This window comes from uncultured Cloacibacillus sp., assembly GCF_963926575.1.
GTDB lineage: Bacteria > Synergistota > Synergistia > Synergistales > Synergistaceae > Caccocola > Caccocola faecigallinarum.
Genome location: NZ_CAWUXW010000005.1, coordinates 55,297 through 110,554, shown reverse-complemented (window position 1 = coordinate 110,554; position 55,258 = coordinate 55,297). Strand labels below are relative to the sequence as shown.

Genomic DNA, 55,258 nt, shown 5'->3' with positions numbered 1-55,258 from the left:
TCGCGCGTCTGAAGAAGGCGCAGCGGCAGCAGGACGAAGCCCGCCGTCATAAAGCGCAGGCCGCCCGACAAAAACGGCGGAATCGTCTCGACGGAGTAGCGTATCGCAAGATACGACGAGCCCCAGACGACGTACATGAGGAAGTACGCGAGTATGAGCTGCCATTTTTTAGGAGCCGGCGAAAGCTCCGCGGGCTCCGTCATCTCATTATAGGCGCGAGCTTCGCTTCGGTGGCTTTGACCAAATCGGCGGGCGCGAGCTTGAAGAGCAGGCCGCGGTGTCCCGCGTTGACGGTGATGAAGTCGAAGGTCATCGCCGAGTCGTCGATGATTACGGGATATTTTTTCTTCGTGCCGAGCGGCGAGCAGCCGCCGCGCACGTAGCCCGTGAGCCCCTGCACCTCTTTGAGATGCACGAGCTCCGCGCTCTTGTTGCCCGAGGCCGCGGCGAGCGCCTTGAAGTCGAGCTCGCGTCCCGCGGGCACGCAGACCATCATAACGCCCGTCTTGTCCCCGCGGCAGCAGAGCGTCTTGAAGGTGCGCTCCTCCGGGATTCCCGTCTTCGCCGCCGCGTCCTCCGCTGAGAGCAGCTCCTCGTCTATCTCGTACTCCAGAAGCTCGAAGGGAATCTTCTTGCTCTCGAGCTGGCGTACTGCGTTCGTCTTTTTAACTGCGGCCATAGTGTTTACCTCCGTATTGCTGTCGAATATAATAAAAAAGTATAGCGCAAAAAACGCGGCGGAGGGAGTAACGTGACATTGGAAATGACGGGATACTTTGACGGAGCGTCGCGCGGCAACCCCGGCGACGCGGGCGCGGGCGCGTGGCTCGACGGCGGGGACGGCAGCGCCGTCTGGGAGACCGCGAGCTACCTCGGACGCAAGACGAACAACGAAGCGGAGTACAACGCCGCGATACTTCTGCTCAAGGCGGCGCGCGAGCGCGGCGTGACGCGCCTCACTGTGCGCGGCGACAGCAAGCTCGTCGTCAGCCAGCTCTCGAAACAGTGGAAGATAAACCTGCCGCATCTGCGCGAGCTCGCGCAGGAGGCGTGGCGCGTAGCCGAGGGCATGAGCGTCACATACGAATGGATACCGCGCGAGCGCAACAAGCGCGCCGACAAGCTTTCGAACGAGGCGATAGACAACGCCGTGAAATAGGCGCGCCGGATATTTTTTGCCTTTGCCCGGAATAAAAAAGAGAGGCCGCGCGATTTTATAAAAATTTTACGCGGCTCGTCTTTAATATAGAAAAATCGTCAGGAGTGATAGCAATGGCTTATTTAAGCGATATCGAAATAGCGCAGCAGGCTGAGATGGAACCGATCGCCGAAGTCGCCAAGCGTCTCGACATAGACGCCGACGACCTCGAGCTCTACGGGAAATACAAGGCGAAGGTCTCCTTCGACCTATGGGAAAAGGTGAAAGACAACGAGGACGGTAAACTCATCCTCGTCACCGCGATAACGCCGACGCCCGCCGGCGAAGGCAAGACGACGACCTCCGTCGGCCTCGCGCAGGCCCTTGCGAAGCTCGGCAAGAAGGTCACGCTCGCGCTGCGCGAGCCCTCGCTCGGCCCCGTCTTCGGAGTCAAGGGCGGAGCCGCCGGCGGCGGATACAGCCAGGTTGTCCCGATGGAAGACATCAACATCCACTTCACCGGCGACTTCCACGCCATCACCTCGGCGCACAACCTTCTCGCCGCGATGCTCGACAACTCCGTCCAGCAGGGCAACCCGCTCAACATCGACCCGCGCCGCATAGTCTTCAAGCGCGTCCTCGACATGAACGACCGCGCGCTCCGCAACATAGTCATCGGCCTCGGCGGCAAGGTCGACGGCGTGCCGCGCCAGGACGGCTTCGACATCACAGTCGCCTCCGAGATCATGGCGATACTCTGCCTCTCGAAGGGCATCGAAGACCTCAAGGAGCGCCTCGCGAACATCATCGTCGCCTACACCTACGAGGACAAGCCCGTCACAGCGCGCGACCTCGAAGCGCAGGGCGCGATGGCGATGCTCCTCAAGGACGCGATAAAGCCGAACCTCGTCCAGACCCTCGAGCACGTCCCGGCCTTCATCCACGGCGGCCCCTTCGCGAACATCGCGCACGGCTGCAACAGCGTCATGGCGACCAAGTACGGACTCAAGCTCGCCGACTACTTCGTCACCGAAGCCGGCTTCGCCGCCGACCTCGGAGCGGAGAAATTCCTCGACATCAAGTGCCGCCTCGCCGGCCTCAAGCCGAACGCTGTCGTCATCGTCGCGACCATACGCGCGCTCAAGATGCACGGCGGCGTCGCGAAAGAAGACCTCGGCAAGGTCAACATGGCCGCGCTCGAAGCGGGAATCCCGAACCTCGAGAAGCACGTCGAGAACATGCTCTCCTTCGGCCTCCCCGTCGTCGTCGCGCTCAACGCCTTCCCGACCGACACCGAAGAAGAGCTCAAGTTCATACAGGATAAGTGCGCGAAGCTCGGCGTGCCCGTCGTCGAGTCCGACATCTGGGCGAAGGGCGGCGAAGGCGGCATAGCGATGGCCGAAGAGGTCATCAAGGCCTGCGACAAGCCGAACACCTTCCATTACCTCTACGACGAGAAGCTCTCGCCGAAGGAGAAAATCGAGACCATCGCGACCAAGATATACGGAGCCGACGGCGTGGTCTACACCGACAAGGCGCTCAAGGACCTCAAGAAAATCCACGACCTCGGCAAGGACGACCTGCTCATCTGCATGGCGAAGACGCAGGCCTCCATCTCCGACGACCCGAACAAGAAGGGCCGCCCGACCGGCTTCAAGCTCACCGTCCGCGAAGTACGCCTCTCCGCCGGCGCGGGCTTCATCATCCCGATAACCGGCTCGATAATGACGATGCCCGGCCTCCCGAAGCGCCCCGCCGCCTGCAACATCGACGTCGACGCGAACGGCAAAGTTTCCGGACTCTTCTAAACTCATCAAAACAGTCAAAAACGACGGCGCGCGCCCATGCTTAGGACGCGCGCCGTTCTTTTATGCGCCGCTTGACGCGGCGCGGAATTTTTTCTGATTTTAAGCCGCGGCTTAAATCTTTATGAACTTCAGGCTGTTGCCGCGCGATTTGATTATTTTCTCGATGTCGGCGGCGGAGATCCAAAGGGTCTCTGTGTTGTCGCAGGGGTGGACGCCGAGGCGCGGGCGGCCGCGCAGGTCTTCGTCCATTAAGACTTCCACGCCCTCCGCGCAGTCGTTGAGCACGCCGAGCGGAGTGACGGCCCCCTTGATGAGGCCGAGGTGCTCCATGAGCCTGTCTTCGGACGCGAAGCTGAGACGGCTGCTTCCTATCTGGGCGCGTATCGCCTTGAGGTCGGCGCTCTTCGCTTCGTCGAGGACGACGAGGAAGTGGCGCTTGCCTCTGTCGTCGCGGAGGAAGAGGTTTTTGCATACGTCTTCGATTTTCATTCCTTCTATAAGCTTCATCTCGTCTATCGTGTAGACCGGGCCGTGCTCCATGACCTCGAACTTTATCCCCATCTCGGTCAGCTTCGCGCGGACTTCTTCTTTCGTGAGCGGCATTGCGTTCCCTCCTGCTTGTTATGCGAAATTATTCAGCATTATAGCCGTATTTTTCTATTTTTCGCTGGACATTCATGATTCTTTAGTCAAAAATATAATAAAAAATTTTGCGCGAGGGGTGCTGTTTTTGGACATAAACGACCTTTTCCGGGAAATGATGAACAGAGGGCGGCGCGAGTGGACCGACGGCCGCGGCGACAACGGCGAGGGCTGGGACGACGGCGAGCGCCGTCCGCCGAACATCCGGCTGCCGAAGGTGAAGAAGATATGGCTCGCGCTCGGCGGTCTCTTCGTCCTCTTCACAATGATTTTGCCGTGGTTTGCGAACTTTATGACGGACCTCTACTGGTTCGAGGCCAACGGCTACGACGCGGTCTTCTGGCGGCGCATCGTCGCGCAGTGGGAGCTTTTCGCCGCTGCGCTCGTTCCGGGCTTTGCGGTCTACGCGGTCAACTGGCGCGTCGCGTGGAAGCGCGGCTCCGCGTTTCTCGGCGGCGCCGCGGAGGATCCGCAGTTCCGTAAAATGGGGAAGCTGGTCTTCGTCGTCGCTTTCGTCGTCGCCGTCGTGAACGCGCTGACGGCGATGGGTATGTGGGACGAATTCCTGAAATTCCGCAACCCCGTGCCCTTCGGCGAAACGGACCCGCTCTTCGGCATCGACATAGGCTTCTACGTCTTCACGCTGCCGTTCGTCAAATTTGTGCAGGCGTGGGGGCAGGGCGTGCTGATGCTCGCGCTCGTCGGCTCGTGCGCCGTCTACTTCATGACGCGCGTCATATCCATCCAGAACGGACGGCCCTACGCGGCTCCCGCGGCGCGGCTGCATCTGACTCTGCTCGGCGCGCTGATTCTCGCCTTCTGGGGCGCGGGCTACTGGCTTAACCGCTACGAGCTGCTCTTCTCGCCGACCGGCGTCGTCTGGGGCGCGGGCTACACAGACGCGAGCATCGTGCTGCCTGCGCTCTCGATTCTCGCCTTCGCTATGTTCGCGGCGGCGGTGCTGCTCTGCGTCAACTTCTTCAAGCCGATGTGGAAGCTCTCCGCCGTCATCGTCGGCGCGCTCATCGTCGTCGGCTGGGCGGCGCGCACCGTCGTTCCCGGCGTCGTGCAGCAGTACATAGTCAAGCCGAACGAGTACGAACGCGAGAAAACCTACCTCGGCTACCACCTCGACTACACGCGCCGCGGCTTCGGCCTCAACGACGTGAAGTCCGTATCCTTCTCGCCCGAGAGCGAAGTGACGCCGCAGGAGCTCGCGGCGGACGAGGACACCGTGCGCAACATACGCATGTGGGACTACTCGCCGCTGCTGCGCACCTACCGCCAGCTCCAGGCGATACGCACCTACTATAATTTCAGCGACGTCTACGTAGACCGCTACGACATCGACGGCGCGAGCCGGCAGATAATGCTCGGCGTGCGCGGCCTCGACCTCTCGCATCTGCAGAACCCGACGTGGGTCAACACTCATCTTGAATTCACGCACGGCTACGGCGTCGTCATGAACCCCGTCAACGAGATTGCCTCGGGCGGCCTGCCGCACTTCTTCATGAAGGACATCCCCGTGAAGTCGGAGATCGGCATCGAGCTGACGCGGCCGGAGATTTATTTCAGCCCGTCTACCGCGCCGTCCTCGTACGTCCTCGTCAAGACGAACGTCAAGGAGTTCGACTACCCGATGGGCGACTCGAACGTCCGCTCCGTCTACGCGGAGGACGGCGGCGTCTCGATAGGCTCGATGTGGCGCAGGCTGCTCTTCACGCTGCGCTTCCGCGACACGGAGATACTCTTCACGGGCGCGCTGACGGAGGAGAGCCGCGTGCTCTACAACAGGAACGTTCTGCTCGCCTTCCATAAGGTCGCGCCGTTCCTCATCTACGACCTCGACACCTATCCCGTCATCCTCGACGGGCGCGTGAAGTGGATGCAGGACGCCTTCACCTGGTCCGACCGCTATCCGTACTCGAAGCCGTTCGTGACCGGCGACCGCTCGCTCTCGCACTTCGAGGGCGTCAACTACCTGCGCAACAGCGTCAAGGCAGTCGCCGACGCTTACACTGGGCGCATGGAGTTCTACGCCGTCGACGACAAGGACCCCGTGATCCGCTCGTGGATGCGGATATTCCCCGAGCTCTTCCACGAGAAGGGCGAGATGTCGGAGAAACTCTGGGCGCACGCGCGTTACCCCGGCGACTTCTTCGAGGTGCAGACCGACGTCTACTGCACATACCACATGACGGACACCAACACCTACTACAACCGCGAGGACGTATGGGAGGTCACGCCGAACGGACGCGAGCGCCGCATTCAGCCGAACTACGTGACGATGCGTCTCTGGGGCGAGGAGAAGGCGGAGTTCGCGATTATCGTCCCCTACATGCCGCTCGGCCGCGACAACCTCATCGGCTGGATGGCGGGACGCTGCGACCCCGGCAAGTACGGCGAGCTGCTCGTCTACGAATTCCCGAAGCAGAAGCTGATTTACGGCCCGGCGCAGGTCGAGGCGCTCATCGACCAGAACCCGGAGATTTCCGCGCAGCTTTCGCTCTGGAGCCAGCGCGGCTCGGACGTCATACGCGGCGACCTGCTCGTCATACCGATAGGGAAGTCGCTGCTCTACGTTCAGCCGCTTTACCTCAAGGCTGAGACTGGCGAGCTGCCGGAGCTTAAGCGCGTCATAGTCTCGACCGGAGGCCGCGTCGCCTGGGCAGAGAATTTCGGCGGCGCTCTGAGCAAGCTGATGAACCGTAAAATAAATCTGAAGGACGAGGCTCCGAAGCCCGCGGCTGCTGCGCCCTCCGCGCCGCAGAGCGCCGCTCCTTTGGCCGCTCCCGCGGACATCGCGTCGCTGATAAACGAGGCGCAGCGGCTCTACGACGCTTCGCAGAGCGCGCAGCGCGGCGGAGACTGGGCCGGCTACGGCGAGAATATCCGCAGGCTCGGCGAAGTGCTCGAACGCATGAGGGGGCTCGGCCTCTAGCGTGCTGACGCTGCTGGGGCTTTCGCTGCTGCTGCTTTCGCTCGCGCTCTGCGCCGCGGGCTATCTCTTCGCCGCCTACGTGATGTTCCGCGTCGGGGAGAAGTTCCGCGTCGGGCGCTGCCGCGACTACCTCGTGCCCGTGTGGAACCTCGCGCTGCTCTGCGACTGCGGCGGCGTGACGCGTTGGACCGCGGCGGGGCTCGCGCTCCCCGCGCCGCTCTTCTGGATAATCTGCGCCGCCGGCGCGCCCTCGCTTGAATTTTACGCGGGGCGCGCGCTCGCGGCGCTTTTCATATTCTGCTGGGTCTACCTCTGGGGCAGCGTCGCGGAGCGGCTCGGCAAAAGCTTCTGGCTCTGGGGCGCGGCCTGCCTCGTCTTCGGCGGCGTCCCCGTGCTCTTCCTCGCCTTCGACGGCTCTATGCCGCGCCGTTGACTTGCGCCGCGTCGGTTATAAAATAATTCTGTGGATAAAAGATACGCGCCGCCGTGCTTTTGCGGCGGCCGGAAGGAGCTGAACGGAATGAAAAAAATTATAGCCGCGCTCGCCGCGGCGCTCGTCGCGGTATTCTCGTGCGGCGCGGCCTTCGCCGACGCCGAGTGGGACGCCTTCGTCGCGGAGATGGAGAGCCGCATGAAGATTACGGAGGAGGGCGAGGCCGCCTACACGCGCATAGCGCTGCTCGCGCCAGCGGGCAGCGACGCGGAGCTTTTCGAGCTTTCGATGAACGCGCCCTCGGTCGATACTCGCGCCGCCGCGGGAGCCGCGCTCGTGAAGAAATGGTTCCCCGACGGAGACCCAGCGAACTGGGAGCAGATAGACGGCTTCACCTCGCCGGGCAGCTTTGTGCCGCGCCAGATAGTCGCGGTCAACGCGCTATACAACGCCGTCACCGCGCTCTCCGAGCTGCCCGACGGCAAGTACGCCGCCGCGTGGCTGATGACGCGCTTCGGCTCGACCTCGCGCGCGAAGCTGATATTCATCGACTCGATGCCCGCGCCGTTCCGCGAGACGCTCGACCGCCTCATCGCCGAGACGGGAATGCCCGGCGCGTGGGAGACGACGCGAGTCGAAGGGCCGTGGCCCTTCGTGCCGGTCTTCAACGGCTGGGTGCGCCGCGAGCGCGCGATTACCGAGGGCTATCAGTTCTTCGACGGCTTCGGCGGAGCGGCGTCGAACGGCCAGTACGCATGGGACCGCGCGAACGGCTTCGTCTACAGGGTCTACGACCCGAGCGACGTCGACTACAATATCGACTAGCGGCTGAATAAAGAAAAGCGCCCCCGCGTGAGGGCGCTTTTTTCATGCTTTCGCGGCGGCGCGGACTTTGCGCGCCTTCGCAGATTTACTCTTCCTCGCCGAGCTCGCTGAGGATGTTCGCCGTTTCGCTGAGAGCCTCGGCGTCTATCTCCTCGGGGTCGCGTCCGGCCTTCTCCATGTCGTCGAGGTGCTTTTTCACGGATTCTATGCGGTTCGCTATTCCGATGTTCTCGTAGCTGCTGCGGAGGACCTTCATCTCCTTCTCGTCGGTGAGCCTGTTCGTGAGGTAGCCGAAGAGGAAGGTCTGCTGGCTCAGCGCGGCGAGGCGCTTGTCTGTCGCGCACCACGGCTCCGCGAGGTAGGCCGCGTCGTTCAGCACGTCCATCTCCTCTTCGTCCGCGTCGTCGTCGTTCTCGGGCATATCCCAGATGTTGACGACGAAGAAGGGCACGTCGGGCGAGAGCGATATCGCGTAGTTGACGGCGTCGAAGACCTCGTCGTGCTCCGCGCCGGTCTCGAGCAGCGCTATCGCGCGCGCGTGCTCGCCGACGACGGACTCGAGCGGGTCGGCTTCGAGCGTGTCGATTATCTCCTTGTAGAGCTCGAGGTCGAGCATGCAGCGGTAGAGCAGCGTGCGGCTCTCGAAGGCGCCCTCGTCGTCGAAGTTGGCGAACTCCTTCGCGACCTCGTAGGCTTCTTCGGTGCGTCCCTCGGAGAGCAGCGAGAAGCCGAGGTTCATCATCACCGTCGCGTAAACCAGCGCGTCGCGGTCGTCGTCGACGAGCGCCGGAAGCTCGCGCGCCTCTACGACGGCGCGTATCGCGTCGAGCGCCTCGCGCAGCATGTCGAGGTTCTCCATAGCCTCCTCGTACTCCATCGTCTCCCAGACCGCGAGCTTGCCGTAGGGGCTTTCGGGGTCGAGGGCGATCAGCTCTTTGCCTATTTCCGCTATCTCTTCGTTCGTCTCCGCCTCGTCGAGGCGGCTGAGCAGTTCTTCCTTCGTCATATCTCTATTGTCCTCTCTGTATGGATTTTCGTTGCGTCGCGGCGCGCGTCAGAGCGCCGGTACTATAAGCAGCATTATATTGGATTCGCAGTATCTCGTCATGTAGGTGAACTTCCCGCTGCGCTCGGCGCGCTGCACGCCGTCGAGGACGGGGCCGAAAAGGCCGAGCTTCGTCAGCAGCTCCGAGGCCGTGTCGTTCGTCGCGCCCTCCTCGAGCGCGAAGACGAGCTGGCGGCAGAGGCTTTCGTACTGCGATTCGCCGTCCGCGGATTTCAGGCTCGCTTCGGTGTCTACGCTGAAGGTCAGCGCGATGTAGTTCAGGTTTTCGTCGCCGGGCTCGACGTACAGATAGAGGAAAATCTCCGGGCTGTACTCCGCGGCGTAATTGCCGTCGGGCGTGCGGACGACGCTCTCCTTTATGCGCTCGGGCGAGAAGCCCCACTTCACGCGGTCGAAGGCCATCCCCATGTGAGCGATGAAGACCGGGACGCTCATGCCGAGGCTTGCGGCTTCGGCGCAGCGCGCGGGGAGCATCATGCAGAGCGCCGCGAGAATCGCGAAAATTTTCGTCGTCATAACAGCAACCTCCATAGGCCGCGCAGGGCGGCGCGACAGGCTGATTATAGCAAATTTACGGCGCGGGCGGCCCGCCTTGCGTAAAAGGCGGCGCGGTCAAGAGTAAAAAACGGGTAAATACCGGCGGAGCTTGCGAAATCTTCGCGCTATGCTATGCTTATCACGGAAACGGACGGCGCGCGCCGCGAGGGCCGGCGCGCCGGAAAAGCGAAAATTTCTTAGGGGGCAAATTTATATGATAGTCAAACTCGTCAACGCCGAAGGGCAGCTCCGCACCGCGAAGGTCGGCTTCAGCTGGACGACCTTCTTCTTCGGCTTCCTCGTGCCGATATTCCGCGGCGACGCGAAGTGGGCCGTTATCATGTTCATCGCGAGCATCTTTACGCTCTTCCTCGCGCAGATAGTTTTGAGCTTCACCTACAACGGCACCTACGTCCGCGAGCTTCTGAGCAAGGGCTACCGTCCCGAGGACGAATACTCGCGCGCGGTGCTCGTCGCCAAGGGCTACATCGCGGGCTGAAGCTTCCGCAGGAACGCAGAATTTCCCTCGCGCCGCACGCGCGGGGGATTTTTTTATGGCTTCGCGCGCTTTCAACAAATTTGTCTATTGGACAATTTTGTTGCGCGTAATATAATCGTTACGTAACGTCGAAACATTCACGAAAGCAAAGCCAAACGAACGATGGAGGGAAGCACGATGATGAACTTCCGCAGGATGATAAGCTGCATAGACGCGCATACGATGGGCGAGCCTTTCCGCGTCGCCGTCTCCGGCGTGCCGCCGCTCACGGGCGCGACGATACTCGACAAGCGCGCGTACTTCGCGGAGCACTACGACGACATACGCCGGATGCTGATGATGGAGCCGCGCGGACACTCCGACATGTACGGCGGCCTGCTGCTGCCGCCCGTCACCGAGGACGGCGACTTCGGCATACTCTTCATGCACAACGAGGGAATGGGCACGATGTGCGGCCACGGCTGCATCGCGGCGGCGACGGTGATTTTCGAGACGGGCATGATGGAAGCGCACGAGGGAGAGAACGTGCTGAAGCTTGACACTCCGGCCGGACGCGTCACGGCCTGCGCGGAGGTGCGGAACGGCCGCGTGAAGCGCGTATCGTTCGAGAACGTCCCGACCTTCGTCTACATGGAGGACATTTCGCTCGAGCTCGACGGCATAGGAGAGGTGCGCGGCGACATAGTCTTCGGCGGCGACTTCTACGTCTTCGCCGACGTTTCGCAGCTCGGCCTAGAGCTTGCGCCGGAGAATGCGCGCGAGCTTGCGGCGCGCGCGATGGAGCTCAAGTACAAGGCGCTCGAAAAGTACGAGGTCGTCCACCCGACGAACCCGAAGCTGCGCGGCATCTACGGCACGCTGCTGACGACCGCGCCCGAGAGCTGCGGCGGCACGGTGCGCTCGCGCAACGTCTGCGTATTCGCGAACGGCGAGATAGACCGCTCGCCCTGCGGCACCGGGACGTCGGCGCGGCTGACGCAGCTCTACATGAAGGGCGTAATCCGCCCCGGCATGAAGCTCGAGCACCACAGCATAATCGACACCGTATTCGAGGCCGAGGCGGTGCGCGAGACGGAGGTCGGCGGACGGCGCGCCATCGTGCCGCGCGTCTCGGGCAGCGCGTACATCACGGCCTTCAGCAATTTCGTACTCGACGAGGACGACCCGCTTCCGAACGGGTTCCGTCTGTAAAAAAAATAAAAATTTTGAGGAGGGAGCGCGATGACTTACCGCTCTAAGGAGCTCGGGCTTTTTTCAGGAAAGGGCACTTCGTCGCGAAGGGCCATCTACAAGGGCTGCGGCTATGACGACGACGATCTCAGCCGCCCGCTCATAGGAATCGTAAACACGGCGAACGACGCGGGGCTCGGCCACGCGCACCTCGACCGCCTCGCGAAGCGCGTGCGCGCCGGCATACTGCAGGCGGGCGGCACGCCGTTTGAGTTCGGCACCATCGCGACCTGCGGCGCGGTGCCGATAGGGATGCCGCACTTCCGCTTCGAGCTCGTCATACGCGACGTGATAGCGAGCTCCGTCGAGATAATGACCGGCGTGCAGCTGCTCGACGGCCTCGTGCTGCTCGCCTCGTGCGACAGCATCATCCCCGGCGTGCTCATCGGCGCGATACGCGCGGAGGTGCCCGCGATAATAATCACAGGCGGCTCGCAGGAGGTCTGCAAGGTAAACGGGCGCAACACCGTCATGAGCGAGCTCGACCAGCTCGTATTCGGCGCGGACTACGCGAGCGAGGAGGCGCGCGAGAAGATACGCTACCTCGAGGACCACGTCTGCCCCGGTCCCGGCGCCTGCTCGCTGATGGGCACAGCGAACACGATGCAGATACTCATGGAAGGGCTCGGCATGGCGCTGCCCGGCTCGTCCACAGTACCCGCCGTCTACGCGGAGAAGGAGCGCTACGCGACGCAGACGGGGCGGCGCATAGTAGAGCTCGTGAAGCAGAATATAAAGCCGCGCGACATTTTGACGCGCGAGGCGCTGCTGAACGGCGTCATCCTCACGCTCGCGATAGCGGGCTCGACGAACGCCGTGCTGCATCTTCTGAGCTTCGCGCGCGAGGTCGGCGTCGAGCTGACGCTTGACGACTTCGACCGGCTCTCCGAGGCCGTGCCGGTAATCAGCCGCGTCATCCCGACCGGCAAGGCGAGCGTCGTAGACCTCTACCACGCGGGCGGAGTCCCCGCCGTCATCGGCGAGATGAAGGATTTCCTCTATAAGGACTGCCTCACAGTATCGGGACATACAATCGGAGAAATCGCGGCCGCCGGCAAATCTCTCGACCACGAGGTGCTCACGACCGTTGACGAGCCGGTTTTCAAAAACGGCGGAATCGTCGTAATCCGCGGCAACCTTTCGCCGAACGGCGCAATCTGCCGCACGACGACGATTTCGGAGAAGTCGCGCAAATTCGAGGGGCCGGCGCGCGTCTTCCACTCCGACGAAGAGGCGCACGCCGCCGTCGTCTCGGGCAAGATTAAGAAGGGCGACGTCGTCGTCATACGCTACGAGGGGCCGCGCGGCGCGCCCGGAATGCGCGAGATGATGATGACGACCGACGCGCTCGTCGGCCTCGGTATGGGGCAGGAGGTATTCGTGCTCACCGACGGACGCTTCTCGGGCTTCACGGAGGGCGCGGCGATAGGCCACATCTCGCCCGAGGCCGCGGTCGGCGGCGTAATCGCGGTCGTCGAGGACGGCGACACGATAAAGATAGACATCGACGCGCGCTCGGCAAATCTCTGCGTGCCGGACGAAGTCATAAAGGAAAGGCTCGCGAAGTGGCAGCCGCCGCTAAAAAAATCGCGCGGCATACTCGGCATCTACGCGAAGACGGCGCTGCAGGCGCACGAGGGCGGCATGATAGACGACGAAGTGACAGACGTGCGGCAGGTTTTGGGAAAGTAGCTGAAATTAGGGAAAGCCGTAAAAAAGATTAAGCCCCCGCGCCGCGGGGGCTTTTGTCTCACTTCGAAGCCAAGGCTCTTATCGATTCAATCGTGTAATCGATCTCGTCCTCGGTCGTGTAGTAGCCGGGCGAGAGCCTCAGCGCTCCTTCGGGGAAGGTTCCGAGCGTCCTGTGCGCGAGCGGCGAACAGTGCAGTCCGGGCCGTCCCTCTATTCCGTATGTCATGCTCAGGTCGTTTGCAAACTCGCCGTTGTCCTTGCCGTCGATGTTGAATGCGTAGACCGGAAGGCGCGGAGCTTCGCCGTGCGTCGAGCCGAGCAGCCGCAGCCCCTTTATCGAGAGCAGCCCCTCTTCAAGCCGCGCGCCGAGCTTTTCCTCGCGTTCGCGTATCGCGTCGATTCCCGTCCTGTCTATCCAGTCGAGCGCCGCGTCGAGCCCCGCGAAGCCGGGGAGGTTCATCGTCCCCGCCTCGAACTTGTCGGGCATCACGTCGGGCTGCGTCTCCTCGTGCGAGAGGCTTCCCGTGCCGCCGACGATGAAGGGGCTGCACGCATCCGCGAACTCGGGCTTCCAGACGATGCCGCCCGTTCCCTGCGGGCCGAAGAGCCCCTTGTGGCCCGTGAAGCAGAGCGCCGCGAGGCCGAGCTCCGAAGCGTTTATCGGAAGTACGCCGCCCGTCTGCGCGCAGTCGACGACGAGCGGAATGCCGCGTTTCGCGCAAATTTCGGCGATTTCCTCAATCGGCTGGACGGAGCCGCAGACGTTGCTGCAGTGCGACACGACCGCGAGGTCGGTATGCTCGAGCGCCGCTTCGGAAAATTTCTTCGGGTCGACGTAGCCGCGCAGGCTCGCCTGAATGACCTCGACCGCGACGCCGTTTTGCTGCAGCTCGCGCAGCGGGCGGACGACGGAGTTGTGCTCCATCGAGGTCGTGACGACGCGCATGCCGCTTTTGACGAAGCCTTTTATCACGACGTTGAGCGAGTGGGTGACGTTCGAGGTGAGCGTCACGTATTTCGGGTTCGCCTTCGCGTAGCCTCCGAAGAGCGACGCCGCCTTCATGCGCGCCGTAAAGAGTATGTCGAGGCTCTTTATGTCGCGCTCCGAAGCCGAGCCGCGCGAAGCGTTTGCCCCGTCGCGCGTCATAAACGCGTAGACGGCGTCGGGAACTTCCTGCGGCTTGGGCCACGTCGTGGCCGCGTTGTTCATGTAGACCTTGCGCATGGCGGGGCCTAGCCGTGGACTATCGTCTTGTCGGCGCTCATAAGCGAGCCGGCAATCTCAAACATGTTCGAGATGACGCCGACTTTGATCTTGTCCGTGATTCCGAAGTGGTTCGTGCAGGTGCCGCAGACGAGTATCTTCGTGCCGCGCGCCTCGATTTCCCTGAGCGTGTCGAAGGTCGAGGACTCCGGCAGCGCGAGCTTGACTCCGGCGTTCATCAGAGCGACCGTCGCGGGCGGCTCGTCGGCCTTCGCTATCGTGCCGAGGTAGGCCTTGATGAGGACTTCGCCGAGGCCGTCCGACTCCGCGCCGAGCGTGTCGGAGGCGAAGAGTATCGCGGTCGTCTTCTTATCCGCGGACTTCTGCGCGGCTTCGCCAGTCTTTCTGCCCATGATGAAGAAGGACTTGCCGTCCGGCGCGTCCTCGCGCTTCGCCTCGTAGCCGGCGCTTTCAAGGAAGCGCGTCACGTTGCCGACGGCGACCTCGTTGTCGACCTGCACGCGAAGCTCTTCCGTTCCCTTGTCCGTTTCGGCCTTCGTCAGAAGGACCGGCTTCGGACACTCCAGTTTCCTGGCGTCGATTTCCACCATTTCCTACAGACTCTCCTTTTTGAGGTACTCTATGAATTTCTCGACAAGCTGGGGATCGAGACGAGTCCCAGCCATAGAGCGAAGCCTTTCCGCGACCTCAAGCGCGTCGGGGATGCGGCGTCCGGGCCACGGGCGCGTCATCTCGTTCCACGCGTCGACGACGGCGTAGATTCTCGCCTGATAAGGAATCGCCGTCGCGGAGATTCCCTGCGGGAAGCCGGAGCCGTCCCAGTTCTCGTTCCACGAGTACGGGATGCCGGAGGCGGGGCGCAGAAGCTCGACCGACTCCATGTAGTCCCTCGACTTGACGGGGTAGCGGTCGTACTCGCGGCGCTCGGTCGGCGTCAGCGGCGAGGTCTTGGTGCGGATGGAGAAGGGCAGCGAGAGCATCCCTATGCGGCTGAAGAGCGAGCCGAGGTAGACGTAGAGAAGCTCCTCGTCGAGCACGCCGAGCTCCTTAGCGAAGTCTCGCGCCGTCTTTGCCGCGCGCGGTATCGCGGAGCGGAACTTCGCGTCGCCGGGCGTGAAGGACGAGGCTATCTCCTCGAGCGTCTTCGTGCAGAGGTCGTTGCCCGCGTTCGCGAAGCGGCGGTAGACGTCTATCGTTATGTCGTCGATGCGCTCCTTCTCGCCCTCCTTGAACGAGAAGAAGGCCATGAAGTCGTTCAGCGTGCGCTGTATGCTCGCTATCTCGTCTTTCTTTTTACGGTCTATCGTGATGCGGCGTATCTCGCGCGACTCGTCGCGGATTCCCGCGATTTCCTGCTGCAGGCGCTTGAGCCTCCACGTGAGCTGCTCGCTGAGGTAGAGCCCCGAGAGCAGCACTATCGCAACAGCGGCGATCGCGAGGAAGAGGAAGAGGCGCTGGAGCTGGCGGTCGGCCTCGGTGATGTCGACCTTCGGCATTATGCCCGTTATCCAGAAGGCCGGGCCGCCGCGGAAGTCCTTGACGAGGACCTTGCCCGCTATGTAGGTGTCCTTGCGCCCGCCCTCGATGACGATGCCGGGCATATCTTCCTTAATTTCGGATTTTTTGACGGGTTCTATGGCGAATGAGAAGTTGATGCCGTGCGTCAGGCGCTGCACCATCTTAGGCGAAAGCGCCATTGTAGCGATGAGGTAGCCCGCGTCCTCGCCGCTCATGTCCGAGCGCCTGATGTGCATCGCGGAGAAGATTATCGGCCTGTCGCCGTTCTTCATAACGATTCCGCAGAAGCCGTCCTCGGGCAGATTTTTGAATATCCGCTCGCTCTCCTCGGTGCTGAATATCGCGTTGAATTCGCTCTGCGGCGTCGAGGCGTCGTCGGGCGCGCTGAAGTCGCGGAAGAGCACGACGCCGAGGTCCTTGTCGAGGTAGATCATGGAGGAGATGCCTATCTCGGTGAGCACGTCCCTGTTGAGGTAGGCTTTGGGGTATTCGGGGTACTTGCCGTTCATGAAGTCCCACGTATTGTCGGAGTAGGCCCAGTTGCCCGCGATGGCGGTGAGCATACGCTCCTCGCCCTTGACGCTCATGACTGTGCGCGAAAGCTCGCGCGTCAATCGTTCTCGGTCGGCCTCGCCGGCCGAGGTGATGAGGAAATTCGTGAACAGCACGTCGAGCAGAAGAAGCGCCGAGAGCATGACGAAGCCCAAGAAGATTTGTATTTTCGCTTTAATAGACATCTGAACTCCTCCGAAGCGGACCAAAATATAGTTTTTGAATATACGTCCCGTCACTATTGTAGCAGAATTTTACAAAAAATTAAGATGTGGGAAGCGATAACTGCATCGCCCTGCCGAAAGAATGTATAATGGAAAGAGAAAGAGGCAAAAAGCGCCTTTTTACGCTTTTTTATTTTTTATCCGAAGTCGGAGGTGTTACGGTGGCTTTTGAAGATGCCGTCGAATTTATGCGCGGGGCGTCCGCCGTGAGGAACGGCCTTCGCGTCGTGCCGTTCGCGGCCTGCCGCGAAGCCGCGCGGCGCGGCGGAATGTCCGCGCGCGAGGCGGAAGCCGCGGCGCTGCGCGCTGGGCTCTGCCCATCGCGGTACGAGCGCAGCGTCGGTACTGTCGGCCTCGAGGGGCAGGCGCGGCTGCTCGAGTCGTGCGCCGCGGTCGCCGGCTGCGGCGGGCTCGGCGGGTGGATAATCGAGATCCTCGCGCGCGCCGGGGTCGGGAAGCTCATTCTTGCGGACGGCGACACGTTCGGCGAGAACAACCTGAACCGTCAGCTTTACGCGGCGGAGGAGAACCTCGGCGAGCCGAAGGCGGAAGCCGCGGCGCGCCGCGTGAAGGCCGTGAACTCGGCGGTCGAGGTGAAAGCGCTGAATTTCTTCCTGGACGAGGAAAACTGCGAAGCCGCGCTCGAGGGCGCGGACGTGGTGCTCGACGCGCTCGACGGCAACGGCGCGCGCTCCGTCGTCTTCCGCGCCTGCGAAAAGCTCGGCGTTCCGTTCGTCCACGGCGCGATAGGCGGGCTGTACGGCGAGACCGCCGTGCTGCGCGCTGGCGACGTGCCGCCGTGGGAGCTTTTCGGCGCGGGCGACAAGGGCGAAGAGGTCGAATGCGGCAATCCGTCCTTCACCCCGCCCTTCATAGCTTCGGCGCAGGCGGCCGAAGCCGTCAGGATTTTAACGCGCGGCGATGAAACGCAGAGAAAAACTCTTTTCTGGTTCGACATATCCCGCCTAACGGTTCGGAGGCTTAACTTGAAATGATTGAAATCGCAAAACCCGAGATAATTTTGGACGCTCATACAGACATGCTGCTCGACGTGCTCGCGCTGCGGCGGCGCGGAAAATCCGCGGTGCTCGAGGAGCGCTTCCTTCCGCAGCTACGCGCCGCCGGCGTGAACGCCGCGGTCTGCTCGCTCTTCATACTCGACGAGTACGTGCCGGAGCTCGCGCTGCGGAACGCGCTCGACCAGATAGCCGCGCTTGGCGAGGACCTGGCCGAGTCGCCGTCGTTCCGCCTGTGCAGGAGCGCGGGCGAATGCTACGCCGCCGCGGCCGACGGCAAGGTCGCGCTTTTCCTGTCGCTCGAGGGCGCGGAGCCTGTCGGGCGCGACATCCTGCTGCTCGATATTTTTTACTCGCTCGGCGTGAGGCTGCTCGGCCTCGCGTGGTCGCGGCGCAACTACGCCTGCGACGGCGTCTCCTTCGAGACCGCGCCGCCGTATGCGCGCGAGGGCGGGCTGACGGATTTCGGACGCGAGCTGGTGCGCCGCGCGCGGCGCATGGGCGTTGTGATCGACGTGAGCCATCTGAACGACGCGGGCTTTTGCGAGGTCTCGCAGATGTCAGACTGTCCGTTCATCGCGTCGCACTCGGACTGCCGCGCGCTGACGCCCTCGCCGCGCAACCTGACCGACGAGCAGCTCCGCGCGCTCGCGGCGGCGGGCGGCGTCACCGGCATGAACGCCTACGGCCCCTTCTGCGAGACCGCGGAGCACGGGCGGACGGCGGAGACGCTGCTCGCGCATCTCGACCATGTCGTGCGGAATTTCGGATACGAGCACGCGGGGATAGGCTTCGACCTCTGCGACTGTCTTGAGTCGCTGCGCGAGCATGACGGGACTGCGAACGACATCTTCCGCGACCACGCGGATGCGGCGCGCTTCGTCGAGGCCGTCCGCGCGCGCTATCCCCGCGGACAGGCCGCGGCGATACTCGGCGGCAATTTCATGCGCGTCTTTGAAAATGTGATGAGGTGATACTCTGTGGAGAAGTTCGTCTATCCGCTCGTCGTCTACGAGGATTTTGAGAACGGGGAGAAAATCTGGCGCGGCAACTTCCCCGGGCTTCACGGCTGCTGGCTTGAGTCGCCGTCGAAAGACGAGGTGCTGCGCCTCGCGCCTTCAGTGCTCTGGGAATACGCCTCCGCCTGTTTTGAGACGGGATGGACGCCGCCCGCGGCTCCCGACGCGCGCGAGCTCGAGGAGGCGGGCGTCGGAGAGGTCTTCGTCGTGACGGCGGAAAAGCTTTCATGAAAAAGCGCGCCGGAGCAGCCGCGCTGCTGAGGTTCGCCGCGCCGTCGCTTCTCGGCATCGCGGTCTTTCTCGTGCCGTTTACTCTGCACGGCGGGCCGAACACTCTGCTCGGCCATCTGAAGGAGGCGTTGCTTGCGCTCTTCGCGGGGCGCGAGCCGGAGCTCGCCGCCGCGGTTTCGACAGCCGCCGCCGTGCTCGCGCTCGCGGCGAAATTTTTCCGCCCCGCGTGGATTGTGCGCGACGAGATACTTCACGAGAACCTGACCGGCGGCCCCGTGTGGTTCGCGGCGAGGGTGCTCGCGATGCCCGTCGCTCTCTGCGTCTGGCTCGGCGCGGGACAGGCCGCGGAGCTCGGCGGATTCGCCGCCGCCTTCGTCAAGGAGGCTTCGTTCATCGTCTGCGGCATGACGCCGCGGCTCGTAGCGCTCGCGGTCGTCCTCGGCCTGCTTTCGCCGCTCGTCATGGACTTCGGCCTCGTGCAGTTCATCGCGGTCTACGCGAGTCCCGTCATGCGCCCGCTCTTCCGCGTGCCGGGGCGCTCCGCCGTCGACTGCGTCGCCTCGTGGCTCGGCAGCAGCTCGATGGCGGTCGTCTTCACCGCGAAGATGTACGATTCGGGCTATTACACGGGGCGCGAGGCCGCGGCGGTCGTCTGCGGTTTTTCGTTGGCGGGGATATACAACATCTACGCGATGGCGGAGCTTATGAACGTCGGCTACGCGCTGCCGCAGATTCTGCTTATATCCTATTCGTCGATGATTCTGCTCGCGGCGCTGCTTCCGAGGCTCGCGCCGCTCTCTTCCATACCGGACGAATATATCTCGGGCCGTTCGCGCTACTCGGCGCGCGCCGAAGGCCGCAGACGCGGGATGCCAATCCTGCGCTGGGCGCTCTTCCGCGGCACGGCGCAGGCCCGGCGCATGAACGCCGCGAAATATCTGCGCGAGAGCCGCTATATAATCTTTTCGCTGATTTTCAGCACGGTGCCGCTGATGATAACCTTCGGGACGCTTCTGCTGCTTGCCGCGGATCTGACGCCGGCGGCGAAGCTCATCGCCGCGCCATTCTCGGCGCTCTTTTTCCTGCTCGGCTCGCCTGAGTGGGAAATCGTCGCCGAGTCCGCGGTTTTCGCCTTCGTCGACCAGTATCTCGCCGCCGCCGCGGGCCACGCGCTTCTCACCGAAGCGGGGCGCGTCTCGTGCGTCTGCCTCTCCGTCATCGGGCTGATAAACCTCACGGAGGTCGGCCTGCACGTCTGGCATTCGAGCATTCCGCTGAAGCTCTGGCAGATGGCTGCGGTCTACGTTATGAGGATAGCGCTTTCGGCCCTTATCGTGATTCCCGCGGCGCGCTTTCTGTTCCCAGCCTGAGGCGGATTTTAGAGCTCGCCCGACTGCACGGCTCCCAGATATGCGATGAAGTTTTCCGCGACGGGCTGCATCTCCGCCTCGACCTCGCCGCGTTCCGCCGTTTCTTCGTCGAAGGAGAAGAGTATCTCGTGGTCTATCTCGAATACGCCGCAGCCGTCCTCGTCGGGCATGTTCTTAAGGTCTATGCAGCGTATATACGCGCCCTCTTCGTCCCACGTGAAGGGCAGATAGCCGCAGCGGACGAGCGTCGGGTTCCACGCATCCCTGACCGCCGAGAAATGGTCGAAGGTCGGATTTGCGCCGACCGGAGCCTCGAAGCAGTGGTGATATGTCGTAAGGAAGGCCTTCATCTGTATCGGGAGCTTCACGCCGAGGCTTTCCTCGAACGCCGCGAGCTCTTCCTCGCTTATCGACGCGGGGACGAGCTTCCATTGCTTCCACTCGGCATCGGGGGCTGCGCCGTCCGCCCACATTTCTTTTCCTTCGTCCTCGAACGGGAGCGATACTCCGGCTCCGCTGCCTGCTGACAGCTCCGCGTACCGCCGCTCGAAGAATTCCTTCATATAGCGTCTGGCTTCTGCGTAATCCATGATGGAATCTCCCTAGCTAGGCTTTTTTGATGTCTCCCTTCGCACCGCCCGTTATGCGAAGCAGCTCGTCGGGCGCGACGGGGAAAAATGCGTGGTCCGTTCCAGCGGCCGCCCAAACCGTGCCGTAGTTGAAGAGGTCCTCGTCGAGCAGCGTCTGCGGCTGCTCCGGGTAGCCGACGGGCGGCACGCCGCCGGGGCGGAAGCCGGACCATTCCTCGCACTCCTCTGCGCCCGCGAAGGATACGTGCGATGCGCCGAGCGCCCTTTTGACCTTCTTCGTGTCGACCTTGTTGACGCCGGACATGAGCGCGAGCGCGTAGGATTTTCCGTGGTTGACGCGCAGCAGTATGCTCTTGAGTATCTCTTCCTCGGGCGCGCCCACGGCCGCCGAAGCGTCGGAGACTGTGAAGATCGTCGCCTCCGTCCGTTTTATCTGGGAATCGCAGCGCGCTTCCTCAAGAAAGGCGCGCACCGCCTCTATGGGGTCGAAGTTTCCATCGGCGCGTGACATCCGTCATCACTCCATCTGTGCAGAATTTTCCCGTTTTTCCGCGAACTCGCCGCCGAGCGACGGAGGCAGCCCCGCCCACGCGAAGAAGGAGCGCCTTCCGCGCGTGGCGGACGCGCCGCCGAAATCGTAAATCTCTATGTTTTCAAGCACAGAGCGCACGTACTCGCGCGTCTGCGGATACGGGATGTCCTCTATCCATTCTATCCAGTCGGAGGCTTCGTCCGCGCGCCACTTAGAAACGGCGGCGGCTCCGGCGTTGTAGGCCGCGACCGAAAGCGGCAGGCGGCGGCGGAATTTCGCGTGGAGGTAGGCGAAGTGTGCCGCTCCGAGCATCACGTTCTGCTCCGGCACGAACGGCGAGAGCGCTTCGTCGCCGAGGCGCTGCGCAGCCTCGCGCGCCGTCGGCGGCATCAGCTGCATGAGGCCGACCGCGCCGCGCGCGCTCAGCGCGTTCGGGTCGAATTTGCTCTCGCGCTTCATGATGCCGAAGAGCACGTTCTCGCGCACGCCCGTGCGCGCCGACGCGGCCGCCGCCTCTGCCTCCCAGCGGCGCTCCGGAAGCGCGCGCGACTTCGCCGCGTTCACGGCGCGCGTGAGCTTCGGATATTTCCCCTCGTAGGCCAGGACGAAGGCGTAGAAGTCGAGCGGCCTGCGCAGCGCGAGCAGCGCCGCGGTGCGCTCGGCCTCGTCCGCGCGCCCGAGCTTTTCAAGCGCGCGTATCTTCCAGTAGTAGAGCCGCGCTGGACGAATAGCGAAGGGTTGCGCCCACGCGCCGCGCGACCACGCCGCGAGCGCCGCTTCACAGTCGCCCGCCTTCCACGCGCGGCGGCCCGCCTCCCAGCCGCCGGCCGTGACTTTGTAGACCGCCTCGCTGACCCCCCAGACGCAGAGCAGCAGAAGGCAGAGCGCGGCGCAGCTGCGAAGGAAAATTTTCGCCTTGCCGGCCTTTGCCGTTTGCGCTATTTTAGTGGCGGCGGTTCTCGCCACGGAGGGGATAAAGTGCATCGAGCGGCGGCTCCTTATCGTCGTAATAATATAGAAAAGTATCCGACAGAAGCACGATGAAGTCAAGCGAAGCGGAATTTCTCGCGACCGCGGCCTACGAGGCTTCCGTGCGCGAAGTCATGACAACGCCGAAGCCCGGCCTCGTCGACTCGGAGGGCAGCGGCTGCCACGACGACATGGACTGCGCCCTGTTTCTGAAAAGCGCGCGCGCCCTCGCGCCGTTCTGGGTGCGCCAGGCGCGCGCGGGTCTCGACGGCACGCCGCTGGAGCTTGCGGCGGCGCGGCTGCGCGCCGCGGGCGTCGAGATGGAGCGCGCGATGGCGGAGGCGACTGGCGGCGTCAACACGCACAAGGGGCTCGTCTACCTCATGTCGCTGCTGCTCTACGGCGCGGGCTACGCCGTGTTTTCCGGCGCGCCGCGCAGCGCTGAGGCCGCGGCGGACTTTGCGGCGCTCGCCGTGCGCGGAGCGGTCGAGCGCGAGCTCGGCGCTCTGCTCGCCGAGCCTCCGCGCCGCGCGCTGACGAACGGCGAGCGGCTGTACGTCGAGCACGGAGTGACCGGCGTGCGCGGCGAGGCGGAGCGGGGCTTCCCGTCGGTAATCAACGCGGGCCTCCCCGCGCTGCGGCGCGCGCTTGAAAGCGGCGCGAGCTTCAACGACGCGGGGCTCGCGGCGCTGCTCTCGATAATGCTTGTGTGCGAGGACAGCAACGTGATGCACCGCGCGGGCTACGAATATTGGCGCGGCGAGTATCTCGTCCTTGCCGCCGCAGCGCTCCGCCGCTTCCGCGCGCCGTCGTGGAACCGCGCGCCGCTTTACGAGCTCGAGCGCAAGTTCATGGGGCGCCGAGTGAGCCCCGGAGGCGCGGCGGATTTGTTGAGCTGCACATATTTCCTGCATATTTTTTCTTCGCGATAGAGTCTGTATGTTGTCAGCAGGCGGCCTATATAGTATCATGTCGTTGTATAGTAACGCCTTTGTGTGAGATTTTATGAAAAGGAGACTATGAGTATGAGTCTGGGCAACAGGATCAAATCGCTCCGTAAAGCGCAGCATTTAACTCAGCAGAAGCTCGCGGACAAGGTCGAGGTCAGCCGCATATACGTGCAGGCGCTCGAGAGCAACCGCAGGCTCCCGTCCATGAAGCTGCTCCAGCGGCTTGCGCCGGCGCTCAACGTCGAAGTCGCCGACCTTCTTCAGGATTTCTCGACGCCCGACAAGCCGGGGCGCGTGCAGCTCGAATCTATGCTCGACGACGGCGAGCTCGAGATTTGGTACCGCAGCAAGAAGCTTTCCGAAAAAGAGCTGCGCCGCGTGTACCGCGTGATTGAAGCGGCGCTCGACGACTGGGACGAAGAGGATGCCGCCGGAAAGTAGAGAGGAAGAATCCTCGGATCTATTTGAAGAAACATATCCGTCGCCGCCCGACGCCCTGCCCGACTGGGCCGTGAGCGAGGCTGCGGATTGGCGGAGGCTTGACGAGTTCGACATACTCGCGAAGGCGGAGGAGCGCACGGGGCTGTCGCTCGACATCAAGCGCGTCTCTCTGCCGGTCGGCGTGTGGGGCATTCATCTCGTGCGCGGCGAACGCGGGCGCATCTTCATAAACTCCATGCTCCCGCTGCTGTGGCGGCGCTTCGCGCTCTTCCACGAGCTCTATCATCTGCTTTACCACACGAAGGGCGCGCGCTTCTGGCAGCGCAGCTTCGTCTCGATGGAGAGCTTCGAGAACCGCGCCGATACCTTCGCGTGGGCCGCGCTCTGGCCCGAGTGGGAGGAGAACCAGTATCACGACTGGGCGGAGGCGGAGCCGTGGCAATGCTGAAGAAGCTCCCGTTCTTCCTTCCGCTCGCGGGCTGCCGCGGGCAGTGCGTCTACTGCGACCAGCGCGCGATAACCGGAGTGCGCGCCGTGCCCTCTCCTGCCGACGTGCGCGAGGCGCTGCGCGGGCTGACCGGGCCGCGCGAGATATGCTACTTCGGCGGCTCCTTCTGCCGCTTCGCGCCGCAGCTTATAAAGGAATACCTCGACTGCGTGACGGAACACGCGCCCGCCGGCAGCACCGTGCGCTTCTCGACCTACCCAGGCGACCTGCGCGACGACGCGCTGCGCGGCCTCGTCAAAAAATATCCTATTTCAAGAATCGAGCTCGGCATCCCGACGCTCGACCCCGCCGTCCTCGCCGCATGCCGCCGCGAGGCCGACCCCGAAAAAATATTCGAAGATATAAAAACGCTAAAAGCCGACGGCCTGCCCATCGGCGTGCAGATGATGATAGGGCTGCCGGGACAGAACCGCGAAAGCAGCATCGCCGGCCTGCGCGCGCTCGCCGCGCTCAAGGGCGCGGACTCGTGGGAGCTGCGCCTCTATCCGTGCCTCGTCATCGAGGGCACGGAGCTCTGCCGCCTGTACGAGCGCGGCGAGTACAGGCCGCTCTCTGTCGAAGCGGCTGCGCTCTGGGGCGGCGAGTTCATAGACGAGGCGCTAGAATACGGCTTCGTGCCGATAAGGATAGGCCTTCAGGAGACGGAGTCGCTCGCCGCGGAGGTCGCGGCGGGGCCGCACCATCCCGCGCTCGGCGAGCTGATACTCGCGGAAGCCTCGGCGCGCAGGCTCGCGCGCGAAAATCCGCGCGGGCCGTGGCCTGTGCCGCGCCGCGAAATGTCGCGCTTCACGGGACACGGGCGCTTCGGCGTAAAACGCCTCGCCGCGCACGCCGGGCTTTCGGAGGAAGAGGCCGAGAGGCTCGTAGAGTTTATATGACGCAGCGCGCGCGGCCTTTGTGACGCGCGCCGAAAGGAACGGAAAAAATGCCATCCATGACGGAGAGAGAAAAAATCCACAGACTTTTCAAAGACTTTGAACGCGGCGGATTCGCCGCGCGCAACCGCTTCGTCCGCGCCGCGACGTGGCTCGGCTGCTGCGCTCACGAGACGGGCGAGCTGACGCAGGCCGCCGTCTCGCGCACCGCCGAGGCCGCCGCGGGAGGAGCGGGGACGGTCGTCTCGGAATTCGCCTACGTCAGCCGCGAGGGACGCGCCGCGACGCGCCAGTGGGGGCTCGACTGTGACAGAAGCGTCGATGAAGTCCGCCGCCTCGCCGACGCGGTACACGAGCGCGGCTCGAAGCTGATTGTGCAGATATGCCATGCAGGCGGCGCTCTGAACTCGGCCTTCGCCGAAACCGCGGGGCTCTCGCCGAGCGGCATAGCTCTGCCGGGCTGCGACGTGGAGAGCCGCGCGATGACCGCGGACGACATGGCGCGCGTGCGCGGCGACTTTGCGGCCGCGGCGCTGCGCGCGAAGGAAGGCGGCGCGGACGGCGTCGAGCTGCACGGAGCCCACGGCTTCCTGCTCACGCAGTTCCTTTCGCCCATCTTCAACAAACGCACCGACGAATACGGCGGAAGCGCAGAAAACCGCGCGCGCTTCACGCGCGAGCTCTGTGCCGCGGTGCGCGCCGCCGTAGGCGGCGACTTCCGCCTCTGGATAAAAATCAGCGCCGAGGAGGGCGTGCCCGGCGGCTACGGCTGGGACGCCGGGAAGCTCGCGGCGCTCGGCGCGCTCGAAAGCGGCGCGGACGCCGTAGAAATATCCTCCGGCACGAGCTACTCGGGAGCCGTCCACGCGCCGAGCATGGTCGGCGTCTCCGCGGGAGAGTCCGAAGCTCCCTTCGCGCCCTACGCGCGCGAGCTGCGCCGCGAAGCGCCGGACGGCGCGCTCGTAGTGCTGACCGGCGGGCTGCGCTCGCTTCCCGTCATCGCGGAGCTGCTCGACGAAGGCTGCGCCGACATGTTCGGCCTAAGCCGCCCGTTCATCGCCGAGCCGGACCTCGTCAACCGCTGGGCCGAGGACGACGCGCGCCCGTCCGCCTGCGTATCATGCAACGCCTGCCTCAAGACCGCCTCGCGCGGCCACGTCAACTGCCCCGTCATGCGCGACAGGGAAGAGGGCGAGTGGGCGCCGCTCTAGCGCGAGCCTGCGGCGAAACCAAGACTTTTCGGACGGAGGTTCGCGCTCGGGCGCGGCCTCCGTTTTTTCGCTCCGCCGCGCGCTTCGCCCCTCCGCCGCTCGTTCGCGCGCGGGCGGCGCGCTTCGCTTTTCCCCCCGCACATAAACCGCCGCAGCTGCGCGCGCGGCTTTGGTGAACCCGCACGAAACAAACTAGACTTGTGTTGACAACTCTAAAAAAAGAAATTAAACTAATCTTAGTAAATTCTACATAAGTTTAGGAAGCGCATACAGCAGAGAAAAATTTAAGGAGTGTAGGTAGATGGACAGTACTCAGTTACAGAACCTTTTAATGGAAAAAGCGCATACAATGCCTAACAAGGCGCGCCGCGTCGCGGAGTATCTCCTCGCCAACATGAGAGAGGCCTCGTTCCGCTCGATCGGAGACATAGCCGACGAGCTCAAGGTTTCGAAGGCGCAGCTCGTGCGCGTCGCGCAGATGCTCGGCTTCTCGGGCTACGCGGAGCTCAAGGCCTGCCTTCAGAAGACCATCCTCGAGCAGATAAATCCCGCAGCGCTGCTCGCGCGCGCCGTCAGCTCGAACGACTCGTTCCCCGACAGCATCTTCAAGGCCGAGCACGCGAACCTCGACGACACGATGGCGCAGCTCGTCCCCGCAGACATCGACAAGTTCTGCGAGATGGTCAAGGGCGCGAACAACATCTACTGCATAGGCTGGGGCATCTCGTCGCTCGTAATGGAGCTGATGCAGATACGCCTCACCGTCATGGGATGCCGCGCGCTCCTCTGCCGCCGCGGCGGCCTCTCGCTCTGGGAGCAGGTGCGCAGCGTCCGCGAGGGCGACATCGTGATAGTCTGCGAGCTGCCGAGCTACGCGGTCGAGGTCACGGAGTCCGTCGAGATAGCGCACCGCAACGGCGCGAAGGTAATCACGATGACCGACAGCGCGGCCGCGCCGGTCTGCCGCTTCGCAGAGCTCCAGATCAACGTCTCTGCGAACAGCCCGACCTTCGGCAGCAGCATCATCGGCCCCATCTTCCTCACGCACGTGCTCACGTCGTCGCTCGCCGTCTCGCTCGGCGACGAGGCGAAGAAGTCCTTCGACGAGCAGGCGCAGTTCCTCCACGACGAGAGAATCTTCCACCCGATATTCGGACTGAAATATTAAGCGCGCCGCAAAAAGTACGAAAGAACGCCGGAGCGAGGCTGTCGTCCTCGCTCCGGCGTTTTCTGTACGCGCGTTGCGCGCCGCACATGGCTTTACGCCGCGTGCTCCGGCGCTGCCCGTTTTCCGTTACTCTGCCTCCGTTCCGCCGGCTTCGCGCTTCTTCAGCTTCGTGAGCACCCACGCCGCCATTTTGCGCACCTGCTCCGCTTCGTCGGAGCAGGCTTTTTTTATCGCGGGAAGATATTCCGGCGAATAGTCGTTGAGCATCACGTTCAGCGCGTTCGTCTTATAGCGCCACACCTTGTCCGCCGGGATGTACCAAAATGCAGGCTGCACGATGTTCTTGAGCGTATCGTAATCCGCTTCCACTATCTCCGTAAGTGGCAGATGCTTCGCGAGCTCCGAGAGCCCCGGAAATTCTTCGCCGCCGCTCCACGCGCCGCGGTTGAAGGGGCATACGTCCTGGCAGACGTCGCAGCCGTAAGCCCAGCGCCCCATCTTTGCGCGCAGCGGTTCCGTTGTCAGGTCCCAGCCGCTCCACGTCGTGAGCGCCGACGCGCAGGCGGCGGGGTTCATCGTGTACGGAGCGCAGAGCGCGCCTGTCGGACAGGCCTTGACGCACAGCGAGCAGCCGTCGGGGCATGGGCGGACGGCGCACGTTTCGATATATTCCAGCGGCTCGCCTATGAGGAACGCTTCGAGATGGTTCCATGAGCCGCGCTCCGTGTAGAAAAAATTGTTTTTCCGTATAATTCCGATTCCGGCCTTCATTGCCGCCCAGCGCAGAGCCGTGAGGCCGAAGTCGCGGCTCGACGCGCAGCGCACGCCGCGCTCCTCAAGATACTCGTCGAAGCGCCCGCCGGCTTTCCAGCATCCGCTCGCTGCGTTGCGCCTGCCGTCGGTGAGGTATGCCTTGGCGTAATGCTTGTCCAGTCCGCCGGGAATGTCGTATCTTCCGTACCGGAACGAGCAGACGATTATCGACTCGACCCACGGATACTGCGCGCGCGGGTCGGCGAATGGACGAAACTTGTCGTAGAACTCCTTCGTCTCGGGCAGACGCTCTTCTCTCTCATCTAAACTGTCCGCGTATCCGGCCATCTGCTCAACAGGAATTATCCCGCATTTGTCGTATCCGCATTCCTTTGCCTTCTTCACTAAATCTTCCGTAGTTACCGCCATGTTCCGCACTCCTTTGTCCGTTGACCTCTTTTTCTTCGTGTTCCATAATGCGCTCGAAAGATAATTTAATCAAATTGAATCTGTTGAATTTATAATTCGATTTTTTTGAACGGAGCGCAAACGAATGGAGCTGAAATATCTCAATACGGTGAGGATGATTTTGGAGACGGGCAGCTTTCAGGAGGCTGCGCGCAGGCTGCACTACACGCAGTCGACCGTAACCTTTCAGGTGCAGCAGCTCGAAAAGGAACTGAACGTCAAGCTGTTTGAAAAGCTCGGGCGGCGCATGGCTCTGACGCAGGCGGGGCGGGACGTTCTGCCATATATGGACGGAGTGCTGGACGCCGCCGCGGCGCTCTTGGATTACGGAAAGCGTGAGGCGGAGCTGAAGGGGACGCTGACGGTCGGATTTCTCGAATCTCTGCTGATTTATAAGACGCCTCGGATACTGCGGGAGTTTCGCGAAAAAGCGCCCGACGTTCAGCTCTCTTTGAAAATCGCCAACTGTTACGAAATAGTCGCCGCGATAGCGAGCGGAGCCGTCGACGTGGGGCTGCACTACAACGTTACAAAGCAGAGCTTATCCGTGGTGACCGAGCCGCTCGCGCAGCAGCCGTCGTCGCTCGTGGCTTCGCCTGAGCTCGCCGAGGATGAGCGCGATTTTATATCGCCGGGACAAATGAAGGACGCCGCGATAATTTACAGTGAGGAGCAGAGCGTTCACAGCAGAATCCTGAACGAGTATATGCTGCGTAAAAATATAAAAATGAAGCATAGCATGCAGGTGCAGAGCATCGAAGCGATTAAGCTGTGCGTTGCTGGCAATCTCGGCGTGGCTTTCCTGCCGCGCTGCGCGGTGGAGGACGAGCTGCGCGACGGGCGGCTTATCGAGCTTGATACAGAGATTGAGGGCGGTACTGTTTGCGCGATGCTGTCGTATCATAAGAATAAATGGATGAGCCCGGCGATGAGATTGTTCATCGAGCTCGTAAAGAAGAGCTTTCTTACTACAGAGCCGCAGTGAAAAATGAAGAGCGCCGTCCCGCGATGCTGCGGCGACGGCGCGGCGTTATTTCTTCCAGCTCAGCGTGTCTATGCGCTCTATCTGTAAATTGAGCAGGGTGTCGGCCTGCGGCGCTTTGCCGTCGGCGAGGCGGTTGAACTCCGTCAGCATACGGACGTAGGCGAGGCGCTTCGGCGGCGAGCTTTCGCCGTGCATCCCCGCGCGCAGCAGGACGGCGAGCTGTTTGTAGACCGACGGCACGGGGACGAAGTTCAGCCCCTCGGGCGTCAGCATCATCGTGTAGACGAACGAATAGCTGTCCGTGCCGCCGAACTGCTTTTCGAGCGTCCGGTAGAGCGGCGCGGCGGGCGAGATGTAGAGGCTCGTCCCCTTCGGGACCTCTATCTTCGCGGGCAGCGCGTGCCAGCGCGTGTACTGGAACGGCGTCGCCGCTACGTAGACGCGCGGCGCCCACGTCGTCATGCCTATCCACAGATGTATGCCCTCGCCCTTGACGTTCATGAAGGATATGCGCCACAGCAGGTCGTCGCTGTCGTCCTGGTCGGCGCGCGAGACCACGGGATCGCTCGATATGAAGGAGAGCCCCTCGACCTGTTCTATTCGGCGCGCCCCCGCGGGAGTGCGCAGCCACGCTGCGGCGGTCTCGCCCTCGTTCTCTTCGAGCACGAGCGTTATCGGAAATGCCGGCAGCTCGAGCGTCCTCAGCGTTATCTCGCGCCGCTCGCCCTCGGGCCGCGGCGTCAGAAGGAGGACCAGCGCCATTATTACGACGGCGGCGGGGAGAAAGAGGAATCCGAGATTCTTTTTCCCCGTTCCGCCGTGCGCCGGCTTTTTTATATTTCCGTGATCCATACCATCTCTTCCAGCTCGGAGGCCGGAAGCTCCGCGAGCATCTCCGAGACGGTCTTGTGCGATACGGGGTGCTCCTCGTCTGGTGCTATCTCGGAGAGCGGCTTGAGCACGAAGGCACGCTCATGCATATAGGGGTGTGGGATGGTGAGCTTCGGGTCGTTCATCACGAGCGAGCCGAAGAATATTATGTCGATGTCTATCTCGCGCGGCCCCCAGCGCCAGCTTTCGCTGCGGCCGAGCTCGGCTTCCGCGTTCTTCAGCAGCCGCAGCAGCGCGAAGGGGTCGAGCGTCGTGCGCGCGGCGGCGCACATGTTGAGAAACGCCGGCTGGTCGGTGACGCCCCACGGAGCCGTCTCCCAGACGCGGCTCTTCGCCTCGATGCGGACGCCGTGCGTCTCGAGGTATTTAAGCGCGGATTTCAGATGCTCCAGCCTGTTTCCGAGATTGGAGCCAAGCGCAAGAAAAATTCTTTTATCAGACATATTCCGCTCCTTGTATAGCTTCCGTCATTTTTATCACGTCTTTGTTTTCGCGCACGTCGTGAACCCTTATAATGTCGGCGCCCTGCCGGCAGCAGAGCGCGGTCACGGCGAGCGTGCCGTACAGCCGTTCCTCCGGCGCTTCGCGTCCCGTCGCCGCGCCTACGCAGCCCTTGCGCGACGCGCCTATGAGCAGCGGATAGCCGAGCGCCTTGAAGCTCTCGCAGTGTCGCAGCAGGAACAGGTTCTGCCCGTGGTCCTTCGCGAAGCCGATTCCCGGGTCTATTATAATACTTTCGCGAGATACGCCGAGCGATACGGCCTTGTCCACCGCCTCTTCGAGAAACGCGCAGACCTCAGAGATTAGGTTGTTGTATCCGCACATCGTCCGCATCGTCTCCGGCGTGCCGCGCATGTGCATGAGCACGAGCATGGCCTTGTGCCGCGCCGCGGCTTCGGCGATGCCGTTGTCGAACTGCAGGCCGGATACGTCGTTGACGATGTCTGCGCCGTTTTCGAGCGCGGCCTCCGCGACCGAAGCGCGCGTCGTGTCTATCGAGAGCGGCATATGCGGCAGCTCGCGCCGTATCGCGGCGACTGCGGCGCTCATACGCGCTCGTTCCTGGTCTTCTGGAACGCGCGGAGCGCCCGGGCGCGTAGACTCGGCTCCGAGGTCGAGGATGTCTGCTCCGTCCTCGGCCATTTTTACTGCTCTTTCCACGGCTTTGCCTGCGTCGCCGCCGCAGCGGCTTCCGCTGAAAAACGAATCGTCCGTGAGATTGATGATCCCCATCAGCAAAGTGCGCTCGCCGAACGCCAGCTCCGCGCCGCATGGCAGTTTTACCGTGCGTCCCACGTGCGGCGCCGTAAGCCTGCGGATGTCCGCAGCGAGGCCGCGCAGGTTCCACCACGGCATTTGGTCGAGCTTCTCTGCAAGGTGGCCGAGCTGCTTCGCCGTACCGAAAATTATCACGTCGCTGCGCTCGACTCCGCAGTTTATGACGTTCGCGTGGACTGCCGCGTCGCCGCCGCGGGAGAGCGTTTCCTGCTTGATTATGGACGCGGCGGGCGAAGGCACGTCAGTGACGTAAATCTGAAGAATCTCGCGCCTCGCCTCGAAGAAGCGCAGCGAAGCCTCGCTCGCGCCGAGGCGCAGCGCCGCCTGCGCCAGTTCGCGCCGGTTTTCAAACTTTATCAGATGAGCCTTCATCTTTAATCGAATTCCTGAATTATGCGGAGCCCCTTGAGATGCTCGGTGAAGTTGAGCCCCATGAGGCAGTAGCCGTGCAGGCTGTCGAAGGTCAGCACGCTGTACGACGCCGTGTCGACGTGCAGCCGCCAGTAGCTCGGGCGCTGCACCCCGATCGCGCCCGCCATCAGCGGCTTCAGCACGCCGCGGTGCGCGATGAGCGCGATGTTCGCGCCGCGGTGCTCGGCTATGATTTTATTGAGCTCCGCAAGCGCGCGGTCGCGCACCTGGTCGAGCGTCTCGCCGCCCTCGATTACGAGCTCCTCGGGCTGGTTCAGCCACGTCTGCCATTTCTCGGGCTCTTCCTTCGCGAGCTCCGCCTTGATGCGGTTCTCCCACGGGCCGAGATGTATGTTGCAGAAGCCCTCGCGCGCCTCGTATGGCAGGCCGAGCGCCTCGCCGAGTATCGCGGCGGTCGATGTCGCGCGCGACAGCGGGCTTGTATAAATGTAGTCTATCTTCTTGTCTTTCATAGCTTCGGCGAGAGCGTGCGCCTGAAGCACGCCGTTCTCGTTGAGGGGGAAGTCCACGCAGCCGCGTATGCGGTTCTCCTTGTTGCCCGCGCACTCTCCGTGGCGGATCAAATATACGGTCGTCTTGTCGTTTGCCATTTCCGTCTAAAACTCCAGTCGCCGGCTTAAAGTTACCGCCGCGCCGCGGCGAGGGCCGGACATTTAGTAATTATACAATAATTCCCATGCTTTCATTGCGCGCCGCGCGCGTGCAAAAAGTCAAAAAAATTTTTTTGACCTGTCTTGACAAATGCCTTTATGACGCTTATCATGTATCGCGTTGAAGATGTTTAGCACTCGTGATGAATGAGTGCTAATAAACCTGGAGGACGAAAGGCGGTGAAGCCGGGGTGATTACGCAAAGACAGCTCGAAGTCGTGCTCTCCGTCGTCTGCGAATATATAAAGAACGGCGAGACGGTCGGCTCGCGCACGGTCTCGCGCCGCTACCTCACGGGGCGCAGCTCCGCGACGATCCGCAATGAAATGTCCGACCTCGAGGACCTCGGCTTCCTCAAGCAGACCCACGCATCGTCGGGCAGGATTCCGACGACGCAGGGCTACCGCCTCTACGTCGACTCCGTGCTCCGGCGCGTCGACAACGCCGGCCCCTCCGTGAAGCTCCTCAAAAAAATGATGGAGCACAAGCAGGGGCTCGAGAAGATGCTCGCCTCGGCCTCCGAGATGCTGAGCCGCGTTTCGGACTACGTCGGCATCGCTGCGATAACGCCGCTCGACACCGTGCGCTTTCATCACGTGAACTTCGTGCGCATGGGCGAGCGCCAGGTGCTGTTGCTTGTGGTGCTTCAGGGCGGCCTCGTCCATCAGAAGTTCATCAACGTCGCCGTCGACATGCCGCAGGAGGACCTCGACAGCCTCGCCGCGAAGCTCAACCGCTTCTCCGGCATGGCGTGGAGCGACATAAAGAAAACCGTGAAGAAGGAGCTTCTCGCGGACATCGGACGTTACCACGACGAATGCGAGAAGGCAGTGCTCGCGATAGATTCGATGCTCGGCGCGCACGAGCCGAAGATTTTTACAGGTTCGTTCAGCCACATGATGAACCTCCAGGACTTTCAGGACCTCGGGCGCATGCAGGCGCTCTGCTCCTTCCTTGAGGAAGAGGACAGCATGGCAGAGCTCGTCAAGCGATGCTCCGCCGACGGCCTCAACGTCATGATAGGCGAGGAAAACGGCCTGCCCGGCATGAAGGGCTCGTCGATAGTCGCAGCTACGGGCGAGGCGGGCGGGCAGAAGGCCGTCGTCGGACTGATAGGCCCCGAGCGCATGGATTACGAAAAAGCAATAGCTTCGATAGACGGAGTGCTGCGCAAGCTCGACTCCGAATCTGCCGAGAAAGAGGAGATAAAGAAATGACCGACCAGGAAAAAGAAAACCGCGCCGGCACAGAGAACGAAGAGCCCAAAGCCGCCGAAGCGGCGGCGAACGAAGCCGCGGCCTCCGAAGCGGTGCGGGACGGCGAAATCAAGAAACTGACCGCCGACGTTGAAAAACAGGCGGACGAGATAAAGAAGCTGAAAGAAGAGGTTGCGCGCGCGCGCGCCGACTACTTCAACCTCCGCACGAGGATGGAGCGCGACCGCGAGAGCAACGCGAAGCTCGCCGCCGAGCAGGCGGTGAAGGAGATGCTGCCGGTATTTGAGAACCTCGAGCGCATAGCGGCGGCGATAAACGACCCCGAGAGCGGGATGGCGAAGGGCATGGCGATGGTCATACGCCAGTTCTCCGACGGGCTATGCAAGCTCGGGCTTGAGTTCATCCCGACGGAAGGGCCGTTCGACCCGGCGCTTCACGAGGCGATATCGATGGAGCCCGTCGACGACGAGTCGAAGGACGGACACATCATCGGAGCGGTCAGCAGAGGCTACAAGCTCGCGGGCAGGGTGCTCAAAGCGCCGCAGGTCCGCGTAGGCAAGTACAACGGATAAATAAAGGAAACATCAGAGCGGCGAAGCCGCAGACAAGTTAAAAATAAAAGGTGGAATCAATTATGGGAAAAGTAATAGGAATAGACCTCGGAACAACTAACAGCTGCGTAGCGGTGAAAGAAGGAGACAACGTAACGGTAATCCCGAACCCCGAAGGACAGCGCACGACCCCGTCGGTCGTCGCCTTCTCTAAGGACGGACAGATACTCGTCGGACAGCTTGCGAAACGCCAGGCGATAGTCAACCCCGACCGCACCGTCATATCGATCAAGCGTTCGATGGGCAGCGACAAGACCGTCTCCATCGACGGCAAGAGCTACACGCCGCAGCAGATTTCGGCGATGATACTCCAGAAGCTGAAAAAGGACGCGGAGGAATACCTCGGCACCTCGATCAGCGACGCGGTCATCACCTGCCCGGCCTACTTCACCGACGCCCAGCGCCAGGCGACGAAGGACGCGGGAACCATCGCTGGCCTCAACGTGCTCCGCATCATCAACGAGCCGACGGCGGCCTGCCTCGCCTACGGCGTGAACCTTGAGAAGAGCGACAACAAGATAATGGTCTACGACCTCGGCGGCGGAACGTTCGACGTTTCGATCCTCGACGTCGGCGACGGAGTCTTCGAAGTCCTCTCGACCGCCGGCGACAACAGGCTCGGCGGCGACGACTGGGACAACAGGATAGTCGAGTGGCTCGCCGGCGAGTTCAAGAAGAGCGACGGCATCGACCTTCTGAAGGACAAGATGGCCGCGCAGCGTCTGCGCGAAGCCGCGGAGAAGGCGAAGATAGAGCTCTCCTCGATGCAGGAGACGACGATATCCCTGCCGTTCATCACCGCGGACGCCAACGGCCCGAAGCACCTCGAGCAGAAGCTGACCCGCGCGAAATTTGAAGAACTGACGAGAGACCTTCTCGAGAGGACGAAGAACCCGGTCCGTACCGCTCTTAAAGACGCCGGACTCGAAGCCTCGCAGATACACAAAATCCTGCTCGTCGGCGGCTCGACCCGTATGCCGATGGTGCAGACGCTCGTGAAGGAGCTCATGGGCAAAGAGCCGACGAAGGGCATCAACCCCGACGAATGCGTCGCAATGGGCGCGGCCATCCAGGGCGCGATACTCTCAGGCGAACAGCAGGGCATCGTCCTCGTCGACGTAACTCCGCTTTCGCTCGGCCTTGAAACCCTCGGCGGCGTCTTCACGAAGATAATCGACAAGAACACCGCGATACCGGTCTCCAAGAGCCAGGTGTTCACAACCGCCGCGGACAACCAGCCGCAGGTTGAGATACACGTCCTCCAGGGCGAGCGCGCGATGGCGAGCGACAACGTCTCGCTGGGCCGCTTCTTCCTCGACGGAATCAAGCCCGCGCCGCGCGGAGTTCCCCAGATTGAGGTAACCTTCGACATCGATGCCAACGGCATAGTCAACGTCACGGCGAAGGACAAGGCGACCGGTAAGGCGCAGAACATCACGATACAGTCCTCGCGCCTGAGCGAAGAGGAAATCGAGAAGATGCGCCGCGACGCCGAGATCAACGAAAGCGCGGACAAGAAACGCAAAGAGCTCATCGAGGCGCGCAACGAGGCAGAGTCTGTAATCTACCAGGCCGAGAAACTCGTCAAGGAATCCGGCGGCGCAGACGCAGGCGCTCAGAGCCGCGTCAACGACAGAATCTCCGCGCTGCGCGAGAAGATGAACGGAGAGGACACGGAAGCCATCAAGAGCGGCACGAGAGAGCTGACCGAAGCTATGAACGCTCTGGCCCAGGCAGCGCAGGCCGCGGGCGCCTCGCAGCAGCAGAACCCGGGCGCCGGCGCGCAGCAGGCCGACAACAGCGACGGCGAGACCGTCGAAGCCGAGTTCCGCGAAGAGGACAACAAGTAAGTCCGACGGATAATCAGAAAATTGCGGAGTTATTGCGGTAAGCCGCAAGGCTCCGCAATTTTTTATCGGGCCGTCCCCGCCCGCGCGGGGAGGCTCCGTTTTTTACTAATCTTGACAAATAGCTGCGGGCGGTTATAATCCTTGCAGCGGTACGTGCGCCCGGATTTCGCGGATAATCGTAAATATCTTCCGCGCGCGGCGCAGAACGAATAAATTTATTGAGAGGTGGATTGCTGATGGCTGCTCCCGGTAAAAAAGACTATTACGAAATATTGGGCGTTAGCCGGGGAGCATCGGCTGACGAGATAAAAAAGGCCTACCGCGCCCTGACTCGGAAGTATCATCCCGATGCCAACCCCGGCGACAAAGAGGCGGAGGCCAAATATAAAGAGATAAACGAAGCGAACGAGGTGCTGAGCGACCCGAAAAAGCGCGCGCAGTACGACCAGTTCGGCTACGTCGGCGACGTTCCGCCCGACGGCGGATTCGGCGGAGCGGGCGGCTTCGGCGGCGTCGGCGGACAGACCTTCACGCAGGAGGACCTCGGAGACCTCTTCGGCGACCTCTTCGGAGGCGGCTTCGGCGGCGGACGCCGCAGGAGCGCGAACCCGAACGCGCCGAAGCGCGGCGACGACCTCGAGGCGAGCGTCCGCATAACGCTTGAGGAAGCCTATAAAGGCACGAAGCGCAAGCTCGAAATCCCGCGCATGGACACCTGCTCGCACTGCGGCGGCACGGGCGCGGAGCCCGGCAGCAAGGTCGAGGTCTGCCCCGCATGCCACGGAAGCGGGCAGGTGCGCCAGGTGGTCAATACGCCGTTCGGACAGATGCAGCAGGTCGCGACCTGCGCCAAATGCGGCGGCAAGGGCAAGACCGTCGACCGCGTCTGCACTGTCTGCCGCGGCGCCGGCCGCGTGAGAAAGACGCAGAGCGTCGAGGTCAAGATACCGGCGGGCGTCGACAACGGCACGAGGCTCCGTGTTTCGAGCAAGGGCGAGGCCGGCATCAACGGCGGGCCGGCGGGCGACCTCTTTATACTTACTGAAGTCATGCCCGACGCGAGGTTCACGCGCAAGGGCGACGACCTCAACACGACGATAGAAATTTCGTACCCGCAGGCGGCTCTCGGCTGCGAGGTCAAGGTCGACACCTTCGACGGAGTGGAGAAGCTCGACATCCCCGCCGGCACGCAGGCCGGCTCAAAGCTGCGCATCAAGGGGCGCGGCATGCCGAGGCTCAGAGGCAAAGGAAACGGCGACATGAATATACTCGTCCGCGTAAAAGTTCCGAAAACCCTCACGGCGAAAGAGCGCGAGCTTCTGATGCAGCTCGCGAAAGAGACCGGACAACAAGTAAAATTCTAGCGTTTAAGCCGAAAAATTACCCGGCCCTTCCGATTGACGGAAGGGCCTATTTTTTTATCAATTCTCCGAAAAAATGAACTCTTCCATGCGTTCATTTCAAAAATTTTAATTAACTAAATTAACTATGCCGATTTTTCTTTACATATCGCTTCACAAATTATACAATAGACTCAGAGTCACACAGCTACACAATACAATATGGAGGTGCACTATATTGAGAAAGGTACTAGCTATTCTGTCTCTTATCGCCGTCGTCCTAGCAGCAGGAGCCGCCTTTGCGGCTGAACCGATCAAGATCGGCTACCTCGCCGCGCTCACCGGTGACTTCGCCCAGTATGGGATCACCGAAGTGAACATGGCTAAACTCGTAGTCGACGACGTCAACGCGCAGGGCGGAGTCCTCGGACGCCCCATCGAACTCATCCCCTATGACACAAAGACCCGCAACGAAGACGCGGTCAACGCCGTCCGCCGTATGATTGAAAGCGACGGAGTCTGCGCCATCGTCGGAGCGAACTCCAGCGGAATCAACATCGCTACGGCCCCCATCGTAGCGAAGGGACAGGTCCCGCAGATCTCCACCGTCGGTACGAACCCCTACGTCACCGTCGACAACAAGGGCAACGTCCGCCCCTACTCCTTCCGCATCTGCTTCACCGACCCCTATCAGGGAGCTCTTGCGGCCGACCTCGCCTACAACGACCTTCACAAGACGAAGGCCGCCATCCTCTACAACGTCGGTTCGGACTACGCCCAGGGACTTCGCGAGTTCTTCATCGACAGCTATGAGAAGCTCGGCGGAAAGATAGTCGCCGACGAAGGCTTCCGTGAGACCGACGTCGACTTCCGCGCCCAGCTTACGAAGATCAAGAACTCCGGCGCCGACGTAATGCTCCTCCCCGGCATGGGCAAGGACATGGCGCTCGCCATCAAGCAGGCCCAGGAGCTCGGACTTGACCTCACCATCATCGGCGGCGACGGCTACGCTGAATTCATGAACGAAATCGCCGGCCCCGCGATGAAGGGAACCTACTGGGTCAACCACACCTACCTCGACGACCCCGGAATGGCCCCGATATTCGCCCGCTATAAGGAAGTCTACAAGGACGACTGCAAAGAGTTCGTAAACGGAACCATGGCCTATGACGGCATGTACTGGCTCATCGACGCCATCAAGCGCGCAGGAAAGGCCGAAGGCCCCGCGATAGCGAAGGCTCTCGAAGAGACGAAGGGCCTCAAGCTCCACCACGCGACTCTGACCATCGACCCGGCGACCCACAACCCCGTCAACAAGGCCGGTATCATCCTTAAAGTCGGAGACGACCTCAAGACCGACTTCTACAAGAAAGTCGAACCGAAATAAGTAATTAAAGCCACTCTTGCGTCCAAGGCTTTACTCTGCGAAAGCCTTGGACGCTTTTCTCGACAAGCCCCGCTTATCTGTTTATCAACGCAAGAAAGTTTGAGGTGTTGCTCTTGGAGACTTTCATCCAGCAGCTTATTAACGGACTGTCGCTCGGCTCGGTTTACGCACTTATCGCTGTCGGATATTCCCTCGTATACTCCGTGCTTCTGTTCTCGAATTTCGCCCACGGCGGATTCCTCGTAATAGGCGGCTATATCTGCTACTACGCGCTGCGTTCCGGCGGAGCCAATATCTGGATCGCCTCGTTCGCTGCCCTCGTCGGCGCGGGTATTTCGGCCATCGTCGTCGAACGCCTCGCCTATCGCCCGATACGCGAACGCACGCCGATAACGCTCTACATGCTCATCGCTTCGATGGGTATGAGCATCGTCATTGAAAACATCTTCGTGGTCACCGTCGGCGGACGCTTCCGCGCGCTGCCTCCGGTCATCCCGACTGAACCGGTAAATTTCCTCGGCCTCGCCACGACGAGCGCCTTCGACATCCTTTCGCTCGTCACCGCGGTCGTATTCCTCGCGGGGCTCCAGCTCTTCCTCGTCAAAACGAAGTGGGGGCTCGCGATCCGCGCAGCTTCCTATAACCTCAAGACGGCGGGCCTCATGGGCGTCAACGTCAACAGGCTTATCGCGATAGTCTTCTTCGTCGCGGGGCTCCTCGCCGGCGTCGGAGGCATATTCCTCTCCGTCCGCTACACGCTCTATCCGCAGCTCGGAAGCATGATAACGACGAAGGCCTTCGTCGCGGCGGTTATAGGCGGCCTCGGCTCGCTGCCGGGCGCGGTCATCGGAAGCATCATCCTCGGCCTCGCCGAAATGCTTACGGCGGGCTTCATATCGAGCCAGTTCCGCGACCTCGTCGTCTTCGGAATACTCATCATAACGCTGATTGTCCGTCCGACGGGACTCTTCGGAAAATCCGTCGGCGAGAAAGTGTAAAGGAGGGCGGTCTGTTATGGAAGGTTATGCCGTTGGAGTTATCACCCTCCTCGCTATAAACTGCATTGCCGCTATGGGCGTCTCGCTCTTCACCGGATTCACGGGCATCTTCACGCTCGGACACGCCGGCTACATGGCGATAGGCGCGTACACCGCGGCCATACTCACTGTCGAATACGGCGTGCATTTCATCCCCGCAATCATCGCGGGCGGAATCCTCGCCATGATACTCGCGTTCCTGATAGGCATCCCGACGCTGAAGCTCGTCGGAGACTACTACGCCATCGTCTCCCTCGGCCTCGGCGAAGCGATACGCCTCATCATTGAGAACTGGAATGACGTCACGCGCGGTGCGCGCGGCTATCCGGGAATCGACGGATTCACCTCGATGCCCGTCGCCGTAGGGTTCTTCCTCGTGCTGGCGGTCGCGATGTTCTTCCTTGTAAACAGCAGCTACGGGCGCACCTTCAAGGCCTGCCGCGACGACTACGTCGCCGCGTCGCTGCTCGGCTTCAACACGGCGCACTACCGCAACCTCAGCCTTGCGATATCGGGCTTCTACTGCGGCGTCTCGGGCGCTCTCATAGCCGGATACATGTCCTTCATACAGCCGATAATGTTCGACATGGCGAAGTCGACGGAGCTCGTCTCGATAGTCGTCTTCGGAGGCCTCGGCTCGATGAGCGGATGCCTGCTCGGCACGACGATACTGACGCTCGTCACCGAGCTCTTCCGCCCGATTTCCCAGTACCGTATGCTTATCTACGGACTCGTCCTCGTCCTCGTCATGGTGCTGCGTCCCGAAGGCATCATGGGGACGAACGAGCTCACGCCCGCTTACCTGAAAAAGCTCTTTTCACGTAAAAAGACCGGAACGGCAGAGGAGGGAGCCCGCTGATGAGCGCACTGCTTGAACTTAAAGAAGTAAACAAATCGTTCGGCGGCGTCCAGGCCGTCCGCGACATGAGCTTCGTCATAAACAAAGGCGAGCTGGCCGGCCTCATAGGGCCGAACGGAGCCGGAAAGACGACGATATTCAACCTCGTGACCGGCGTCTACGACGTTACGAGCGGCGACATCGTCTTCAAAGGCGAGAGCATCGCGAAGCTCAAGACCTTCCAGGTAATCTCGCGCGGCATCGCGCGCACCTTCCAGAACCTGCGCCTTTTCGCGGCCTCGTCGGTGCTCGAGAACGTCATGACCGCCGCGCAGCAGCACTACAAATATAATTTCTTCGAGGCCGTCACGCACATCGGACGCTGGAAGAGCCAGGAGGCGGCGACGCGCAAGGAAAGCATGGAGCTGCTTGAGCGCGTCGGGCTCGCCGACCGCGCCAACCAGGCCGCTGGGACGCTGCCCTACGGTCTCCAGCGCCGCCTTGAAATCGCGCGCGCCATATCGCTTCAGCCGGAGCTCCTGCTTCTCGACGAGCCGGCCGCCGGTATGAACGCCGACGAAGTCGTACAGCTCAACGAGCTGATCACCGGCATCCACCGCGACTTCAAACTGACGATACTGCTCATCGAGCACCACATGGACATGGTCATGGCGATATGCCCGCACATCGTCTGCATGAACTTCGGCGCGAAGATAGCCGAGGGCTCGCCGGCGGAAATTCAGAGCCATCCCGACGTGCTCAAGGCCTACCTCGGAGAGGAGGAATAGGGACATGACGGAAAACCGCACTCCTATTCTCGCAGTCAGGGACCTCGTAGTCCGCTACGGAGCTATACAGGCGCTCAAAGGTGCTTCGCTCGACGTTTATCCCGGAGAGATAGTCGCAGTCATCGGAGCCAACGGCGCGGGTAAATCGACGATGATGAACGCCATCATGGGCGACGTGCCGCGCGTCTCCGGCGAGATACTGCTCGACGGTGTCGCGCTTCCCGCCAAGAGCTTCCAGGTCGTCTCCGCCGGCGTCAGCCTTTCGCCCGAAGGACGCAAGGTCTTCGCGCCGCTCACCGTTCTCGAAAACCTCGACATGGGAGCCTTCCCGCTCAGCGACAAGGCGGAGATAGAGCGCCTCAAGCAGAGCGTCTTCGAGCTCTTCCCGCGCCTGCTCGAACGCAAGAACCAGTACGCGGGAACGCTCTCCGGCGGCGAACAGCAGATGCTCGCGATAGGCCGCGCGCTCATGGCGCGCCCGCGCGTCCTGCTCCTCGACGAACCGTCGCTCGGACTCGCGCCCATCATCATCAACGAAATCTTCAAGGAGCTCACCGAGATCAACAGAAAGCTCGGCATGGCGATACTGATAGTCGAGCAGAACGCGAAGAAGGCCCTCCAGCTTTCGCACCGCGCCTACGTCATCCAGACCGGCACGATCATCATGGAAGGCAAATCCGACGACCTGCTCCACAATCCCGAAATCGAGGAAGCCTACCTCGGCGGCAAAAAGTAACGGCAAGTCACGGCAGAATAGCATAAATCGGGGCGCGGACGGCGAATCCGCGCCCTTTTCCGTATGCGCCGTCCGCGCTATTATTTTTGCGAAAGACGGCGGCGCTTGTAACGCGGCGGTCGCTGACGCGCGGCTGCATAGACGGAGACGCAGCGCCGATTAAGGAGGAAACGCGATGAATTTGCCGAAACGCGACGGCCTGCACGGCCGGTACTATCTTATTCATAAGCCGGAAACCGCGCCGGAGGTGCTGGCGGAGGCCGACCTCTGCATCATGGACGTGCTGGACGGAACAGCAAGAGAGAACCACTCTGTTTATCCAACTGTGGTGCGCAATCACAACGGGACGCAGTTCCTGCCGTGGCAACTGTTGGAACGCTATCTCACGCGGCTTCCGCTGAATGGATTCCCTTACGATGACGCGGTCGCCTTCTGCGACGCGCTGCGGTGGCTTGTGGGCTGGAATAATCTTATTGACCACACGCTGAGAAAGTACGTAGAAAAGTACGTTCAGAAGCGCTATTTCGTGGAAGGCGAAAAAGACAACTATTTCTCCTGCTACCCGCCCTGCACGGTCTCGCCGGAGCTGCGGCTCGAGGACGTGGACGAAAAGCTGCTGCGCTTCACATGCTACGTCGCAATTTGCTGTACAGTCTATGGAGCTAGTTATGAATCCGTTACCTCAAAGCATTTCTTCGGCCTTGTCTCTCAGCTCCGCCCCGACATAGTGAAAGGGCTGAAAGACAACGGCAGCGGCAAACTGCCGCCCGGCATTCAAAAGAGGAAAACAAAGCACATGACAGCCTCGGCGAACGATGCTTTTGCGACGATACGCATCACCGCAAGGGACTGCACAGAGGGATGCTGCGAGGAGGCTCTAAGCTATCTCGCCGAAGTGCTTGAACAGCCGGATTTCCCGCGCAGCTATTCAATTGAGTTCCGCGGGCCGGAGAAAATATATCTGCCGGTCCCGGGCCTGCCGAAGAAGGGCGTGAACCAGCTCTTCGCCTGCGCGATGCGCTATCCGCGGCTCCACGGCCTGATAGAGCAGTACGCGCGGCTCGCTATGCGCGAGGACGAGTGGTACAACAACCTCGCCGGCGAGCTCTGCGCGATGCCCGGCACCTTCGCCGTCTTCGCGCTCGGCATGGAAGGGACGACGCCTCAGCGGCTGAGACTGGTCTGCGACTACCTCGACCTCTGCGACGACGAACATTCGTCATTGCAGGAGAAATTCATCCACGCCTTTTTCAAAAAATTCGGCTTCACAGCGCAGACCATGCCCGTCCTGCTCCACGGCGTCCTGTCTATGCAGGAGCTTCGCCCCGCGAAGGAGTTCGGCGCGCTCATCGCCAACGACGGGAGCCTTGACGCTCTGCTCGCGGCGAAGCGCCGCCTCGCGGACTACCTGCCGGAAGAATCGGAGCACGACAGAGAGGCGCAGGACTACCTCTGGCGCGGCGCGCTCTGGGCGATATGGGGAAGAGCCTCCGAGAACGGCGGCGGCAAAGTCATCAAAGCCGCGCCCGAGGAACTGAAAGAAAAATACCGGCAGGTATTCGAGCCTGTGAAAGACTGAAATCTACAGAGCGCAGAATCTCCCTTCCCTCCATTCCGCGCCGCTTTGCGCGCGGCTCGGCTTGCTATGTGTTATACTGATACGTGTGTCATTTAACGAAGAGGGGGAAACGTAATGGCGTTTTTTGACAAGCTCAACGATCTCGCTAAAAGCGTGAAGGACGCGGCGAACGACGCCGTCGAGACCACGCGCATAAAGAGCCGCATAAGCTCGGAGAAGAGGGCCGTCGACGAGGCGTGCCGCAAGATAGGCGAGTACTACTACGCGAAGCGCGCCGGGGATATGGGCCCGGTCGACGACGACATTCTCGAATACTGCATAGAGATAGACGAACACATGAGGGTCATATCCGAGCTCGAAGCCGAGCTCGAGCGCGAGCGCGCGGCGAAGGAGGCGGCTGAGCCCGCTTTCGTCCAGTGCCCCGCCTGCGGCGCGAAGAACGGCAAACAGGCGAAGTTCTGCCAGGAATGCGGCGCGCAGCTCGAGAAGCCCGCTCCCGCGCTCAACGTCTGCCCGGCCTGCGGCGCGGTCAACGAAGAGGGCGCGAAGTTCTGCGTCGACTGCGGAGCGAAGCTCGGGTAACGAAAGCTTCCCGCGGCGGACGCGGGAGTAATCTGCGGAAGGAGGCTGTCGCCATGAACGCCGCTGACGGCTACTGGTGGTACATAACTATAAATACTAGCGCGGGCTGCGAGGATAATCTCCTTTCGCTCGCCGATATATCCGGAAGCATAGGAACGGAGCTTCAGGAAATGCCGGACGGCGTTTCGAGGCTGCGCATGTATTATAAGAGCACGGAGGATATCTCCTTCTGGAGGAACAAGCTTTCCGAGGCGATGAAGGAATTCCCCGGCGTCGCGATAGAGGACTCCGGCAAGATTGAAAACCAGCCGTGGAACGTAGTAGTCGAGGAGGCCTTCCCGCCGCTGCCGGTGGGGCGCGGCCTCGTCGTCCTTGCGCCGTGGCACCGCGGCACAGAGCCCGCGGACCGCATCCCGCTTTACATCAATCCGGGCAGCGCCTTCGGCACGGGATATCACGAGAGCACGCAGATAGTGCTCGAGCTGCTTGAAAAATATATGCGCCCGGGCATGACTACCGCCGACATCGGCACGGGGTCGGGCATCCTCACGATAGGCGCGCTGAAGCTCGGCGCGGAGTTCGCCTACGCGCGCGACATAGACCCTGCGGTCATCGAGGAAGTGCGCAAGAATTTCGAGCTGAACGACCTGCCCTCCGAGAAGATAGACCTCGCGGTCGGCGACCTGCTCAAGGACTTCGGCCACAAGGCCGACATCCTGACGGCGAACATACTGCTCGACCCGCTCACTACGATGGTCGCGGACGTTCCCGCCGTGATAGGCGGGGAGGGGACGGCCATCTTCTCCGGCATGCTCGAGAAGGAAAAGCCGGTGTTCCTCGAGGCGCTCGCGAAGGCTCGCATGAAGCCCGTCGAGGAGCTTGTAAAAGGAGAATGGTGGGGTGTCGCTGCCAAGGCTGAGGCTTGAGCGCTGCTCCTGCAATAACGGAATCTGGACGATAGACGCGGAGGAGGCGCACCACCTCGTCCGCGTCCGTCATTGCTACACCGGCTCGCTCGTCGAGGGGCTGCTCGACGGCGAGAAGGTGACGCTGCGGCTGCACTGCGACGGCGCGGCGGTCACGGCGCGCGAGCTCTCGCGCGAGGAGGAGCCTCCGCTTGAGCCGAGAATCGAGCTACTGCTCGGCCTGCTCAAGAACGACCAGCTCGACGAGGCGCTGCGTTTCTGCGCCGAGACCGGCGTGTTCCGTATACATCTGCTTGTCTGCGAGCGCAGCGTGCCGCGCTATGAGGGCGCCCGGCTCGACGATAAGATGAAGCGCTGGCGCAAAATCCTCGACGAAGCGACGAAACAGGCCGGCGCGGCGACGCCGCCTGTCCTCTGCGCGCCCGTGCCCTTCGCGGAGTTCGATTTCGACGGGCTGCCGGAGCAGAGGCTCGCGGCGCTGCTTTCCGACGGGGCGCGCCCGCTGCGCGAGACGCGCATAGCGGAGGGCCTCGCCGCCGCAATAGGGCCGGAGGGCGACTGGTCGCCCGCGGAGAGCGCGCGGCTGCTCGCCGAGGGCTTCGCCCCCGTGCGCCTCGGCGCGAGGATAATGCGTGCGAGCACCGCCGTCGCATCCTTCTGCGCCTCGCTCGCTATGATGTACGAAAAACGTTAAAAGGCCGCGCGCGCCCGTAACTGCGCCGCGCGCGTGAAATCGCAAAAATCCCATGAAATATATAAAGCAGGCTTTCATTATATTTTTTATAAGCTTTCTCGGAGAGCTTCTCAACAAGTACATTCCTTTGCCGGTCCCTGCCGGGGTCTACGGCCTTGTGCTGCTGCTCGGCGCGCTCTGCTCCGGCGTCGTGAAGCTGCCGGACGTCGAGAATTTCGGCGCTCTCATGATAGAGATGATGCCGCTGATGTTCGTGCCGCCCGCGGCGGGGGTCATAGTCCATTATAAAGAGGTACTCTCCGTCATAGCGCCCTTCACAGCAGCGGCGATAATATCGACCGCCGCGGTGATGGCGGCGACCGGATTCGTCACGCAGCGCATGATGCGCAGGAGGGACGGAGGCGGAAAATGATCTCGGGCTCGGTGTATTTCGGCCTCGCGCTCACATGCGGGGCCTACGTCGTGGGCTGCGTCGTCCACAGGTTTGCGAAGACGCCGCTGCTGAACCCGCTCATCGTCACGAACGTGCTCGTAATAGCGTTTCTCGCGCTCACGGGCATAGCCTACGACGACTACTTCAACGGCGCGAAATATATCGGCGACCTACTGACCCCCGCTACTGTCTGCCTCGCGATACCGCTCTACCGCCAGCTCCATCTGCTCAAGAAGCACGCCGCCGCGATATGCTGCGGCATAGCGGCGGGCGTCCTCGCCAACTCGCTCTGCATACTCCTTATGTCGCTGCTCTTCGGCTTCAGCCGCACGATGTACGTGACGCTGCTGCCGAAGTCGATCACGGCCGCGATTGCGATGCCCGTCTGCGAGGAGCTCGGCGGCATCCCGGCGATTACGATGCTCGCGACGGTCATAACGGGGGCCTTCGGCTACATCTCCGCGCCCGCGCTGCTGAAGCTCGTCCGCGTCGGCGACAAGGTGGCGAAGGGCGTAGCCATAGGCTCGAGCTCGCACGCCTTCGGCACGCTCAAGGCCTTCGAGATGGGCGAGGCCGAGGGCGCGATGAGCAGCCTCGCGATAGCGGCGGCGGGGCTTCTGACCGTCGCGATAGCGCCCTTCGCGTCGCTCCTTTTCTTCTGGCAGTAAAAAAGTAAGGGGCCGCGCGCATAAGGCTGAGGATGCGCACGGCCTCTTCGAAAGCGCAGCGGCTCGCCGCTGTCTGTTGAAAAGGAGAGTTGAAGTGAAGATTTAGAGCAGAAACTTGTAATTGCAAAAAACGCCGCCGAAAATTTGGATGATTCGCGCCGCAGGATAATCGTAAGAAACTATTTTCAATTTTACCTATTCTATACCCTAATTATATTCTAGCCCCGCCGAGTAAGTTTGTCAATAGATTTAAGCGCGCAAAACGAAATAAAATCTTGCTTGCGCGGACGCGCGATATTCATGTGAGCCGCGCGCCGCGCTTTTCTGCAAACTCCGGCGTCGAAATATGCAGAAGAAAGCGCATAAAAGGCGATAAACCGGCGTTTATTCGCCTTTCCCTGCGATTTTGCCGCAGAATAAAAGAGAGCCGCCCCGTTCGACGCGCGGGGCGGCTCTCTTTATCTTATGCGCTCGCTCGCTATTCCTCTTCGAGCGGAGAGAACATCTTGCCTGGGTTCATTATGCCGAGCGGGTCGAAGGCCTTCTTGACGCCGCGCAGCACCTCGAGCTCCGCGGGCGATTTGTTTTCGAGCAGGATGTTCTGCTTGACGTGGCCGACGCCGTGCTCGCCGCTGCCGATGCCGCCGAGCGCTATCGCCTCGCGTATCAGCGCGTTGAAGAACTCCTCGGCGTAGTGCGCCCAGCGCTCGGGGCTCATGCCCTCGGGCTTGAGCGGTATCGGGTGGATGTTGCCGTCGCCGATGTGCGAAATTATGCCTATCTCGACGTTCCAGTCGGCGCTGAGCTTCTTTATGCGGCGTATCATCTCCGGCACCGCCGAGAGCGGAACCATGAGGTCGCCCGACGAGCAGGCGTGCGGATCCTTAGCGCGCATACCCTCGAGGCCGTTCTGGCGCACGTTCCACATCGCGGCGGAGTCCGTGCGGCTCTCCGCGACGAAGACCTCGAAAGCGCCGCATTCGAGGCATATCTTTCCGACCGTCTCGTAGCCGTCCTCGAGCTGTTCGTCGGTGTCGCCCTCGACCTGTATCAGAAGGTAGCCCTCGCTGCGCTCCTGCTCGGGCAGCGTGCAGCCGAGATATTCCGTCGTGTATTTGACGAGGTTCCTGTCCATGAATTCGCACGATATTATGCGCCGTCCGGAGCCGATGACCTTCGCGACGCTGTCGACGAGGCTTTCGAGCGTCGGATAGCAGGCGAGCAGGTTGACCGTCTTGCCAGGCTTCGGCTCGAGGTTGACTATGAGCTTCGTCGCTATCGCGAGGGTGCCTTCGCTGCCGACGAGCAGGTTGAGCAGGCTGTAGCCCCAGGTGTCCTTGCGGTAGCGTCCGCCGAGCTCGAGCACCTCGCCCGATGGCAGGACTACCTCCGCGCCGAGGATGTGGCGGCGCGTGTTGCCGTAGCGGATGACCTTGCCGCCGCCCGCGTTCGTCGCGAAGTTGCCGCCGATGAAGCTCGTCTCGGTGCTCATCGGGTAGCCCGCGTAGAGGAAGCCGTGCTCCGCCGCGGCGCGGCAGAGGTCGTTCGTGACGACGCCCGGCTCGACGACCGCGACGCGGTTGACGGGGTCTATTTCGAGGATTTTATTCATGCGCTCGAGCGAGAGGACGATGCCGCCCGCGAGCGGCACGGCGCCGCCGTTGAGGCCGCTGCCCGCGCCGCGCGGCGTGACGGGTATGCGCTCGCGGCTCGCTATCTTCATTATGTCGGAGACCTGCTGCGTAGTGGAGGGCTTGACGACCGCCTCGGGCATGTGCCCCCAGACGCGCCCGGCCTGGTCCCACGCGTAGTTGTCGAGCTGCTCCGCGTCGTCCATCACGACGCCGCCGGGGCCTGTGACGGCGCGCAGCTCGTCGTATATCGCCTTCGTGACTTTGCCGTAGCGGGTCATCATTCCAGCCCCTTGTATTTTTTGACCGCGGCGATGAGCGCGTTCAGCACTTCCATCGCGTCGCCCTGCACCGAAAGGTCCGCGACGCGGAAAATCGGCGCTTCGGGGTCGGTGTTGACGGCTATGACCGTCTCCGCGCCCGACATGCCCGCTATGTGCTGCACCGCGCCCGATATGCCGAATGCGAGGTAGAGGCGCGGCGTCACAGATTTTCCGGAAAGTCCGACCTGCGCGGAGTAGGGGGCCCAGCCGAGGTCGACCGCCATGCGCGAGGCTCCGACGGTGCCGCCGAGCAGCTCCGCAAGCTCCGCGAGCTTCGCGAAATTCTTGGCGTTCTTCATCCCCTTGCCGCCAGCGACTATTATCTCCGCCTCCTGCAGGGGCAGGCCGACGCTCTTCTCCGCGTCGAAGCCGATGAATTTTATCAGAGAGCGAATCGCGTCGTCCGCAGGCTTGAAGCGCACGACCTCGCACCCGCGCGACGCGTCGGGCGAAAGCGGGCGCTTCGACTTAGGCCGCACGGTGCACATCTGCGGGTCGCGTCCCTTCGTCTTGATGTCGGCCATGACGTTGCCGCCTATCGCGGGGCGCGTCTGCACCAGGCGCTTGCTCTCGGGGTCTATCGCGAGCTCCGTGCAGTCGGCGGTCAGCCCGCAGCCGAGGCGGGCGCTGAGCATCGGCATGACGGTGCGTCCCTGCGTCGTCGCCGAGGCTATCAGTATCGACGGCCCGCGCTCCTCGATGAGCTCCGCGAGCGCTTTGCAGGCTATATCCGCCTTGAAATGCTCGAATTCCGGCTCGTCGGCGGCGTAGACCTTGTCCGCGCCGTAGGCCGCGAGCGACTGAGCGGCCTCGAGCACGCCGCTCCCCATGACGACGCTCGCGAGCGGAGCGCCGAGCGCGTCGGCGAGCTCGCGTCCCCACGCGAGCAGCTCGCGCGATACGGGGTGTATTACGCCGCCGCGCACCTCCGCGAGCGTCCAGACTTCACCGCACTTCATCTTGCCGCCTCCAGACAGTTCTTATCTTCGAGAACCTTCATCATCTCGCCTATCGCGGATTCCAGCCCTTCGGCTGAGTTTATCCTGCGTCCCTGGCGCGTCACCTTCGGATATGTTACGCGCACGACCTGCGTCGCGGAGCCGGAAAGCCCAGTCTCCGAGCCGTCCATGTGAAGGTCGTCCGCCGTCTGCGACGGTATCGCGGCGGCCTTCGCGCGCAGCTTTCCGCCGAGCGTGCAGAGGCGCGGAATGTTCATCTCCTTGACGGGAATCACAATCGCGGGCAGCGGCGCTTCGACCGTCTCATGTCCGCCCTCGACGGCGCGCGTGACGCGGATGCGCTCGTCGGTCAGCTCGTCTATCGCGCTGACGTAGGAAAGCACCGTGACGCCCATCAGCTCGGCGCAGGCCGGGCCGACCTGCCCCGTCTCGCCGTCCGTCGCGCGCTCGCCCGCTAAAAGCAGGTCGAACGGCCCCGCCGCGAGCAGCGCGCGCGAAAGAGTGCGCGCCGTAGCGAGCGTGTCCGCTCCGCCGAACTTCCTGTCAGAGAGCAGCAGCCCCTTGTCGCAGCCCATCGCTATCGCGTAGCGCACGGCCTTCAGAGCCGCGGGCGGCCCCATAGTCACCGCCGTTATCTCAACCTCGCCCGCGGGACGCGACTCCTTGAGGCGCACCGCGGCCTCGACGGCGTGAAGGTCGAGCGGGTTCAGCTCCGCTTCGACGCCGTCGCGTATCATCGTGCCGGTCTTTTCGTCGATCTTGACTGTGTCGACCGCCGGCACCTGCTTTATAAGTACGGCTATCCGCAAAATTCTTTCCTCCCTGCCGAAATTTCCGTTTGTGCGGCTTTCTGTGTCTCCGGCGCGGCTTTTGCGCATCGTTCCCGACGCCGGAAAGAGTAATACGCTTCATTATATCGCACATGACGGCGCGGCGGTACGCTAAGCGCGTAAAATCCGCGAAAAACGCGCTTCGTTCCGCGCATTGGCGGCGGCGCGCGGAAACGATACGCCTTCCCCGCGTGGACGCGTGCGCCGCGCCGTTGTAAGATAGAGCCGCAGCTTCATCACAACTACATAAAACGGGAGGCGCGGCTATGGACAAGGAACAGGTGCGTAAGCTTATGGAAGAAAACCCGACTGTGAGGGCGCTCGCCGAAGAGCGCGAAATACTCTGGCTCAACTCGAAGCTCGCGAGCTTCGAGACGGCGCGCGGAGGCCTGCCGCTTTCTATGGCGGACGTAGACGACGCGGAGGCGCGGCTCGCGCGCTTCGCTCCGTTCATAATGAAGAAATTCCCCGAAACGGCGGAGGCCGGCGGGATAATCGAATCCGAGCTGCGCGAGGCCGCGGCGATGAAGGAGCGGCTCAATGAGAAGTACGGCGCGAAAATCGAAGGCCGTCTCTTCGTCAAGATGGACGGCGACCTTCCGATAGCGGGCTCGATAAAGGCGCGCGGCGGCATCTACGAGGTGCTCAAGCACACGGAGGAGCTCGCGCTAGAGCACGGCCTGCTGCGCGAGGGCGATTCGTATGAAAAGCTCGCGTCGGACGAGGCGCGGAAATTCTTCTCGCAGTACACGATGCAGGTCGGCTCGACCGGCAACCTCGGCCTCAGCATCGGCATAATGAGCGCCGCCGTCGGCTACAACGCCGTCGTCCACATGTCCGCCGACGCGCGCGCCTGGAAGAAGGCGCTGCTGCGCAGCCACGGCGTCAAGGTCATCGAGTACGACACGGACTACAGCGAGGCGGTCAAGCAGGGGCGCGCGCAGTCAGACGCCGACCCGAAGAGCTATTTTGTGGACGACGAGAACTCGAAGAACCTCTTCCTCGGCTACGCGGTCGCGGCGAAGCGTCTCGTCCCGCAGCTTAAAGCGCTCGGCGTTGCGCCGGACGCGGAGCATCCGCTCTTCGTCTACCTGCCCTGCGGAGTCGGCGGCGCGCCGGGCGGCGTGGCGTTTGGGCTGAAGCAGATGTTCGGCGACGCGGTCCACTGCTTCTTCATAGAGCCTACGCAGGCCCCCTGCATGGTGCTCGGCATGGCGAGCGGCCTGCACAACGGCATAGCGGTCAAGGACGTCGGCCTGACCGGCCTGACCCACGCAGACGGCCTCGCGGTCGGGCGCGCATCGGGCTTCGTCGGCCGCGTCATGGAGCCGCTGCTCTCTGGCGGCTTCACGCTGCGCGACGCGAAGCTATACGAATATATGCGCGACCTGCTCGAGACGGAAAACGCCTTCATCGAGCCGGGCTCCTGCGCGGCCTTCGAAGGCCCGGCGCTTCTCGGACGCAGCGAAGAATGGCGCGAATATATAGAAGCGCACGGCCTCGCCGAGAAGATGAAAAACGCCGCCCACATAGCGTGGGCGACCGGAGGCCGCCTCGTGCCCGAAGAAATAAGGAAGGAATATATCGCGACGCGTCTCGCGTAAATCCGCGGAAAAAGGCATGAAAAAACGGCGGGGCGCCGCTTGGGCGCTCCGCCGTCCGTTTTGCGCGGAAGAGTGGTTATTTATCCGCTCCGAAATACTTTGCGTAGAGCTTGCCGTAAGCTCCGCTCTCCTTGTAGCGCGCGAGCGCGTCGTTGATTTTGTCGAGCAGCTTCGCGTTGCCCTTGCGCACCGCTATCGCGAGCGGCTGCGCGACGCCGTCCTCCGAGGTGATGACGAGGCGGCCGTCGTAGACGTTCTCAATAAGGTAGCGCGCGGAGAGCTTCGACGTCACCGCGCGTCCCGCCTTGCCGGCGAAGAGAAGGTCTACCGCCTGCTTGATGTTGTCGGCCACGATTATCTCGCCCTGCTGCGCGTAGTTCTGCTGCGCGAAAACCATGTGCGTCGTGCCCTTCTCGGTGACGGTCTTCATATTCTTGCCGACGGGCGCGGCGCGTCCCGTGACGGTCACGGTCACCGTGCGGTCCTCGGCGTAGGGGACGGAGAAATCCGCCTCGTGGCGGCGCTCCGCGGTCACGATGAGCGCCGCTATCGCCGCGTCGTATTTGTCCTCGTTGAGGCCGCCGAGCAGATCGTGGAAGGAAACCTCAACGAACTCCACTCCGTCGTAGCCCATGAGCTTCGCAAGCTCCTCCATCAACTCGACGTCGAAGCCCGTGAAGGCCCCGTCGCCCTCCCGATAATACTCGTAGGGCTGGAAGTCGGCGTCAGTGCCGACGCGCAGCGCCGCCGCCTCGGCTCCCCCCGCGGCGAAAAGCGTAAGCGCCGCGGCAATGGCTGCAAAAAATCTCTTCATCTTGTAAATCTCCTCCGTTTTATACCGGCGTTCCGGTTTTATTATCTTCGCCCGCATATTTCTAAATATATTTTTTTCTTTCGGCGCGGCGAGCGCACGCTAAGAGCACAGTATAACTCCAAAACACTCCGCTGTGAATAGAGCTTCTTCATATTTCGGTAAATTGCGCGCGACGCTTCGGCGTTCACTCTGATTTTGAAGAAGCGCGGCATACGAAAGGCGGAGCGCCACAAACGGACGCTCCGCCTCCTGTGTGGTACGGCGCGGCGATGTTATTCACCTGTGCCGAAATATGTCCTGTACAGCCGTTCGTAATCCGAGCTGTTTTTATAGCGCGCGAGCGCTTCGTTGAGCTTATCCAGCAGCTCCGAGTTCCCCTTGCGCACCGCAATCGCGAGCGGCTTAGCCGCGACGTCCTCCGACGTGATTACGAGCCGCCCTCCGTAGACGTTGGCGATTAGGTATCCGGCGGAGAGCTTCGAGGTCACCGCGCGTCCCGCTTTTCCCGCGAAGAGCATCTCGACCGCCTGCTCGACGCCGTCGGCTCCGATTATCTCGCCCTGCTTCGCGTAGTTCTGGCGGGCGAATGTCATATGCACCGTATCTTTTTCCGCGACGGTTTTCATGTTTTTGCCTACTGGCGCGGCGCTCCCAGTCGCCGCCAGCGTCACGGTACGGTCTTCTGCGTAGGGCAGCGTGAAATCTGCGGCGCGGCGGCGCTCGGCAGTCACGATGATAGCCGCTATCGCCGCGTCGTATCTGCCTTCGTTCAGCCCGTCCAGTATCTCGCCGAACGGCACCGTCACAAACTCAACCCCGTCGTATCCCATCAGCCGGGCAAGAGCTGTGATAAGCTCTACGTCAAAGCCTGTGTACGTTCCGCTCTCCTTCTGGTAATACTCGTAGGGCTGAAAGTCGGCGTCTGTCCCGACGCGCAGGAGAGCGGCCTCTGCGCCGCAGGCCGCAAAAATCATGAGCGCAGCCGCGGCCGCCGCAAAAAATTTCTTCATTTATAAGTATTCCTCCGTTTCATGTCTCAAAGGAGATTATTCCGCGTCCGGCACGCCGTATGCGGCAAGCACGACGCCCTCTGGCGCAGCGAACGCGCTGCACGAATAAAGGAGAACTCCGGTATATTCCGCGGAGAATACAGTCTCGTCCTCGCCGAAGAAGCCGCGCAGCCGTCCGAGCGGCTCGCCTTTTTTTATGACTGCGCCGCATTCCGCCTCCTCAAGCCAGCAGCCGCTGCGCGGAGCCTCAAGATATTTCATGTTTCTCATGTCTTTCGGCACGAACTGCTGCGGCTCGGGTTCGTTTTCCGTCATGCCGAGCCCGTGCATCAGGCGTAAAAGGTCTTTTTTGTAAGCCTCTACGTCGAAGCGCGGGCAGAGCCCCATGCAACCGCGCTCGACGAGAATGGACGGAAGTCCCGTCGACGCGGCGTAGTTGTATGCGCCCCCCGAGGCGAGCGAGCGGACCATGTATTTCATGTCGAGCGTAAGCGCCATCTTTTTAGACTTCGACTCGACAGTCTCGTCCGGCTGTCCCGGATAATAGACGTGCGGGCACAGATTCTCATGAAGGTCTCCGCTGTGCAGATCAGCGTAGAAATCAGCCGCGGGGAAGAACTCGCTTATCATCATGTAGGCCGTCCGCTCCGCGAGCGTGCCGCGCGGCGAGCCCGGGAACACTCGGTTGAGGTTCTTTTCGTCATCAGGCACGATGAAGTCGCAGCGTTTCCAAA

57 protein-coding genes (2 of these 57 running past the window's edge) are annotated in these 55,258 nt (G+C 62.1%); 35 read left to right on the top strand and 22 right to left on the bottom strand.

Features of this window, described 5'->3' with window-relative positions; all coding sequences use genetic code 11:
- A protein-coding gene (locus ABGT66_RS11765; protein ID WP_346690838.1) for an EamA family transporter crosses the window boundary here: on the bottom strand, positions 1-203 show its start. The gene continues 727 nt to the left of window position 1, outside the view; only the first 203 of its 930 coding nucleotides appear in the window; the start codon lies at positions 201-203; its stop codon lies off the left edge, out of view.
- Positions 200-679 carry a Cys-tRNA(Pro) deacylase gene (gene ybaK, locus ABGT66_RS11760; protein WP_294193945.1) on the bottom strand — a complete coding sequence of 160 codons (480 nt, stop codon included), beginning with the start codon at positions 677-679 and terminating at the stop codon, positions 200-202. The genes ABGT66_RS11765 and ybaK overlap by 4 nt, the downstream gene beginning before the upstream one ends.
- Before the next feature lie 84 nt (positions 680-763).
- Between ybaK and ABGT66_RS11755 the strand changes: the two genes are divergently transcribed.
- Both ABGT66_RS11755 and ABGT66_RS11750 read left to right on the top strand, forming a co-directional pair.
- Positions 764-1,159: a ribonuclease HI family protein gene (locus tag ABGT66_RS11755; protein WP_346690837.1), complete on the top strand. Its 396-nt coding sequence runs from the start codon at positions 764-766 to the stop codon at positions 1,157-1,159.
- Positions 1,160-1,272: 113 nt separating this feature from the next.
- Complete coding sequence (locus tag ABGT66_RS11750; protein WP_346690835.1) at positions 1,273-2,946, top strand: formate--tetrahydrofolate ligase; 1,674 nt, start codon at positions 1,273-1,275, stop codon at positions 2,944-2,946.
- 111 nt (positions 2,947-3,057) lie between these two features.
- Here the strand turns inward: ABGT66_RS11750 and ABGT66_RS11745 are convergent, their stop codons facing one another.
- On the bottom strand, positions 3,058-3,549 hold the full coding sequence (locus ABGT66_RS11745) for a prolyl-tRNA synthetase associated domain-containing protein (protein WP_346690833.1): 492 nt from the start codon (positions 3,547-3,549) through the stop codon (positions 3,058-3,060).
- 127 nt (positions 3,550-3,676) lie between these two features.
- On the opposite strand from ABGT66_RS11745, the gene ABGT66_RS11740 reads away from it, so the two are divergent.
- The 3 genes from ABGT66_RS11740 (at position 3,677) to ABGT66_RS11730 (ending at position 7,787) form a co-directional block, all read left to right on the top strand.
- Positions 3,677-6,529 (top strand): UPF0182 family protein, encoded by a 2,853-nt coding sequence (locus tag ABGT66_RS11740; protein ID WP_346690831.1) that lies wholly within the window; start codon positions 3,677-3,679, stop codon positions 6,527-6,529.
- Between the two features lies 1 nt (position 6,530).
- The gene (locus ABGT66_RS11735) at positions 6,531-6,962 is read left to right on the top strand and encodes a hypothetical protein (protein WP_346690829.1); all 432 of its coding nucleotides are present in this window, start codon (positions 6,531-6,533) and stop codon (positions 6,960-6,962) included.
- 87 nt (positions 6,963-7,049) lie between these two features.
- A complete protein-coding gene (locus ABGT66_RS11730; RefSeq protein WP_346690828.1) occupies positions 7,050-7,787 on the top strand; it encodes a hypothetical protein in 738 nt (245 codons plus the stop codon).
- A gap of 85 nt (positions 7,788-7,872) precedes the next feature.
- Here ABGT66_RS11730 and ABGT66_RS11725 read toward each other — a convergent pair whose 3' ends face one another.
- Both ABGT66_RS11725 and ABGT66_RS11720 read right to left on the bottom strand, forming a co-directional pair.
- Complete coding sequence (locus tag ABGT66_RS11725; RefSeq protein WP_300263471.1) at positions 7,873-8,793, bottom strand: hypothetical protein; 921 nt, start codon at positions 8,791-8,793, stop codon at positions 7,873-7,875.
- 48 nt (positions 8,794-8,841) lie between these two features.
- Positions 8,842-9,369, bottom strand: coding sequence for a hypothetical protein (locus ABGT66_RS11720; protein WP_294194368.1), 528 nt, complete (start codon positions 9,367-9,369; stop codon positions 8,842-8,844).
- A 235-nt stretch (positions 9,370-9,604) separates the two neighbouring features.
- Here ABGT66_RS11720 and ABGT66_RS11715 point away from each other — a divergent pair, with 235 nt between their 5' ends.
- From ABGT66_RS11715 to ilvD, 3 genes are all read left to right on the top strand, one after another.
- Positions 9,605-9,889, top strand: a complete 285-nt coding sequence (locus tag ABGT66_RS11715; RefSeq protein WP_294194367.1) for a hypothetical protein — start codon at positions 9,605-9,607, stop codon at positions 9,887-9,889.
- A 177-nt stretch (positions 9,890-10,066) separates the two neighbouring features.
- Positions 10,067-11,080, top strand: a complete 1,014-nt coding sequence (locus ABGT66_RS11710) for a proline racemase family protein (protein ID WP_346690825.1) — start codon at positions 10,067-10,069, stop codon at positions 11,078-11,080.
- 30 nt (positions 11,081-11,110) lie between these two features.
- Positions 11,111-12,811: a dihydroxy-acid dehydratase gene (ilvD, locus tag ABGT66_RS11705; protein ID WP_346690823.1), complete on the top strand. Its 1,701-nt coding sequence runs from the start codon at positions 11,111-11,113 to the stop codon at positions 12,809-12,811.
- Between the two features lie 58 nt (positions 12,812-12,869).
- Here the strand turns inward: ilvD and ABGT66_RS11700 are convergent, their stop codons facing one another.
- The 3 genes from ABGT66_RS11700 to ABGT66_RS11690 are packed head-to-tail and all read right to left on the bottom strand — an operon-like array spanning position 12,870 to position 16,291.
- On the bottom strand, positions 12,870-14,036 hold the full coding sequence (locus ABGT66_RS11700; protein ID WP_346690822.1) for an aminotransferase class V-fold PLP-dependent enzyme: 1,167 nt from the start codon (positions 14,034-14,036) through the stop codon (positions 12,870-12,872).
- Between the two features lie 8 nt (positions 14,037-14,044).
- The gene (yedF, locus tag ABGT66_RS11695) at positions 14,045-14,626 is read right to left on the bottom strand and encodes a sulfurtransferase-like selenium metabolism protein YedF (RefSeq protein WP_346690820.1); all 582 of its coding nucleotides are present in this window, start codon (positions 14,624-14,626) and stop codon (positions 14,045-14,047) included.
- A 3-nt stretch (positions 14,627-14,629) separates the two neighbouring features.
- Positions 14,630-16,291 carry an HD domain-containing phosphohydrolase gene (locus ABGT66_RS11690; RefSeq protein WP_294194357.1) on the bottom strand — a complete coding sequence of 554 codons (1,662 nt, stop codon included), beginning with the start codon at positions 16,289-16,291 and terminating at the stop codon, positions 14,630-14,632.
- 200 nt (positions 16,292-16,491) lie between these two features.
- Between ABGT66_RS11690 and ABGT66_RS11685 the strand changes: the two genes are divergently transcribed.
- The 4 genes from ABGT66_RS11685 to ABGT66_RS11670 are packed head-to-tail and all read left to right on the top strand — an operon-like array spanning position 16,492 to position 19,966.
- Positions 16,492-17,325 (top strand): HesA/MoeB/ThiF family protein, encoded by an 834-nt coding sequence (locus ABGT66_RS11685; protein ID WP_346690818.1) that lies wholly within the window; start codon positions 16,492-16,494, stop codon positions 17,323-17,325.
- Positions 17,322-18,320: a membrane dipeptidase gene (locus ABGT66_RS11680; protein ID WP_346690816.1), complete on the top strand. Its 999-nt coding sequence runs from the start codon at positions 17,322-17,324 to the stop codon at positions 18,318-18,320. Before ABGT66_RS11685 ends, ABGT66_RS11680 begins: the two co-directional genes overlap by 4 nt.
- 6 nt (positions 18,321-18,326) lie before the next feature.
- Complete coding sequence (locus tag ABGT66_RS11675; RefSeq protein ID WP_294194349.1) at positions 18,327-18,596, top strand: hypothetical protein; 270 nt, start codon at positions 18,327-18,329, stop codon at positions 18,594-18,596.
- On the top strand, positions 18,593-19,966 hold the full coding sequence (locus ABGT66_RS11670; RefSeq protein ID WP_346690813.1) for a nucleoside recognition domain-containing protein: 1,374 nt from the start codon (positions 18,593-18,595) through the stop codon (positions 19,964-19,966). Before ABGT66_RS11675 ends, ABGT66_RS11670 begins: the two co-directional genes overlap by 4 nt.
- A gap of 8 nt (positions 19,967-19,974) precedes the next feature.
- On the opposite strand, the gene ABGT66_RS11665 is transcribed toward ABGT66_RS11670, so the two are convergent.
- The 3 genes from ABGT66_RS11665 to ABGT66_RS11655 are packed head-to-tail and all read right to left on the bottom strand — an operon-like array spanning position 19,975 to position 22,072.
- Positions 19,975-20,556, bottom strand: a complete 582-nt coding sequence (locus tag ABGT66_RS11665) for an SMI1/KNR4 family protein (protein WP_346690811.1) — start codon at positions 20,554-20,556, stop codon at positions 19,975-19,977.
- 16 nt (positions 20,557-20,572) lie between these two features.
- Positions 20,573-21,067, bottom strand: a complete 495-nt coding sequence (locus tag ABGT66_RS11660; protein ID WP_300263490.1) for a YbaK/EbsC family protein — start codon at positions 21,065-21,067, stop codon at positions 20,573-20,575.
- Positions 21,068-21,073: 6 nt separating this feature from the next.
- Positions 21,074-22,072: a lytic transglycosylase domain-containing protein gene (locus ABGT66_RS11655; RefSeq protein WP_346690808.1), complete on the bottom strand. Its 999-nt coding sequence runs from the start codon at positions 22,070-22,072 to the stop codon at positions 21,074-21,076.
- Positions 22,073-22,128: 56 nt separating this feature from the next.
- Between ABGT66_RS11655 and ABGT66_RS11650 the strand changes: the two genes are divergently transcribed.
- From ABGT66_RS11650 to ABGT66_RS11625, 6 genes are all read left to right on the top strand, one after another.
- Positions 22,129-22,989, top strand: coding sequence for a triphosphoribosyl-dephospho-CoA synthase (locus ABGT66_RS11650; protein WP_346690806.1), 861 nt, complete (start codon positions 22,129-22,131; stop codon positions 22,987-22,989).
- A gap of 93 nt (positions 22,990-23,082) precedes the next feature.
- Positions 23,083-23,448, top strand: coding sequence for a helix-turn-helix transcriptional regulator (locus ABGT66_RS11645; RefSeq protein ID WP_294194338.1), 366 nt, complete (start codon positions 23,083-23,085; stop codon positions 23,446-23,448).
- The gene (locus tag ABGT66_RS11640) at positions 23,432-23,896 is read left to right on the top strand and encodes an ImmA/IrrE family metallo-endopeptidase (protein WP_346690804.1); all 465 of its coding nucleotides are present in this window, start codon (positions 23,432-23,434) and stop codon (positions 23,894-23,896) included. Before ABGT66_RS11645 ends, ABGT66_RS11640 begins: the two co-directional genes overlap by 17 nt.
- Positions 23,890-24,834 carry a radical SAM protein gene (locus ABGT66_RS11635; protein WP_346690803.1) on the top strand — a complete coding sequence of 315 codons (945 nt, stop codon included), beginning with the start codon at positions 23,890-23,892 and terminating at the stop codon, positions 24,832-24,834. The genes ABGT66_RS11640 and ABGT66_RS11635 overlap by 7 nt, the downstream gene beginning before the upstream one ends.
- Before the next feature lie 56 nt (positions 24,835-24,890).
- Positions 24,891-26,042 (top strand): NADH:flavin oxidoreductase, encoded by a 1,152-nt coding sequence (locus ABGT66_RS11630; RefSeq protein WP_346690801.1) that lies wholly within the window; start codon positions 24,891-24,893, stop codon positions 26,040-26,042.
- 301 nt (positions 26,043-26,343) lie between these two features.
- A complete protein-coding gene (locus ABGT66_RS11625; protein WP_294194331.1) occupies positions 26,344-27,210 on the top strand; it encodes a MurR/RpiR family transcriptional regulator in 867 nt (288 codons plus the stop codon).
- Positions 27,211-27,336: 126 nt separating this feature from the next.
- Here the strand turns inward: ABGT66_RS11625 and ABGT66_RS11620 are convergent, their stop codons facing one another.
- The gene (locus ABGT66_RS11620; RefSeq protein ID WP_346690799.1) at positions 27,337-28,392 is read right to left on the bottom strand and encodes a 4Fe-4S double cluster binding domain-containing protein; all 1,056 of its coding nucleotides are present in this window, start codon (positions 28,390-28,392) and stop codon (positions 27,337-27,339) included.
- 124 nt (positions 28,393-28,516) lie between these two features.
- Between ABGT66_RS11620 and ABGT66_RS11615 the strand changes: the two genes are divergently transcribed.
- Positions 28,517-29,416 carry a LysR family transcriptional regulator gene (locus ABGT66_RS11615; RefSeq protein ID WP_346690798.1) on the top strand — a complete coding sequence of 300 codons (900 nt, stop codon included), beginning with the start codon at positions 28,517-28,519 and terminating at the stop codon, positions 29,414-29,416.
- Between the two features lie 45 nt (positions 29,417-29,461).
- Here ABGT66_RS11615 and ABGT66_RS11610 read toward each other — a convergent pair whose 3' ends face one another.
- From ABGT66_RS11610 to ABGT66_RS11595, 4 genes are read right to left on the bottom strand one after another with little or no spacing between them, the layout of a single operon-like run.
- Complete coding sequence (locus tag ABGT66_RS11610; protein ID WP_346690796.1) at positions 29,462-30,268, bottom strand: hypothetical protein; 807 nt, start codon at positions 30,266-30,268, stop codon at positions 29,462-29,464.
- Complete coding sequence (gene folK / locus ABGT66_RS11605; RefSeq protein WP_346690794.1) at positions 30,250-30,750, bottom strand: 2-amino-4-hydroxy-6-hydroxymethyldihydropteridine diphosphokinase; 501 nt, start codon at positions 30,748-30,750, stop codon at positions 30,250-30,252. Before folK ends, ABGT66_RS11610 begins: the two co-directional genes overlap by 19 nt.
- Positions 30,743-31,957, bottom strand: coding sequence for a dihydropteroate synthase (gene folP, locus ABGT66_RS11600; RefSeq protein WP_346690793.1), 1,215 nt, complete (start codon positions 31,955-31,957; stop codon positions 30,743-30,745). Before folP ends, folK begins: the two co-directional genes overlap by 8 nt.
- Positions 31,958-31,959: 2 nt before the next feature.
- Complete coding sequence (locus tag ABGT66_RS11595; protein WP_346690792.1) at positions 31,960-32,607, bottom strand: histidine phosphatase family protein; 648 nt, start codon at positions 32,605-32,607, stop codon at positions 31,960-31,962.
- 251 nt (positions 32,608-32,858) lie between these two features.
- Between ABGT66_RS11595 and hrcA the strand changes: the two genes are divergently transcribed.
- The 15 genes from hrcA to ABGT66_RS11520 all read left to right on the top strand — a co-directional run bounded on the left by hrcA (position 32,859) and on the right by ABGT66_RS11520 (position 47,353).
- Complete coding sequence (hrcA, locus tag ABGT66_RS11590; protein WP_346690791.1) at positions 32,859-33,884, top strand: heat-inducible transcriptional repressor HrcA; 1,026 nt, start codon at positions 32,859-32,861, stop codon at positions 33,882-33,884.
- Positions 33,881-34,456, top strand: a complete 576-nt coding sequence (locus ABGT66_RS11585) for a nucleotide exchange factor GrpE (RefSeq protein WP_346690790.1) — start codon at positions 33,881-33,883, stop codon at positions 34,454-34,456. The genes hrcA and ABGT66_RS11585 overlap by 4 nt, the downstream gene beginning before the upstream one ends.
- 62 nt (positions 34,457-34,518) lie before the next feature.
- Positions 34,519-36,345, top strand: a complete 1,827-nt coding sequence (dnaK, locus tag ABGT66_RS11580; RefSeq protein ID WP_346690788.1) for a molecular chaperone DnaK — start codon at positions 34,519-34,521, stop codon at positions 36,343-36,345.
- A gap of 236 nt (positions 36,346-36,581) precedes the next feature.
- A complete protein-coding gene (gene dnaJ, locus ABGT66_RS11575; RefSeq protein WP_346691144.1) occupies positions 36,582-37,709 on the top strand; it encodes a molecular chaperone DnaJ in 1,128 nt (375 codons plus the stop codon).
- A 214-nt stretch (positions 37,710-37,923) separates the two neighbouring features.
- A complete protein-coding gene (locus ABGT66_RS11570; RefSeq protein ID WP_294194078.1) occupies positions 37,924-39,072 on the top strand; it encodes an ABC transporter substrate-binding protein in 1,149 nt (382 codons plus the stop codon).
- A gap of 113 nt (positions 39,073-39,185) precedes the next feature.
- On the top strand, positions 39,186-40,070 hold the full coding sequence (locus ABGT66_RS11565) for a branched-chain amino acid ABC transporter permease (protein WP_294194077.1): 885 nt from the start codon (positions 39,186-39,188) through the stop codon (positions 40,068-40,070).
- Positions 40,071-40,086: 16 nt separating this feature from the next.
- Positions 40,087-40,968, top strand: a complete 882-nt coding sequence (locus tag ABGT66_RS11560; protein WP_294194076.1) for a branched-chain amino acid ABC transporter permease — start codon at positions 40,087-40,089, stop codon at positions 40,966-40,968.
- Positions 40,968-41,735: an ABC transporter ATP-binding protein gene (locus ABGT66_RS11555; protein ID WP_294194075.1), complete on the top strand. Its 768-nt coding sequence runs from the start codon at positions 40,968-40,970 to the stop codon at positions 41,733-41,735. The genes ABGT66_RS11560 and ABGT66_RS11555 overlap by 1 nt, the downstream gene beginning before the upstream one ends.
- Positions 41,736-41,739: 4 nt before the next feature.
- On the top strand, positions 41,740-42,471 hold the full coding sequence (locus ABGT66_RS11550) for an ABC transporter ATP-binding protein (RefSeq protein ID WP_294194074.1): 732 nt from the start codon (positions 41,740-41,742) through the stop codon (positions 42,469-42,471).
- Between the two features lie 175 nt (positions 42,472-42,646).
- Positions 42,647-44,050, top strand: a complete 1,404-nt coding sequence (locus ABGT66_RS11545) for a DUF6138 family protein (protein ID WP_346690785.1) — start codon at positions 42,647-42,649, stop codon at positions 44,048-44,050.
- A gap of 114 nt (positions 44,051-44,164) precedes the next feature.
- Positions 44,165-44,632 carry a zinc ribbon domain-containing protein gene (locus ABGT66_RS11540; RefSeq protein ID WP_294194071.1) on the top strand — a complete coding sequence of 156 codons (468 nt, stop codon included), beginning with the start codon at positions 44,165-44,167 and terminating at the stop codon, positions 44,630-44,632.
- A gap of 53 nt (positions 44,633-44,685) precedes the next feature.
- Complete coding sequence (locus tag ABGT66_RS11535; protein WP_346690783.1) at positions 44,686-45,558, top strand: 50S ribosomal protein L11 methyltransferase; 873 nt, start codon at positions 44,686-44,688, stop codon at positions 45,556-45,558.
- Positions 45,533-46,252: an RsmE family RNA methyltransferase gene (locus ABGT66_RS11530; RefSeq protein ID WP_346690782.1), complete on the top strand. Its 720-nt coding sequence runs from the start codon at positions 45,533-45,535 to the stop codon at positions 46,250-46,252. Before ABGT66_RS11535 ends, ABGT66_RS11530 begins: the two co-directional genes overlap by 26 nt.
- Positions 46,253-46,304: 52 nt before the next feature.
- Entirely contained in the window at positions 46,305-46,664 is a 360-nt protein-coding gene (locus ABGT66_RS11525; protein ID WP_300264304.1) for a CidA/LrgA family protein, read from the top strand.
- Positions 46,661-47,353: an LrgB family protein gene (locus ABGT66_RS11520; protein ID WP_294194067.1), complete on the top strand. Its 693-nt coding sequence runs from the start codon at positions 46,661-46,663 to the stop codon at positions 47,351-47,353. The genes ABGT66_RS11525 and ABGT66_RS11520 overlap by 4 nt, the downstream gene beginning before the upstream one ends.
- Before the next feature lie 478 nt (positions 47,354-47,831).
- On the opposite strand, the gene ABGT66_RS11515 is transcribed toward ABGT66_RS11520, so the two are convergent.
- The 3 genes from ABGT66_RS11515 to ABGT66_RS11505 are packed head-to-tail and all read right to left on the bottom strand — an operon-like array spanning position 47,832 to position 51,075.
- Positions 47,832-49,268, bottom strand: coding sequence for an FAD-binding oxidoreductase (locus ABGT66_RS11515; RefSeq protein ID WP_303146793.1), 1,437 nt, complete (start codon positions 49,266-49,268; stop codon positions 47,832-47,834).
- Positions 49,265-50,266 carry an electron transfer flavoprotein subunit alpha/FixB family protein gene (locus ABGT66_RS11510; protein ID WP_346690780.1) on the bottom strand — a complete coding sequence of 334 codons (1,002 nt, stop codon included), beginning with the start codon at positions 50,264-50,266 and terminating at the stop codon, positions 49,265-49,267. Before ABGT66_RS11510 ends, ABGT66_RS11515 begins: the two co-directional genes overlap by 4 nt.
- Positions 50,263-51,075: an electron transfer flavoprotein subunit beta/FixA family protein gene (locus tag ABGT66_RS11505; RefSeq protein WP_346690778.1), complete on the bottom strand. Its 813-nt coding sequence runs from the start codon at positions 51,073-51,075 to the stop codon at positions 50,263-50,265. The genes ABGT66_RS11510 and ABGT66_RS11505 overlap by 4 nt, the downstream gene beginning before the upstream one ends.
- Before the next feature lie 287 nt (positions 51,076-51,362).
- On the opposite strand from ABGT66_RS11505, the gene ABGT66_RS11500 reads away from it, so the two are divergent.
- Positions 51,363-52,700, top strand: a complete 1,338-nt coding sequence (locus ABGT66_RS11500; protein WP_346690776.1) for a D-serine ammonia-lyase — start codon at positions 51,363-51,365, stop codon at positions 52,698-52,700.
- Between the two features lie 76 nt (positions 52,701-52,776).
- On the opposite strand, the gene ABGT66_RS11495 is transcribed toward ABGT66_RS11500, so the two are convergent.
- From ABGT66_RS11495 to ABGT66_RS11485, 3 genes are all read right to left on the bottom strand, one after another.
- Positions 52,777-53,514 (bottom strand): transporter substrate-binding domain-containing protein, encoded by a 738-nt coding sequence (locus ABGT66_RS11495; protein ID WP_346690774.1) that lies wholly within the window; start codon positions 53,512-53,514, stop codon positions 52,777-52,779.
- 272 nt (positions 53,515-53,786) lie between these two features.
- Positions 53,787-54,524: a transporter substrate-binding domain-containing protein gene (locus tag ABGT66_RS11490; protein WP_300264318.1), complete on the bottom strand. Its 738-nt coding sequence runs from the start codon at positions 54,522-54,524 to the stop codon at positions 53,787-53,789.
- A 36-nt stretch (positions 54,525-54,560) separates the two neighbouring features.
- A protein-coding gene (locus ABGT66_RS11485) for a M14 family metallopeptidase (RefSeq protein WP_346690771.1) crosses the window boundary here: on the bottom strand, positions 54,561-55,258 show its 3' portion. Its footprint extends 253 nt past the window's final position; the window shows 698 of its 951 coding nt (coding positions 254-951); its start codon lies beyond the right edge, outside the window; its stop codon occupies positions 54,561-54,563.

Bases quoted from the DNA above. Each gene is read 5' to 3' on its own strand.
- ybaK (WP_294193945.1), bottom strand. From the start codon at position 679: ATGGCCGCAGTTAAAAAGACGAACGCAGTACGCCAGCTCGAGAGCAAG.
- ABGT66_RS11755 (WP_346690837.1), top strand. From the start codon at position 764: ATGACGGGATACTTTGACGGAGCGTCGCGCGGCAACCCCGGCGACGCG.
- ABGT66_RS11750 (WP_346690835.1), top strand. From the start codon at position 1,273: ATGGCTTATTTAAGCGATATCGAAATAGCGCAGCAGGCTGAGATGGAA.
- ABGT66_RS11745 (WP_346690833.1), bottom strand. From the start codon at position 3,549: ATGCCGCTCACGAAAGAAGAAGTCCGCGCGAAGCTGACCGAGATGGGG.
- ABGT66_RS11730 (WP_346690828.1), top strand. From the start codon at position 7,050: ATGAAAAAAATTATAGCCGCGCTCGCCGCGGCGCTCGTCGCGGTATTC.
- ABGT66_RS11725 (WP_300263471.1), bottom strand. From the start codon at position 8,793: ATGACGAAGGAAGAACTGCTCAGCCGCCTCGACGAGGCGGAGACGAAC.
- ABGT66_RS11720 (WP_294194368.1), bottom strand. From the start codon at position 9,369: ATGACGACGAAAATTTTCGCGATTCTCGCGGCGCTCTGCATGATGCTC.
- ABGT66_RS11715 (WP_294194367.1), top strand. From the start codon at position 9,605: ATGATAGTCAAACTCGTCAACGCCGAAGGGCAGCTCCGCACCGCGAAG.
- ABGT66_RS11710 (WP_346690825.1), top strand. From the start codon at position 10,067: ATGATGAACTTCCGCAGGATGATAAGCTGCATAGACGCGCATACGATG.
- ilvD (WP_346690823.1), top strand. From the start codon at position 11,111: ATGACTTACCGCTCTAAGGAGCTCGGGCTTTTTTCAGGAAAGGGCACT.
- ABGT66_RS11700 (WP_346690822.1), bottom strand. From the start codon at position 14,036: ATGCGCAAGGTCTACATGAACAACGCGGCCACGACGTGGCCCAAGCCG.
- yedF (WP_346690820.1), bottom strand. From the start codon at position 14,626: ATGGTGGAAATCGACGCCAGGAAACTGGAGTGTCCGAAGCCGGTCCTT.
- ABGT66_RS11690 (WP_294194357.1), bottom strand. From the start codon at position 16,291: ATGTCTATTAAAGCGAAAATACAAATCTTCTTGGGCTTCGTCATGCTC.
- ABGT66_RS11680 (WP_346690816.1), top strand. From the start codon at position 17,322: ATGATTGAAATCGCAAAACCCGAGATAATTTTGGACGCTCATACAGAC.
- ABGT66_RS11670 (WP_346690813.1), top strand. From the start codon at position 18,593: ATGAAAAAGCGCGCCGGAGCAGCCGCGCTGCTGAGGTTCGCCGCGCCG.
- ABGT66_RS11665 (WP_346690811.1), bottom strand. From the start codon at position 20,556: ATGGATTACGCAGAAGCCAGACGCTATATGAAGGAATTCTTCGAGCGG.
- ABGT66_RS11660 (WP_300263490.1), bottom strand. From the start codon at position 21,067: ATGTCACGCGCCGATGGAAACTTCGACCCCATAGAGGCGGTGCGCGCC.
- ABGT66_RS11655 (WP_346690808.1), bottom strand. From the start codon at position 22,072: ATGCACTTTATCCCCTCCGTGGCGAGAACCGCCGCCACTAAAATAGCG.
- ABGT66_RS11650 (WP_346690806.1), top strand. From the start codon at position 22,129: ATGAAGTCAAGCGAAGCGGAATTTCTCGCGACCGCGGCCTACGAGGCT.
- ABGT66_RS11645 (WP_294194338.1), top strand. From the start codon at position 23,083: ATGAGTCTGGGCAACAGGATCAAATCGCTCCGTAAAGCGCAGCATTTA.
- ABGT66_RS11640 (WP_346690804.1), top strand. From the start codon at position 23,432: ATGCCGCCGGAAAGTAGAGAGGAAGAATCCTCGGATCTATTTGAAGAA.
- ABGT66_RS11635 (WP_346690803.1), top strand. From the start codon at position 23,890: ATGCTGAAGAAGCTCCCGTTCTTCCTTCCGCTCGCGGGCTGCCGCGGG.
- ABGT66_RS11630 (WP_346690801.1), top strand. From the start codon at position 24,891: ATGACGGAGAGAGAAAAAATCCACAGACTTTTCAAAGACTTTGAACGC.
- ABGT66_RS11625 (WP_294194331.1), top strand. From the start codon at position 26,344: ATGGACAGTACTCAGTTACAGAACCTTTTAATGGAAAAAGCGCATACA.
- ABGT66_RS11620 (WP_346690799.1), bottom strand. From the start codon at position 28,392: ATGGCGGTAACTACGGAAGATTTAGTGAAGAAGGCAAAGGAATGCGGA.
- ABGT66_RS11615 (WP_346690798.1), top strand. From the start codon at position 28,517: ATGGAGCTGAAATATCTCAATACGGTGAGGATGATTTTGGAGACGGGC.
- ABGT66_RS11610 (WP_346690796.1), bottom strand. From the start codon at position 30,268: ATGGATCACGGAAATATAAAAAAGCCGGCGCACGGCGGAACGGGGAAA.
- folK (WP_346690794.1), bottom strand. From the start codon at position 30,750: ATGTCTGATAAAAGAATTTTTCTTGCGCTTGGCTCCAATCTCGGAAAC.
- folP (WP_346690793.1), bottom strand. From the start codon at position 31,957: ATGAAGGCTCATCTGATAAAGTTTGAAAACCGGCGCGAACTGGCGCAG.
- ABGT66_RS11595 (WP_346690792.1), bottom strand. From the start codon at position 32,607: ATGGCAAACGACAAGACGACCGTATATTTGATCCGCCACGGAGAGTGC.
- ABGT66_RS11585 (WP_346690790.1), top strand. From the start codon at position 33,881: ATGACCGACCAGGAAAAAGAAAACCGCGCCGGCACAGAGAACGAAGAG.
- dnaK (WP_346690788.1), top strand. From the start codon at position 34,519: ATGGGAAAAGTAATAGGAATAGACCTCGGAACAACTAACAGCTGCGTA.
- dnaJ (WP_346691144.1), top strand. From the start codon at position 36,582: ATGGCTGCTCCCGGTAAAAAAGACTATTACGAAATATTGGGCGTTAGC.
- ABGT66_RS11560 (WP_294194076.1), top strand. From the start codon at position 40,087: ATGGAAGGTTATGCCGTTGGAGTTATCACCCTCCTCGCTATAAACTGC.
- ABGT66_RS11555 (WP_294194075.1), top strand. From the start codon at position 40,968: ATGAGCGCACTGCTTGAACTTAAAGAAGTAAACAAATCGTTCGGCGGC.
- ABGT66_RS11550 (WP_294194074.1), top strand. From the start codon at position 41,740: ATGACGGAAAACCGCACTCCTATTCTCGCAGTCAGGGACCTCGTAGTC.
- ABGT66_RS11545 (WP_346690785.1), top strand. From the start codon at position 42,647: ATGAATTTGCCGAAACGCGACGGCCTGCACGGCCGGTACTATCTTATT.
- ABGT66_RS11540 (WP_294194071.1), top strand. From the start codon at position 44,165: ATGGCGTTTTTTGACAAGCTCAACGATCTCGCTAAAAGCGTGAAGGAC.
- ABGT66_RS11535 (WP_346690783.1), top strand. From the start codon at position 44,686: ATGAACGCCGCTGACGGCTACTGGTGGTACATAACTATAAATACTAGC.
- ABGT66_RS11525 (WP_300264304.1), top strand. From the start codon at position 46,305: ATGAAATATATAAAGCAGGCTTTCATTATATTTTTTATAAGCTTTCTC.
- ABGT66_RS11520 (WP_294194067.1), top strand. From the start codon at position 46,661: ATGATCTCGGGCTCGGTGTATTTCGGCCTCGCGCTCACATGCGGGGCC.
- ABGT66_RS11515 (WP_303146793.1), bottom strand. From the start codon at position 49,268: ATGATGACCCGCTACGGCAAAGTCACGAAGGCGATATACGACGAGCTG.
- ABGT66_RS11510 (WP_346690780.1), bottom strand. From the start codon at position 50,266: ATGAAGTGCGGTGAAGTCTGGACGCTCGCGGAGGTGCGCGGCGGCGTA.
- ABGT66_RS11500 (WP_346690776.1), top strand. From the start codon at position 51,363: ATGGACAAGGAACAGGTGCGTAAGCTTATGGAAGAAAACCCGACTGTG.
- ABGT66_RS11495 (WP_346690774.1), bottom strand. From the start codon at position 53,514: ATGAAGAGATTTTTTGCAGCCATTGCCGCGGCGCTTACGCTTTTCGCC.
- ABGT66_RS11490 (WP_300264318.1), bottom strand. From the start codon at position 54,524: ATGAAGAAATTTTTTGCGGCGGCCGCGGCTGCGCTCATGATTTTTGCG.